Origin of the sequence: Sphingomonas oligophenolica (assembly GCF_039522915.1) — a bacterium.
GTDB classification, from domain to species: Bacteria; Pseudomonadota; Alphaproteobacteria; order Sphingomonadales; family Sphingomonadaceae; genus Sphingomonas; species Sphingomonas oligophenolica.
The window spans coordinates 1-57671 of sequence record NZ_BAAAEH010000049.1; the positions used below are offsets into that span (position 1 = coordinate 1).

At 66.8% G+C, this 57671-nt stretch carries 41 protein-coding genes and 1 tRNA gene (1 of these 42 running past the window's edge); 23 read left to right on the forward strand and 19 right to left on the reverse strand.

Annotated features, from left to right (window positions below):
* Window positions 1-366: 366 nt before the first annotated feature.
* Window positions 367-807, reverse strand: coding sequence for a winged helix-turn-helix transcriptional regulator (locus tag ABD050_RS23540; protein WP_343891972.1), 441 nt, complete (start codon window positions 805-807; stop codon window positions 367-369).
* Between the two features lie 71 nt (window positions 808-878).
* On the opposite strand from ABD050_RS23540, the gene ABD050_RS23545 reads away from it, so the two are divergent.
* Together ABD050_RS23545 and ABD050_RS23550 are read left to right on the forward strand one after the other, a co-directional pair.
* On the forward strand, window positions 879-1694 hold the full coding sequence (locus ABD050_RS23545; protein ID WP_343891973.1) for an SDR family NAD(P)-dependent oxidoreductase: 816 nt from the start codon (window positions 879-881) through the stop codon (window positions 1692-1694).
* 74 nt (window positions 1695-1768) lie between these two features.
* Complete coding sequence (locus ABD050_RS23550; RefSeq protein ID WP_343891974.1) at window positions 1769-2869, forward strand: pyridoxal phosphate-dependent aminotransferase; 1101 nt, start codon at window positions 1769-1771, stop codon at window positions 2867-2869.
* A gap of 7 nt (window positions 2870-2876) precedes the next feature.
* On the opposite strand, the gene ABD050_RS23555 is transcribed toward ABD050_RS23550, so the two are convergent.
* Complete coding sequence (locus tag ABD050_RS23555; protein ID WP_343891975.1) at window positions 2877-4922, reverse strand: M13 family metallopeptidase; 2046 nt, start codon at window positions 4920-4922, stop codon at window positions 2877-2879.
* 104 nt (window positions 4923-5026) lie between these two features.
* Between ABD050_RS23555 and ABD050_RS23560 the strand changes: the two genes are divergently transcribed.
* Entirely contained in the window at window positions 5027-5716 is a 690-nt protein-coding gene (locus tag ABD050_RS23560) for a 4'-phosphopantetheinyl transferase family protein (protein ID WP_343891976.1), read from the forward strand.
* Here ABD050_RS23560 and ABD050_RS23565 read toward each other — a convergent pair whose 3' ends face one another.
* From ABD050_RS23565 to ABD050_RS23600, 8 genes are all read right to left on the reverse strand, one after another.
* The gene (locus ABD050_RS23565) at window positions 5717-6895 is read right to left on the reverse strand and encodes a class-II aminoacyl-tRNA synthetase family protein (RefSeq protein ID WP_343891977.1); all 1179 of its coding nucleotides are present in this window, start codon (window positions 6893-6895) and stop codon (window positions 5717-5719) included.
* Window positions 6892-8058 (reverse strand): acyl-CoA dehydrogenase family protein, encoded by a 1167-nt coding sequence (locus ABD050_RS23570; RefSeq protein WP_343891978.1) that lies wholly within the window; start codon window positions 8056-8058, stop codon window positions 6892-6894. The genes ABD050_RS23565 and ABD050_RS23570 overlap by 4 nt, the downstream gene beginning before the upstream one ends.
* 7 nt (window positions 8059-8065) lie before the next feature.
* The gene (locus ABD050_RS23575) at window positions 8066-8323 is read right to left on the reverse strand and encodes an acyl carrier protein (RefSeq protein ID WP_343891979.1); all 258 of its coding nucleotides are present in this window, start codon (window positions 8321-8323) and stop codon (window positions 8066-8068) included.
* A gap of 43 nt (window positions 8324-8366) precedes the next feature.
* A complete protein-coding gene (locus ABD050_RS23580; protein ID WP_343891980.1) occupies window positions 8367-9230 on the reverse strand; it encodes a 3-hydroxyacyl-CoA dehydrogenase family protein in 864 nt (287 codons plus the stop codon).
* A 30-nt stretch (window positions 9231-9260) separates the two neighbouring features.
* Window positions 9261-9893 carry a nucleoside/nucleotide kinase family protein gene (locus tag ABD050_RS23585; protein WP_343891981.1) on the reverse strand — a complete coding sequence of 211 codons (633 nt, stop codon included), beginning with the start codon at window positions 9891-9893 and terminating at the stop codon, window positions 9261-9263.
* Window positions 9894-9904: 11 nt separating this feature from the next.
* On the reverse strand, window positions 9905-11899 hold the full coding sequence (gene asnB / locus ABD050_RS23590) for an asparagine synthase (glutamine-hydrolyzing) (protein WP_343891982.1): 1995 nt from the start codon (window positions 11897-11899) through the stop codon (window positions 9905-9907).
* Complete coding sequence (locus ABD050_RS23595) at window positions 11814-13076, reverse strand: threonine synthase (RefSeq protein WP_343891983.1); 1263 nt, start codon at window positions 13074-13076, stop codon at window positions 11814-11816. The genes asnB and ABD050_RS23595 overlap by 86 nt, the downstream gene beginning before the upstream one ends.
* Window positions 13077-13374: 298 nt before the next feature.
* Window positions 13375-13617 carry a hypothetical protein gene (locus ABD050_RS23600; protein WP_343891984.1) on the reverse strand — a complete coding sequence of 81 codons (243 nt, stop codon included), beginning with the start codon at window positions 13615-13617 and terminating at the stop codon, window positions 13375-13377.
* A 494-nt stretch (window positions 13618-14111) separates the two neighbouring features.
* On the opposite strand from ABD050_RS23600, the gene ABD050_RS23605 reads away from it, so the two are divergent.
* From ABD050_RS23605 to ABD050_RS23625, 5 genes are read left to right on the forward strand one after another with little or no spacing between them, the layout of a single operon-like run.
* On the forward strand, window positions 14112-17996 hold the full coding sequence (locus tag ABD050_RS23605) for an AMP-binding protein (protein ID WP_343891985.1): 3885 nt from the start codon (window positions 14112-14114) through the stop codon (window positions 17994-17996).
* A gap of 4 nt (window positions 17997-18000) precedes the next feature.
* Entirely contained in the window at window positions 18001-21468 is a 3468-nt protein-coding gene (locus tag ABD050_RS23610; protein ID WP_343891986.1) for a non-ribosomal peptide synthetase, read from the forward strand.
* 3 nt (window positions 21469-21471) lie between these two features.
* Window positions 21472-24750: an amino acid adenylation domain-containing protein gene (locus tag ABD050_RS23615; protein ID WP_343891987.1), complete on the forward strand. Its 3279-nt coding sequence runs from the start codon at window positions 21472-21474 to the stop codon at window positions 24748-24750.
* Window positions 24747-29453 carry a type I polyketide synthase gene (locus ABD050_RS23620; protein ID WP_343891988.1) on the forward strand — a complete coding sequence of 1569 codons (4707 nt, stop codon included), beginning with the start codon at window positions 24747-24749 and terminating at the stop codon, window positions 29451-29453. The genes ABD050_RS23615 and ABD050_RS23620 overlap by 4 nt, the downstream gene beginning before the upstream one ends.
* Window positions 29446-33615: a non-ribosomal peptide synthetase gene (locus tag ABD050_RS23625; protein WP_343891989.1), complete on the forward strand. Its 4170-nt coding sequence runs from the start codon at window positions 29446-29448 to the stop codon at window positions 33613-33615. The genes ABD050_RS23620 and ABD050_RS23625 overlap by 8 nt, the downstream gene beginning before the upstream one ends.
* On the opposite strand, the gene argH is transcribed toward ABD050_RS23625, so the two are convergent.
* The 4 genes from argH to surE form a co-directional block, all read right to left on the reverse strand.
* On the reverse strand, window positions 33607-35094 hold the full coding sequence (argH, locus tag ABD050_RS23630) for an argininosuccinate lyase (protein WP_343891990.1): 1488 nt from the start codon (window positions 35092-35094) through the stop codon (window positions 33607-33609). The two genes, ABD050_RS23625 and argH, sit on opposite strands and share 9 nt — an antisense overlap.
* Window positions 35095-36312, reverse strand: coding sequence for an ATP-grasp domain-containing protein (locus tag ABD050_RS23635; RefSeq protein WP_343891991.1), 1218 nt, complete (start codon window positions 36310-36312; stop codon window positions 35095-35097).
* The gene (locus ABD050_RS23640; RefSeq protein ID WP_343891992.1) at window positions 36309-37361 is read right to left on the reverse strand and encodes a cysteine synthase family protein; all 1053 of its coding nucleotides are present in this window, start codon (window positions 37359-37361) and stop codon (window positions 36309-36311) included. Before ABD050_RS23640 ends, ABD050_RS23635 begins: the two co-directional genes overlap by 4 nt.
* 231 nt (window positions 37362-37592) lie before the next feature.
* A complete protein-coding gene (gene surE, locus ABD050_RS23645) occupies window positions 37593-38459 on the reverse strand; it encodes a 5'/3'-nucleotidase SurE (protein ID WP_343891993.1) in 867 nt (288 codons plus the stop codon).
* 621 nt (window positions 38460-39080) lie between these two features.
* Here surE and ABD050_RS23650 point away from each other — a divergent pair.
* The 7 genes from ABD050_RS23650 (at window position 39081) to ABD050_RS23680 (ending at window position 45200) form a co-directional block, all read left to right on the forward strand.
* Window positions 39081-39551 (forward strand): flavodoxin family protein, encoded by a 471-nt coding sequence (locus ABD050_RS23650; protein ID WP_343891994.1) that lies wholly within the window; start codon window positions 39081-39083, stop codon window positions 39549-39551.
* 146 nt (window positions 39552-39697) lie between these two features.
* Window positions 39698-39862, forward strand: coding sequence for a hypothetical protein (locus ABD050_RS23655; RefSeq protein WP_343891995.1), 165 nt, complete (start codon window positions 39698-39700; stop codon window positions 39860-39862).
* Window positions 39859-40977, forward strand: coding sequence for an MlaE family ABC transporter permease (locus ABD050_RS23660; RefSeq protein ID WP_343891996.1), 1119 nt, complete (start codon window positions 39859-39861; stop codon window positions 40975-40977). Before ABD050_RS23655 ends, ABD050_RS23660 begins: the two co-directional genes overlap by 4 nt.
* The gene (locus ABD050_RS23665; protein ID WP_343891997.1) at window positions 40974-41744 is read left to right on the forward strand and encodes an ABC transporter ATP-binding protein; all 771 of its coding nucleotides are present in this window, start codon (window positions 40974-40976) and stop codon (window positions 41742-41744) included. Before ABD050_RS23660 ends, ABD050_RS23665 begins: the two co-directional genes overlap by 4 nt.
* Window positions 41744-42679 (forward strand): MlaD family protein, encoded by a 936-nt coding sequence (locus ABD050_RS23670; RefSeq protein WP_343891998.1) that lies wholly within the window; start codon window positions 41744-41746, stop codon window positions 42677-42679. Before ABD050_RS23665 ends, ABD050_RS23670 begins: the two co-directional genes overlap by 1 nt.
* Window positions 42676-43311: an ABC-type transport auxiliary lipoprotein family protein gene (locus tag ABD050_RS23675; RefSeq protein WP_343891999.1), complete on the forward strand. Its 636-nt coding sequence runs from the start codon at window positions 42676-42678 to the stop codon at window positions 43309-43311. Before ABD050_RS23670 ends, ABD050_RS23675 begins: the two co-directional genes overlap by 4 nt.
* Before the next feature lie 299 nt (window positions 43312-43610).
* On the forward strand, window positions 43611-45200 hold the full coding sequence (locus ABD050_RS23680) for a bifunctional aminoglycoside phosphotransferase/ATP-binding protein (RefSeq protein ID WP_343892000.1): 1590 nt from the start codon (window positions 43611-43613) through the stop codon (window positions 45198-45200).
* A gap of 58 nt (window positions 45201-45258) precedes the next feature.
* On the opposite strand, the gene ABD050_RS23685 is transcribed toward ABD050_RS23680, so the two are convergent.
* A tRNA-Thr gene (locus ABD050_RS23685) sits at window positions 45259-45333 on the reverse strand.
* Window positions 45334-45427: 94 nt separating this feature from the next.
* Between ABD050_RS23685 and ABD050_RS23690 the strand changes: the two genes are divergently transcribed.
* On the forward strand, window positions 45428-45595 hold the full coding sequence (locus ABD050_RS23690; RefSeq protein WP_343892001.1) for a hypothetical protein: 168 nt from the start codon (window positions 45428-45430) through the stop codon (window positions 45593-45595).
* On the opposite strand, the gene ABD050_RS23695 is transcribed toward ABD050_RS23690, so the two are convergent.
* Window positions 45592-47388, reverse strand: a complete 1797-nt coding sequence (locus tag ABD050_RS23695; RefSeq protein WP_343892002.1) for an aminopeptidase P family protein — start codon at window positions 47386-47388, stop codon at window positions 45592-45594. The genes ABD050_RS23690 and ABD050_RS23695 overlap by 4 nt on opposite strands.
* A 77-nt stretch (window positions 47389-47465) precedes the next feature.
* Here ABD050_RS23695 and ABD050_RS23700 point away from each other — a divergent pair, with 77 nt between their 5' ends.
* Both ABD050_RS23700 and ABD050_RS23705 read left to right on the forward strand, forming a co-directional pair.
* Window positions 47466-49526 (forward strand): S9 family peptidase, encoded by a 2061-nt coding sequence (locus ABD050_RS23700; protein WP_343892003.1) that lies wholly within the window; start codon window positions 47466-47468, stop codon window positions 49524-49526.
* The gene (locus tag ABD050_RS23705) at window positions 49526-49942 is read left to right on the forward strand and encodes an acyl-CoA thioesterase (RefSeq protein WP_343892004.1); all 417 of its coding nucleotides are present in this window, start codon (window positions 49526-49528) and stop codon (window positions 49940-49942) included. Before ABD050_RS23700 ends, ABD050_RS23705 begins: the two co-directional genes overlap by 1 nt.
* Window positions 49943-50026: 84 nt before the next feature.
* Here the strand turns inward: ABD050_RS23705 and ppc are convergent, their stop codons facing one another.
* From ppc to ABD050_RS23720, 3 genes are read right to left on the reverse strand one after another with little or no spacing between them, the layout of a single operon-like run.
* Window positions 50027-52702: a phosphoenolpyruvate carboxylase gene (gene ppc / locus ABD050_RS23710; protein ID WP_343892005.1), complete on the reverse strand. Its 2676-nt coding sequence runs from the start codon at window positions 52700-52702 to the stop codon at window positions 50027-50029.
* Between the two features lie 55 nt (window positions 52703-52757).
* Entirely contained in the window at window positions 52758-53153 is a 396-nt protein-coding gene (locus tag ABD050_RS23715; protein ID WP_343892006.1) for an EF-hand domain-containing protein, read from the reverse strand.
* A gap of 56 nt (window positions 53154-53209) precedes the next feature.
* Complete coding sequence (locus tag ABD050_RS23720; protein ID WP_343892007.1) at window positions 53210-53776, reverse strand: HNH endonuclease; 567 nt, start codon at window positions 53774-53776, stop codon at window positions 53210-53212.
* A 95-nt stretch (window positions 53777-53871) separates the two neighbouring features.
* Between ABD050_RS23720 and gluQRS the strand changes: the two genes are divergently transcribed.
* The 5 genes in view from gluQRS to egtD are tightly spaced (at most 45 nt apart) and all read left to right on the forward strand, a layout consistent with a single transcriptional unit that may run on beyond the window.
* On the forward strand, window positions 53872-54738 hold the full coding sequence (gene gluQRS / locus ABD050_RS23725) for a tRNA glutamyl-Q(34) synthetase GluQRS (protein WP_343892008.1): 867 nt from the start codon (window positions 53872-53874) through the stop codon (window positions 54736-54738).
* A 9-nt stretch (window positions 54739-54747) separates the two neighbouring features.
* Window positions 54748-54975: a twin transmembrane helix small protein gene (locus tag ABD050_RS23730; protein WP_343892009.1), complete on the forward strand. Its 228-nt coding sequence runs from the start codon at window positions 54748-54750 to the stop codon at window positions 54973-54975.
* A gap of 4 nt (window positions 54976-54979) precedes the next feature.
* Window positions 54980-55564: a cob(I)yrinic acid a,c-diamide adenosyltransferase gene (locus tag ABD050_RS23735; protein ID WP_343892032.1), complete on the forward strand. Its 585-nt coding sequence runs from the start codon at window positions 54980-54982 to the stop codon at window positions 55562-55564.
* Window positions 55565-55609: 45 nt separating this feature from the next.
* Window positions 55610-56869, forward strand: a complete 1260-nt coding sequence (gene egtB, locus ABD050_RS23740; RefSeq protein WP_343892010.1) for an ergothioneine biosynthesis protein EgtB — start codon at window positions 55610-55612, stop codon at window positions 56867-56869.
* Between the two features lies 1 nt (window position 56870).
* On the forward strand, window positions 56871-57671 hold the 5' portion of the coding sequence (gene egtD / locus ABD050_RS23745; RefSeq protein ID WP_343892011.1) for an L-histidine N(alpha)-methyltransferase. It continues 177 nt past the right edge of the window; 801 of the gene's 978 nt are visible here — the first part of the coding sequence; it begins with the start codon at window positions 56871-56873; its stop codon lies off the right edge, out of view.

Genomic DNA, 57671 nt, shown 5'->3' on the forward strand with positions numbered 1-57671 from the left:
AGCAGGGTGAATCACAACCCAACCCTTTTGAAAAGACCCCGCCCGGAAATCTGCCCCGGTTACGCGGGAACGCCGTCAAACCCTTGGAACATGGCACAAAAACGGCATCGAAAATCCAACATAACAGCGGCGAAAAAATATTTTCTCAAAAACAGCGGGAAACAGCGGGATAACAGCGAAGAACAGCGGCGATAACAGCGGGGAACAGCGAGAAGGCGCAGGCGGAGGCGCTACGAACCAACTAACAAGGCGTCACCCCGGACTTGCTCCGGGGTCCACCGTTCCGCAAAACAAGACGCCGATAGACATGTCGAGCGGTGGATGCCGGAACAAGTCCGGCATGACCATTGTGCATAGCCTTCGACTCTAGCTCGCCGGCTGCTCGATCCGCAGCGCCATTTCGGCAAGCGGCAAACCGGTCGCCCGATCGACCACCACCGGATCGATCGCCGCGCCGCTCACCGCCTCGACCAGATGGCTGACCGGCGCATCGCCGAAATGCTTCCCGCCCCAGGCGCCGAACGCGAACAGCACCGGCAGGAAGTCGCGCCCGGTCTCGGTCAGCACATACTCGTCGCGCGGCGGGTGCGCGCTGTAGCGGCGGCGTTCGAGCAGCCCGGCCTCGGTCAATGCGGCGAGGCGCCGGGTCAATATGTTGGGCGCGATCCCCAGATTCTTCTGGAACTGGTCGAAGCGCGTCGCGCCGCTGCCGGCGTCGCGCAGGATCATCATGCTCCACGCATCGCCGACGCGGCACAGGCCGCGCGCGATCGGGCAGGGGCCGTCGCCATATTTCTCGGTGTCCATTGCATAATGATAGCCACATCACTATCAATATGCAAGTCACTCGGTGGACGCCGAGTCGCAGGAGATCGACCATGACAACCGCCCCCGAACCTACCTTCGCAACTGCCCTCGTCACTGGCGCCTCGACCGGGCTTGGTGCCGTCTATGCCGACCGGCTCGCCCGCCGCGGCTTCAACCTGATCCTCGTCGCGCGCGATGCCGGCCGGATGGAAGCGCTCGCCGAGACGCTGCGCGGCCAGACGGGGGTAGCCGTCGAGGTACTTCCCGCCGACCTGACCGATCGCGCAGACCTCGCCCGGATCGAAGCCCGGCTCGCGTCCGACCCGGCGATCACCATGCTCATCAACAATGCCGGCATGTCGCTCAACAACGGGTTGCTCGACAGCGCCACCGACCAGATCGAACAGCTGATCGCGCTCAACATCACCGCGCCGACTCTGCTCGCCAGCGCCGCCGGCAAGGCGTTCGTCGCGCGCGGCACCGGCGCGATCATCACCATCGCCTCGGTGCTCGCGCTGGCGCCCGAGATGTTCGACGGCGTCTATAGCGGCTCGAAGGCCTATGTGCTGAACCTCAGCCAGTCGCTCGCCAGCCAGGTCGAGCCAAAGGGCGTTCGGGTCCAGGCGGTCCTGCCCGGCGCGACCCGCACCGAGATCTGGGAGCGCTCGGGCAAGGACGTCGACGCTTTCCCGGCGGAGATGGTGATGGAAGCAGGCGACCTGGTCGATGCGGCCCTGCTCGGCTTCGACCGCGGCGAGACAGTCACCATCCCGCCGCTTGCCGATGAGGGGCAATGGACTGCCTTCGTCCAGGCCCGCCTCGCCATGGGCCCTGGCCTGTCGCGCCGCGACGTGGCGCCGCGCTACCGCGAGCCGGCGCTCGCCTGACCTTGCCCGGGCCGCCCTTTGCCCCGAAGGGCGGCCCCGGCTATCACCGCGTCGAACCTGTTGAGGGGAAGTCGATGCGCTACGCCCGGATGCCGATCGAGATCGAATCGCCCGAGGAGTTCGGCTATGGCCGCATCCGCTACAACCTCTCGGAGAGTTCGGTCGCCGATCGCAGCATCGCCGGGCTCGGCCTGGCCATCCCCGACCTCACCCTGCTCTATGGCGAGCATCGCGGCGGCGCGGGGCTGCGGCGGCTGATCGCCGACACGAGCGGCGGCGTTGCCGCCGACGACGTGCTGGTAACCGTGGGCGCGGCGGGCGCGCTGTTCATCATCGCGACCGCGCTGCTTTCGGCCGACGACCATCTTGTCGTGATCCGCCCCAATTACGCGACCAACCTCGAGACGCCCCGCGCGATCGGCTGCGCCGTCACTCATGTCGATCTCGGCTTCGAAACCGGCTTCCGGATCGACCCGACGGCGATCGAGGCGGCGATCACCCCACAAACGCGGATCGTCAGCATCACCTGCCCGCACAACCCGACCGGCACGATGCTCGACGAGACCGAGTTGCGCGCGCTGGTCGCCCTCACAGCGGCGCATGGCTGCATCCTGCTGGTAGACGAGACCTATCGCGACCTGTCGTTCGACGGCCCGCTGCCCTTCGCCGCTTCCCTCGGCGACCATGTCATCAGCGTCGCCTCGCTCTCCAAGGCGTACGGCGTCCCCGGCATCCGGATCGGCTGGATCGCCACCCGGAACCCGGCGCTCCAGGAACGCTTCCTCGCCGCCAAGGAGCAGATCAGCATCTGTGGCAGCGTGATCGACGAGTGGATCGGCGAGCAGATCCTCAGCCGACGCGATGCCCTGCTCGGCCCGACGCTCGCCGAGATGCGCCGCCGCCGCGATCGTGTCGCCGCCTGGATGGCAAGCGAGGAACTGCTCGACTGGGTGCCGCCCAAGGGCGGCGTGGTCTGCTTCCCCCGCATGCGCGCCGACCCGCCCGGCGGCACCGACGCCTTCTACCGCCGGCTGCTCGAGGAGCATGGCTGCTATGTCGGGCCGGGCCATTGGTTCGAGCAGCCCGACACGCAGTTCCGCCTCGGCTATGGCTGGCCGACCGCCGACGAGCTCGAGGATGGGCTGAAGGCGATCTCGGCCGCGTTGCGCGGCTGATCGCGCCTTACCAGACGTGGACCCGGTCGGCCGGGGCGAGATAGAGCTTGTCGCCCGGCTTCACGTTGAACGCGGCATACCAGGGGTCGAAGTTGCGGACGATCCCGTTGACCCGGTACATCTCGGGACTGTGCGGATCCGACAGCAATTGCGCCCTGAGCGCATCCTCGCGCGCCTTGCCCTGCCAGCTCTGTGCATAGGCGATGAAGAAGCGCTGGTCGCCGGTGAACCCGTCGATCACGCGCGGCTCGCCGTGGCGCGACACATAGCGGCGATAGGCGGCATAGGCTGCCTCGAGCCCGCCAAGATCAGCGAGGTTCTCGCCGAGGGTTAGCTGGCCTTTGACGTGCGTGCCGGGGATCGGCTCGTACGCGTCGAACTGCTTCACCAGCATCTGGGCATGGGCAGTGTATTTGTCGGCCGCATCCTTGGTCCACCAGTCCCGCAACCGGCCCTGCGCATCATATTGCCGGCCCTCGTCGTCGAAGCCATGGCCCATCTCATGGCCGATCGTCGCCCCGGTCTCGCCATAGTTCACCGCCGGGTCGGCGGCCGCGTCGAAGAAGGGCGGCTGGAGGATGGCGGCCGGGAAGGTCACCTGGTTCATCGTCGGGTCGTAATAGGCATTCACCGTCTGCGGGGTCATGCCCCACAGGCTGCGATCGACCGGCTTGCCGAGCCGCGAGACCTGCAGGTCCCAGTCGAACTGCTCGGCGTTGATCGCATTGCCGAGCACATCGCTGCGGCTGACCGCCATCTTCCCATAGTCGATATACTTCACGGGATGCCCGACCCGCGGATCGAAGCTGGCGAGCTTGGCCAGCGCTTCCTTGCGGGTCGGCGCGTCCATCCAGGATGCGTGGTCGATCTTGTCGGCATAGGCGGCGCGCAGATCGGCGATCAGTTCCTGCGACTGGCGGTCGGTCTCTGGCGACCAGTGCTGCGCGACATAGAGCTGCCCGACTGCCTCGCCGAGCGCATTGTCGATCAGCCGCACGCCGCGCTTCCAACGCTCGGACTGGCTCGGCACGCCGTTGAGCGTCTTGCCGTAGAAGGCGAAGCGGGCATCGTCGAACGCCCTCGGCAGGAACTGGGCGTGATCGCTGACGAAGCGGAAGGTGAGATAGTCCTTCCAGGTCTGGAGCGGCACGTCGCCCAGCCGAGCCCCGGCGGCCGCGACCGCGCTCGGCTCATGGACGATCACTGTCGGCATGGCGCTCAGGCCAAGCTGGTCAAGTGTTGCCGGCCAGTCGAACTGCGGCGCGAGCGCGGCAAGCTGGGTGCGATTCATCGGGTTGTAGGTCGCCTTGGGATCGCGGCGGCGCTCGGGGGTCCATTGGTCCTGCGCCAGCCGCGTCTCGAGCGCGATGATCGCATCGGCCTTGGCCTCCGGTTCGGCGATACCGGCGAGCCGCTGGATCGTGACGATGTAATCGCGATACGCCTTGCGGATGCCGACATATTTCTCGCCGGGCAGCAGATAGTAATCGCGTGACGGCAGCCCAAGCCGCGCCTGCCCCGCGGTGACGGTGTAGCGGGTGGGATCGGCATCGTCGGCGGAGATCCCGATGCCGATCGGCGCTGCATAGCCGGTCTCCGCCATCAGGTGCGCGAGTTCCCTGGTCGAGCCGACCGCCGCGATCCGCGCCAGATAAGGCTGGGCGGGGGCGAGGCCATGCGCTTCGATCGTCGCCTGATCCATCCAGGCGGCATAGAAATCCCCGACCTGACGCATCGAGGCGCCCGCATCGGCCTGCTTCGCTGCCTCCTCGATCAACGCATGCACGTCGCGTTCGGCGAGATCGGGCAGTTCGTAATTATAGCCCGCCCGCGACTTGTCGGCCGGGATCGGCGCGTTCTTGAGCCAGCTGCCTTCGGCATAGGCGAAGAAGTCGTCGCCGGGCTTGGTATTGCGGTCCATCGTCGCATAATCGACGCCCCAACTGCCATATTTCGGCGCCGGGGGCTGGGCCGGCGTGGGCGGTGCGTTCCGGGCGAGGGCGGCGCTCGACGCGCCGAGCAACAGGACAATCGCAAGTCGGGAAAGATGCATGGGGTAATCTCCAGTGTATTGCCCGGCTATCACGCTACAATCCGGCCCGCAATCGCCGGCGAAACCTCATGGCCGCCGGCGCGATCTTCGGCCATTCTGCGCCGGTGGCGATCCAGCTCTTCCTCTGCACTGTCGGCCCCGGAGACGAGCCTCATCTGTCCGGGCTGCTCGCCCGGCTCGATGAGGCGGAACGCGACCGGGCCTCACGCTTCATGTTCGAACGGGACCGGCTGACCTATGCCGCCGCCCATGCCTTGCTGCGCCACGCGCTCGACCAGGTGGCGGGAGTGCAGCGGCCATGGCGGTTCGCGGCCGACGCCTATGGCAAGCCGAGCCTCGACCCGTCGCTCGACGGCATGTGTTTCAACCTGTCACATACCGACGGCCTGGTGGCGGTTGCGGTAAGCCGGCGCGGCGACATCGGCGTTGACGCCGAAAGCATCGCGCGCGCGCCCGACGAATCGACCTTCACGAACCTCGTCCTGGCGCCCGAGGAGCTGGCCGAGCTGGAGGGTTGCGCCGATCGCCCGAACCGGCTGTTGCGGATCTGGGTGGCGAAGGAGGCGATCGCCAAGGCGATCGGGCTCGGCCTGTCATTGCCGGTGAAGCAGATCGTGCTGCGGGGCGAGATGCCCCGGCTGATCGCGCTGCCCGAGGCGCATGGCCCGACAGGCGCCTGGTCGCTGCACAGCGAGCGCTACGGCCTGCACTGGCTCGCGCTGGCGACCCGCCACGGCGAGGCAACGCCCGCGCTGCGGATCGCCATGACGGTCGAGCAACTGCTCGCCGCCTGATCAGCTGAGCGCAGCCGTGACCCGCGCCGGCCAGTGCGCCGGATCGAGGCCCTTCTGGCAGACGAAACCGTACAGCCAGCGCTCGAAGCCGAAGCCCATGCACGCGCTTTCGGCGAGATCGCCATTGGCGTGGCGGACATTGTAGAGGCTGGTGTAGAAGTCGCGGTGCAGGTTGAAGGAGGCGGCCGCGAGCGGCGCGTCGCGCAGCGGGAGGCGGAACAGCAGCTCGTATTTGACCTCGCCCATGCGCTGATAGATCGCCTTGTCGCGGCTCGCGTCGAGGAAGAAGGGGTCGTTGGCGAGCTCGAGCGTCACGTCGAGATCGAGCTCCTCGCAAAAGGCGAAGATGCGTTCCATCACGTCGGCGCGCTTGCGGATGAGATCGGCATTGCTGCCGAAGAAGACGATATCGCGCACGGTGAAATCCCAGCCACGCGCGAGCGGCCTGAAGTTGTTCGCCTCGTAGCGGAAGACGTGATTCTGCATCGTCAGCGTGCGCACTTCGCCGGGCGCCAGCACGAGATCGCGCTGCTGGGAATAGCAGGGCAGGCATACGCCCGGCGTCAGGACATGGCCGGGGGGCGCGAGACGACCGGCGAACTGGCGCCCAAGCGCCTCGGCGTCGGCGGGCAGCTTCGCTTCGGCGGCGACCGCCTCGAGCACCGGCAGGCTGTCGGGGAAATGGCAGCAGAAAGTGACGTGCTGCGGGAAATGGCCGAAATAGCCCATCTCGGCGAGCAAGGCATTCGGGATCATCACTGGATAGTGGTTGTCCTCCGCGCCGAAATCGTCGGCCAGCGCTTTGAAGCTGCGCTCGAAGAAGCGGAACAGCTGGAGCAGCGGGCCGCGCAGCCCGGTCAGCCCTTCGCCGATCAGCTGGATATCGGGCGAGGCGGCCAGCTCGGCGTCGGTGCAGCCGTGCGACCTGCCCGACACGCTCGACTCGCGCAGGATCCTCCGTGCGATCAACCGCTGAGTCCGTCGCATGCCCGAGACGAACGCCTCGACCTGTTCGGCGGCTGCCTCGTCCCTGACCGCGACGGTCAATTCTCCGCTCGCGGGCTCGAACGCGACCTCGCCGATATCACCGCCCACCGTCCGCAACCCGTCAAGGATTGCACGAACGCCGCCCTCGCTGATCTTGCCGAGGGCGAAGCTGCGTCGGATGGCTTCGCTCACAGCGCCTGATCCTGATAGCCGAGCCGGGCGATGAGCCCCTCGAGGATCTGAGTCGTGCCCTCGATGATCTCCATGATCCGCGCATCGCGGAAGTAGCGCTGGAGCGGAAGGTCGGGCCCGCAGCCCTGCGCGCCGTGGAGCTGCAGGGCGTCGCTGGCGACGCGGTTGACCATCGTGGAGGCAAAATATTTGGCCATCGCGCCCTGCTTGATCGCCTGCGGGTCGCGCAACCCGCGCATCACCCCTGCCTCGCGGCACATCAGCCGCGCCGCATGCACATCAGTCATCATCCGGGTGATCAGCTGCTGGACGAGCTGAAAGCTCGACAGCGGCGCATCGAACTGGCGGCGCGCCCTGGTATGGGCAAAGGCAGCGTCGAGGCAGGCGCTCGCCAGCCCGACACAACCCCAGGCGAGATTGTAGCGGCCCGAGTCGAGCCCGGTCGAGGCGACATGCGACACGCCGAAGCCGGGCCGGCCAAGCAGGTTTTCGGCCGGCAGGCGGCAATCCTGCAGGTGGAGCCTGGCCATCATGTAGCCGCGGCAGCCGAGCATGCCGGTGATCGGCTCAACGGTCAGGCCCTCCGAGTCGCGCGGCACGATGAAGGTGGTCGGCCCGTCGTCGGAACCGGCGACCAGCACGAAGACATCAGCGCTCTGCCCGCAGGTGATCCAGCATTTGGTGCCGGTGATCGACCAGCCCTCGCCATCGCGCGTCGCGCGGGTTTCAGCGGCGGCTGCATTGCTGCCGACATTGGGCTCGGTGATGGCAAGCGCAGCGATCTGCGCGCCCGAGGTCAACAGAGGCACCCAGTGGCTTTTCTGCGCCGCCGTGCCCCAGCGCGCGATTGCGCTGCCGCCCATATGATGGACGTTGACCAGCCCCTGCACCGAAGCGCTCGCCGCGCCGAGCGCCTCGTGCAGGAGCCCATGGCGGATCGCCGCGCCGGCCGGATCGCGATCGCTGCCGGGCGTGCCGCCAAAAACTTCGGGGAAGCCGCTGGCGAAGGCGCCTGCTTCCCGAAGGCTGGCGACCACCTCGGGGGGGATCCGCTCGTCGCGGTCGATCGCGTCGGCGAAGGGCGCGACATGGCGAAGGGCAAAGGCGCGCCAGCGCTCGCCGCACGCCGCCTCGTCCTCCGTCACTGGCTCCTGGAGTGTCATGTGCCGCTCAGACCGATCCCGAGACCAGGCGCTTGCGCTCGACCAGCGCCGCAACCCGGCCGATCGTCCGGAAATTGTCGATCTCGAGATCCTCGCTGTCGATCTCGATCCCGAACTTGCGCTCGACGAAGTTGACGAGCTGCATCGCGAACATCGAATTGCCGAAGCCTGCCTCGAAGATGTCCTCGTCAACGCCGATCTCACGCCCCTCGAAGGCGCGCGACATGAAGCCCCCTATGGTGTCGATCAATTCAGTATCTGCCATATTCTGTCCCCACTGTTTGATGAAGTTGTTTGGATCCCGGGCCTCAGGGCTCGTCGTAACGATGGAAGCCCTCGCCGCTCTTGCGGCCGACCGTGCCGGCATAGACCTTCTGCCTGAGCAGCGGGCAGGGCCGGTATTTGCTGTCGTTGAACTCGTTGTAGAGCGTCTCGAGCGACAGCAGGACGGTATCGAGGCCGATCAGGTCTGCGGTTTCGAGCGGACCCATCTTGTGGCCGAAACAGGTCTTGAACAGCCGATCGACATCCTGGGACGAGGAGACGCCCTCATGCACCAGGAACATCGCCTCGTTGACCATCAGCATCATCACCCGGTTGGTGACGAAGCCGGGCGAATCATTGACCGTGATCGACTGCTTGCCGCCCTGCCCGACCAGCGCGCGGGCGGCAGCGAGCGCCGCCTCGCTGCTGCGTGCGCCGCGGATGATCTCGACCATCGGCATAACCGGCGGCGGGTTCATGAAGTGCATGCCGACCACCCGCTCGGGGTGCCGGCCGATCCCGCCGATCCGGGTGATCGGGATGGCCGAGGTGTTGGCGGCGATCGGGATCGTCTCGCGCACGACCTCGTCGATCAGGAGATGGACAGCGCGCTTCTTCTCCCAATTCTCGGTGATGTTCTCGATCACGAAATCAGCGCCCGACAGCGCGCCGACATGTTCAGCGAAGGTCAGCCGGGCCATCACCTCGTCGGGTGTGACCGCGGTCTTTTGCAGGAACCCGTAAAGCTTCGCGTTGCGCCGGATCGACTGGCGCGCGCCATCGAGCTGGCCGAGCGCGCTGTCGACCAGGACGACGTCATGCCCCGACTGGGCGAAGAGGTGCGCCACGCCCGAGCCGATCACGCCTGCGCCCACCACCCCGATGGTCTGCAACTCTCGCATGCTCATGCCTTTACAAACTCCCCCTTTTGTCAGTCATCACCGCAGCTCCATCTCGGAGAGGATCAGCCGGACGAGGTCGTCGACCGGCAGCAAGCCGTCCAGAACGAGATCGGCCGCCTGCTGCGCCGAGCGGTCGATCGCCCGATAGGCGTCGCGTCCGCCGCCCAGGAAGGCGCGCATTTGGCCTTCGATATCGGTGACCAGCTCGGCATGGGTTGCCGCCTCGGCTTCGCCCTGCTCCCTGATCGCACGAAGGATGCGGCGGCTGAGCGCGACGTCGAGCGGCACGTCGAGATGGACGGCGAGATGGATCAACGGCGCGATTTCGTCGCGGGCGCGGCCGAACGGCTCCTCGAGGATGATGAACGGGGCGGGGTGGAGCACCGCACCCTCGGGCCGGGCAATCGGACCGCCGGCGGCAAGCCCGCTCAAATCCTGGACCAGACGCGGCGTCTTCACCCAATTGGGATCGGCGCCGCTCTCGAGCCAGGCGCCGATCTCGTCCACGTCGTTGCCGAGCACGATATAGTCGTCGAAATGCAGCCGCGTCGCCGTGCCGAGATGGTCGACAAGCCTGTCGATCACCGTACTCTTGCCCGAACCCGACGTACCGCTGACCGCCATGACGAAGGGCGGGCGGTCGATTGGTGACAGGGGGTTGCGGGCCATTACCGACATCCTCAACAATGGCCGAGCCGGGGCATGTCGAACAGCTCGAGGAAGATGCCGAAGGTCAGCACCGTCATCAGCACGTCATTCTCGTTGCCGCCGCCCGGAGTAGCTTCTTCGTCGAGGCTGCGGCGCTTGAGCGCCTCGATCCGCACCGGATCGAAATAGCCCTGGCGGCGGATCGTCTCGGGGGAGAGCATGTCCTGGATCCAGTCAGTCCCCTGGCGGATCAGATAGGCGCTGCCCGGCGCGTTGAAGGCGAATTTCTCGCGATCGACGATCGACGGCGGCAGATAGGAGCGGCCGACCTCCTTCAGGATATATTTCTCGACATGGTTGCGCAGCTTCAAGTCGGGCGGCAGCCGCCGGGCGAGATCGGCAATCTCGATATCGAGGAAGGGGAAGCGGCCCTCGACCGCATTGGCCAGCAGCATGCGATCGCCATGATCGCCGACGAGATGGTCGCCGAGGCGGATCTTCATGTCGAGATAGGCGCGCTGGTGCTGCGGGTGGATACCCTTCAGCCGATCGGTATCGACGACGCCGGAGCGCGAGAATTCGAACGTCCCGAAGCTTTCCCGGATCCCGGGCGCATATAGCAGCTCCCGCTCGGCCTCGTGCCGGGCGAGATCATTTTCGTAGAAGACGTTTTCGTCGCCCCATAGCCGTCGCCGCAGCTCGGCCTCGCGCCGTTCGAGCGGTGCGCCCACGCCGCGCTGTCGGCGAAAGGCGTCGAAACGATAGCCGATATAGCCGGCGAACAACTCGTCGGCGCCCTCGCCGCTGAGGACGACAGGCACATCATGCGCGCGCGCCGCCGCAGAAAGCTTCAGCGAGGCAGTGTTGTACGATTCCTTGATCGGGCATTCCGAGTGCCAGATCGCCGATTTCAGGCGGCTTTCGATGGCATCGAGCTTGAGATCGACCTGGTTGTGCAGGCAGCCGACATGATCAGCGACGATCTTCTGATACCGGTCCTCGTCGAACATGCGGTCGCCGAAATTGATCGAGAAGGTGCGGACCTGGTTGGTGGTGTTCGCCGCCATCATCGCGGTGACCAGCGAGGAATCGAGCCCGCCGCTGAGATAGGCGCCGACATTGACCTCGCCCTGGAGGCGCCGCCGCACCGAGCGCATCAGGCTTGCCTCGAGCTCCTCGCGATAGGAATTCTCGCAGCGCGCCTCGGCCACTTCGCCTTCGGGCGGATAGACCAGGTCCCAATAGGCGCGCGAGTCGACGCCGTGGTGATCGACGATCAGCCGATAGCCGGGGGGCACGCTGTGGATTCCCTCGAACATCGTGCGCGGACTGACCAGGCCCGGCAGCGACAGGATCTGATCGAGCCCGGTGAGATCGACCCTGCGCTCGACTCCGGGATAGGCCAGGATCGCCTTCACCTCGGAGGCGAAGACGAAAGTGTCGTCGACGATGGTGTAGAACAGAGGCGCGACGCCGAAATGGTCGCGCGCCAGCAGGAGCCGGTTGCGGGCCTTGTCGAACAAAGCAAAGGCGAACTGGCCATTGAGTCGCTCGAGCATCCGCTCGCCCATCTCCTCGTAGAGATGGATCAGGACCTCGGCATCGGACCGGGTGCGGAAGTGATGGCCCCCGGCGCGCAGCTCGTCGCGCAGCTCACGGTGATTGAAGATCTCGCCATTGCAGATCAGCCAGATACTCTTGTCCTCGTTGGGAATCGGCTGGTTGCCGGTGGCGAGATCGACGATGCTGAGCCGGCGGAATCCAAGGCCGACCTGCCCCTCGACGAACAGGCCGTCATCATCGGGACCGCGATGCGCGATGGTGCGGCTCATCGCACCGATGGCCGCCTCCGCGACCGGCCTGCCGGTGGAGAGGCTGAACGCGCCGCAAATGCCACACAAGGCCGCCGATCCTATCGAAAACCAGGGGTTGATGGAGAGATCATGCGCAGGCGGCCGGTTCGACGGGCTGCGCCGCCACGGGCACGATGCTCCGCCAGTCCGCCGGATCGACCGCCGGCTCGGCATCGAGCGCCGAGGCGGCGAGAACAGGGCGCAGGTCCTTGAGCCCGGTACCGGTGATCAGGCACACCACACGGTCGCCCCGCGCGAACCGCCCCGCCTCGTTCAGCCGCTCGAACGCGGCAAAGGCAGCTGCGCTCGACGGCTCGGCGAACATACCGAACCGCGCGCCAAGCGCCAGCACAGCGGCGATGATCTCATCATCGTCGACCGTGACCGCCACGCCCGCCGACTCGTTCAGTGCTGCGAGCGCCGCGGTGGCGTCGCGCGCATGGCCGACGGTGATGCTGTCAGCGATCGTCTCGCCATTGCCGGCAGAGCGCGGCTCCTCCCCGTTGAAGACGCTGGTGATGTAGCGCGACGCGACTGACTGAACCGCGACGAGCCGCGGCATCCGCTCGAGCCAGCCCAGCGCCGCCAATTCCCTGAAGCCCTGCCAGACAGCGCTCAGGATATTGCCGTCGCCGGTCGGCACGATCACCCAGTCGGGCGCCTGCCAGCCGAGTTGTTCGGCGATCTCGAGCGCGCAGGTCTTCTTGCCCTCGCGGGTGAAGGGGTTGAGGCCGGTGCTGCGGTTGATGATGCCCTGCGCCTCGGCGATCTTCCCGGCCATCACAAAGGCATCGTCATAACGGCCGGCGACTCGGTGGACGCGGGCGCCATAAGCGACGATCTGCGCGAGCTTGGCCGGCGGCACGGTCGCCGGGACCAGGACCGTAACCTGAACGCCCGCGGCCGCGCCGATACAGGCAAGCGATGCCGCGGCGTTGCCGGTCGAGGCGACGATGACCTGATCGATGCCGTGCGCCACCGCGACCGCGACGACCATTTCGCTTGCCCGATCCTTGAGCGAGCCGCTTGGCAGCCGGGTTTCGTCCTTCAGGAAGAGGTGGGCCGAGCCGCAGGGGCCGCAGTCAATCAGCGGAGTCCAGCCGACCTGCAAGCGGCTGGCGAAGCGCGATTCGACGGGAAGAAGTGGGGCGTAGCGCCACAGCGACGGGGCATTTCCGGCGAGGCTGCCGCGCAAGGCGCTGCCGGTCTCCGCGTCGAGGCTGTAGTGCAGCGCCAGATTCTCCCGGCGATCGCAATCGCAAGCCTCGGTTCTTGCCGACAGGATGTGCGATCGACCACAGGCGACGCAATCGGCGCGCCCGGTTGTGAGCGGGCTTCGGGCATCAAACATGGCTGGCGATCATGGCGCTCGAAAGCCGGTGACACAGGCTGCAACCATATCCGGTGCGGCACCTATTCCAGACCGCTGGCGACATCGGCGACAGTCCTTCAGCGACCGAATTACGAAAAATAATCAGTATGCGAGCGACGCGGCGTCGGACGGTGGGCGCGAACAGTTGCCCTGTCCGGCCCACGCCACCTATCCGAAATAGTGCCGGACGATATCAATCAATCAAGACATTCAACGCACGATCCGCCACGCCGTCAATTTTCTCACGGATGACGAACCGTCACATTCAAATGTCGGATCAATGTCCGGCCATCTGATGCGCTTTTGCCTTCTCGGCTGCCTTGTATTGAATCTTGGCAGGCCCCTTGTGCTCGGCCTTGGCTGCTGCCTTGTACTGCGCCTTCGCAGCCGCCTTGTGCTCGGCCTTGGCCTTGGCCTTGTGCTCTTCCTTGTTCGCCTGCTGCTTGGCGGAGGCCTTCTCGGCCTTGGCCTTCAGTTTATTGCTTTCCTTGGCGTCATTCTTTGCTTGTTCGCTGGACATAACAACCTCCTCCTTATGATCCGGGGCCTTCATCCTAGAATTGCAAGAATTACGGTTCAATACAATTATTCGAACCACTTTGGCTGCAGTTTGAGAAGGTGGCGGCAGCTTTCAAGCTAAGGTGATCGCTGGATTCTCTGCAATATCGAAAGTTTAGACTGAGGATTGAGCTGATACAACAACACGCGTTTAAGGAAATCATCACCAGCTATATTGGACAAGTATCATGGTAACTTACCGATATTCCAATGTTACAAGTTGGCGAGTTCGAACTAACGGATTGATCAAATGCGGGGCGGTGGAACCACAAACTTTCGGCATCGCCTTCGCTTCGTCCGCAGCCACGCCGTTTGATCTGATTTTTGACCGGGTCGAGCCGGCGACAATTTGAGGAAAGACATCAGTTTTGTCACAATTTCGAAACGAAGCGGCGGCCGCGAGCCATGGTTGGCCCGCAAATTCATGTCGTTAGGCTTGCAGGCGTGGAGGCTCGCTTGACGACGCCCGACACGATCGCGGCGATTCTCCGCGACCGGGCGAGGTCGGATGCGGACTCAGTCGCCTACACCTATCTTCCCTTCGGCACTGGCCGCGACACCAGCCTGACCTACGCCGAGCTCGACCGGAAGGCCCGGGAGGTCGCGGTCCGATTGATCGAGGCTGTCGGGCAGGACGGGGCGATGCCGGCCGACACGCCTGTCCTCCTGGTCTACCCGGCCGGGCTTGATTTCCTGGTCGGGTTTTTCGGTTGCCTGTACGCCGGCGCAATCGCTGTCCCGGTTCGTTATCCGAACCCGCGTCGCCCGCTGACTCACCTGAAAAGTGTCGCCGCCGATTCCGGCGCGCCTGTCGTGCTCACGACCGCCGAGATGCGGCCGACGCTCGCCGAGCAGCTCGGGCAGACCATGATCCTGACCCCGGAGAATCTCGCCGCGGCTGACCCGGGCGCGTGGCATGATCCCGGAATCACGCCCGATCACATTGCCCATCTGCAATATACCTCCGGATCGACCGCAGCGCCCAAGGGAGTCGCGATCCGCCATCGCCACATCATGGCCAACTCGCGGGACCTGGCCGCGCTATGGCAGGTCGGGCCGGATAGCCGTGCGCTGTCCTGGCTGCCGCATTATCATGATCTCGGGCTGATCTTCGGCTGCCTCCAGCCCGCGTTCGCCGGCTGCCCTGGCTTTCTGATGAACCCGGCGACCTTTTCCCAGCGGCCGCTGACCTGGCTCGAAGCGATCACCAGCCACCGCATCACGCACACGGCCGCGCCCAATTTCGCCTATCAAAGCTGCGCTGCGATTGCCGAGGAGCAGCGCCAGGGGCTCGACCTGAGCAGCCTTTGCGTGGTCGCCAACGGCGCCGAGCCGGTCCGCGCCGACACGATCGAGGCCTTTGCGACAGCCTATGCCGCGTACGGCTTCCGCGCTGAAGCGATGTGCCCCGCTTATGGCATGGCCGAATCGACCCTGGTGGCGACAACCTCGGGGCCCGATCGGGTGCCGACCACCGTGACGGTCACCCATGACGGGCTGATCGACGGCCGGCTGATTCCCGTCGGCAGGGACGACCCGGGCCGGGCGCTGGTGTCGTCGAGCGGCGCTGAAACGCCGACGCGCGTGCTGGTGGTCGATCCGGAAACCGGAGAGCAGCTTGCGCCCGGGCGGATCGGCGAGATCTGGCTTTCCGGCCCCTCGATCGCCGCCGGCTATTGGCGCAGGCCCGAAGCCACAAGAGAGAAGTTCAACGCGCGCCTCGCCGGCGGCGACGGAGAGGATTTCCTGCGCACCGGCGATCTCGGCGGAGTGCTGGACGAGAGCCTGTTCGTGCTTGGGCGGATCGATGATCTGATCATCGTTCGCGGCGTCAATCATGGCGCCGAGGATATCGAGCTTGCGGTCGAAAGCTGCGATCCGGCGCTCGAACCGGGTGGCGGCGCTGCCTTCACCGTCGAGGTGCAGGGCGAGCCGCGGCTGATCGTCGCGCATGAGGTCCGGCGCAGTGCCTTGCGCACGCTCGATGGCGACAGTGAGGGCGGCACGGGCGACAGGATTCTCCGGGCGATCCGCCGGGCGGTCTCCGAGCAGCATGATCTCGAAGTGTCGGCGGTCGTGCTGCTCGGGCCGCGCGGCCTTCCGAAGACACATAGCGGCAAGAAACAACGCCATGGCTGCCGCCGTGATTTCCTGGCCGGCACCTTGCCGTCCGTCCTGACCTGGATTGCGCCCAGGTTGCGCGATGCGGCAGGCCCTGAAGCGGAGTTCCTCAAATTGACTGCCGTGAAAGGCGTTGGGCGCGCCGCCGAACCGCTCCACCACAGCGCGCCGCAAGCGACGCAAAACCCGATTGGCGAGTCGGCGGCGGTAGACGACCTGCTCGACTGGCTCCGCTCCTATGCCGGCGAACGCCTCAACTCGCGGCTGATGGACGAACGGCGCTCGATCCCCCCCTATGTCGTGCTCGATCTCGGCAATCACGGCGTTCTCGGCCTCCAGGCACCCAGGGCCTATGGCGGGCTCGGCCTCAGCAACAGCGCGCTGGGTGCGATCGTCCAGCAGATCGCGGCGATCGACACGACCCTGGCGTCGTTCGTGCTGGTCAATAACGGGCTCGGCATCCGTCCTATCCTGCGCTTCGCGACCGAGGAAAAGCGCGACCAACTCCTGCCGATCCTCGCGCCGGGCCGGGAGCTTGCCTCCTTTGCGATGACCGAGGCCAATGCCGGTTCCAATATCCGCAACCTCGCCTCGATCGGCCGCCCCGACGGTGCCGGCGGCTGGTCGCTCTGGGGCACCAAGCTGTGGAGTGGCTCAGCGAGCTGGGCGGGCGTGATCAACACTTTCGTCAAGCTCGAGGACGATGGACCGGGTGCACCGCGCGGCGTTTCCGGCTTCGTGCTGCGCCAGGGCAGCCCTGGCCTGCGCAGCGGGCCCGAAGCGCTGACCATGGGGATGCGCGCGATGGTCCAGAGCGAAGTGATGCTCGAGGGCGTGCGGGTCACCGCCGCCGACCGGCTCGGCGACCTGGGCGACGGCATGGCCGCGGCGATGGACACGATGGAGTTCGGCCGCTTTACCATCGGCACGCTGAGCGTCGGCATCATCAAGCGCTGCCTCCAACTGATGGTCCGCCACGGCACGCGGCGATCGATCGCGACCGGGCGGCTGATCGACAACCCGGCCAGCCTGATGCGGATGAGCGACCTGAGCGCCGCCGCGACGGCGATCGGCGCGCTGACGGAGAGCGTCGGCGCCTGGCTCGATCGCGGCATCGACATTCCGCCCGAGCTGTTCTGCGTCTGCAAGACGGCCGGACCCGAATTCGCCTGGCGGGCCGCCGATGGCCTGATGCAGCAGCTGGCGGGCCGGGGTTTTGTCGAGACCAATATCGTGCCGCAGATCCTGCGCGACACACGGGTGCTCAGGATCTTCGAAGGCCCGACCGAGCCGATGAACATGCATGTCGGATCGCGGCTGATCCATCTGCCCGAGCAGCTCGGCCGTTTCATGGCCGAGGAGCTGGGCGAGCCGGTGCTCGCCGAGGAGCTGCGCGGCGCAGGCCAGAGCATCTGGGCGCATTGCCTTGATTCGGGCCTGGGACTGGGCGGCCCCAATGCGGCCAAGCAATGGGCCTATCTTCAGATCGGCGAAGTCGCGAATTATGCGCTGCTGCTCGCCTGTGTCCGCCATCGCCATCGTGCCGGGCCGACGCCGCTGCTGGCGCGCGCGGCGATATGGTGCCGGCTGCGCTTCGAACGGCGGCTGGCCAAGGCACTTGCGGCGACGCCGGCAGCGGCCACGCTGCTCGACGCGGGGCAGATCGAAGAGCTGGTGGCCGGCTATGCGGGCGCGATCGGCGATATCGAGCAGACCCTGGCGGGCGAAGACAACCGGCTCGACGCGCTGTTGGCACGATCGACCGCAGCGGCGGCGGCGCCTGCCGTCGCGCCTGCCGAGACGCCGGCGGTTCGGCTCGAGCCGGCGCCTTCCGGACCCATGGGCGCGATCCTCGACTGGCTGAAGGACTGGCTGGCCGCCGAATATGGCCAGAGCCGCGCCACCATCGCGCCCGGCGACCGGTTCAGCGATTTCGGCATGGATTCAGTCACCGCGACGATGCTGGGCGGCGCGCTCGAGCAGCATCTGGGCGTCGCGCTTTCGCCGACCCTGGTGTGGGAATATCCAACGCTTGGCGCGATGGCGGCGCATCTCGCCGCAATTGGCCCGGCAATCACCGGTGGCTCGCCGTCAGGATCGGCGCCCAGCCATCGCAACGAGGATCTCTCGGTCCTCGCCCGGCTCGATCAGCTCTCCGAAGCCGAGCTGGAGGCGCTGCTGGAAAGCTACGCGCCCGCACAGCCTTCCGGGATGGAATAAGATCATGAGCGACGATCCCTTCACGGCCGCACGGATGTCGGATGCCTCGAAGGAGCTTCTGAAAAGCCGGCTGAAACAGCTGGTGCGCGAGAAGATGGGCGTCACCGGCGGCTGGCATCCGCTGTCGCACGGACAGGAGGCGCTCTGGTTCCTGTGGAAGCTGGCGCCGCAAAGCTGGGCCTATTCGATTGCCCTGCCGATGGGCGTGCGGGGGCCGCTCGACGTGCCGGCGCTGCGCCGGTCGCTACAGATCCTGTCGGACCGCCATGCCGGGCTGCGCACCGAATTCAGGGACGACGCCGGGCTGATCCAGCAGCGCGCCCGCGAGCATTGGCCAGTCGATCTGGTCGAGACCGATGCCGCCTCCTGGACTGACGAGCAGGTGCGCGAGGCAGTCCGCCAGGAGGCGCAGCGCCCGTTCGACCTGGCGACCAATGCCGCCCTGCGCGTTTCGCTGTTCCGCCGCGCGGCTGACCATCATGTGCTGCTGTTCACGCTGCCGCATATCGTCGGCGATCTGTGGTCGCTGATCGTGCTGCTCGATGAGCTTCGTCTCGTCTATGCCGCCGAGACCAGCGGCAAGGCCACCGTCCTGCCGGCCCTGTCGGTCAGCTATGAGGACTATGTCCGAGCGCAGCGCCCTGCCGACGGACAGGCCGACGACAACCCGCATCTCGCTTATTGGCGCGATGCGCTTGCCGGCGAGCTGCCCGTCCTCGACCTGCCGGGCGACCGGCAGCGCCCCCCGGCGCAGACCTTCAGCGGCGGCACCGTGGTGCGCCGGATCGACGCTGGCCTCACCCGCGATCTCGAGCGGCTCGCCGGCGCCGAGGATGCCACTCTCTTCATGCTGCTCATGGCTGCCTATCAGGCGCTGCTGCATCGCTATGGCGGGCAGGAGACCATCATCGTCGGCACGCCGAGCTCGGGCCGGCACCAGGCGGGGCTGGCCGACCTGATCGGCGATTTCATCAACATGCTCCCGATCCGCGGAAGCTTTTCGAACGATCGCAGCTTCCGCGCCTGCCTCGCCGACACGCGCAGGGCTGTGATCGAGGCGCTGAAGCATCAGGACTGCCCCTTCTCGCTGATCGTCGATGCGCTGCAGCCGCCGCGCGACATCAGCCGCTCGCCGATCTTCCAGACGACGTTCGTGTTGCAGAAATTCCACCGCTATCCCGAGCTACAGCGCACCCTGCTGCCCGCACCGGACGAGCCGCCGGTGCCCTTTGCCGACCTCCTGCTCGAGCCATGGCCGCTGGCGCAGCAGGACGGCCAGTTCGACCTCAACCTCGAAATGAAGAAGACCGATTCGGGCGCGTTGATCGGGGCATGGAAATTCGCCGCCGACCTTTTCGATGCCGGGACGATCGAACGAATCGCGTCGAGCTTCGAGGTGTTGCTGCGCCAGATGGTCGCCGACCCCGACCGCGAGATCGGCGCCTTCTCGCTGCTGGCCGAGGACCAAATCGCTGCCGTGCTCGACGCGGGGCGTGGTCCTCTGGTTGCGCCACCCGTCGAAACCACGGTCTGCGCGCTGTTCGAAACCCGCGCGGCAGCGGATGGGCAGGCCATCGCCATCAGGTGCGGCGATGACGCGCTGAGCTATGCGGCGTTGCAGGAGCGCGTCGAGAGCGTTGCCCGGGCGCTCGCCGCGCAAGGCGTCGGCCGCGAAAAGCTGGTCGCGGTGGTCATGCAGCGCGGCATCGATTTCGTGACGGCGCTGCTCGCGATCATGAAGGCGGGCGGCGCCTTCCTGCCGCTCGATCCGCGCAACCCGCCGGCGCGCAGCCGGGTGGTGCTGGAGAATAGCGACCTGGCGCTGGTGCTGACCGAAGAGGCGTTCGCGGCCGGCCTTGAAGCGGCGCTGGCCGAGAGCCCGTCTGACCGGCGCCCGCGCGTCATGACCTTCGAGACGCTTGCGGGCCAAGCCGCCGGGCATTCGCTGCCGCTTCCGGCCGCCGGCGGCGACCTTGCCTATACCATGTACACTTCGGGCTCGACCGGCCAGCCCAAGGGGGTGATGGTCGAGCATCGCGGGATGGTGAACCACGTCCTCGGCAAATTGTCCGATCTCGATTTCACCGCGGCCGACGTGCTTGCGCAGAATGCGCCGCAATCCTTTGACGTGGTGGTCTGGCAGAGCCTGGCGCCGCTGGTTGCCGGCGGGCGGGTGGTCGTCATTCCCGATGCGATCGCAGAAGATCCGACCGAGCTCCTTCAGGAAATCAGGCAGCGCGGGGTGACGATGCTCCAGATCGTGCCGTCGATGCTGCGCGCGATCCTCGAGGAAGTCGAAAGCCGCGACGGCGGCCCGCCCGATCTCGCGCCTTTGCGCTGGATGATTCCGACCGGCGAAGCGTTGCCGACCGAATTGTGCCGGCGCTGGTTCGATCTCTATCCGGCGATCCCGATCCTCAACACCTATGGCTCGACTGAATGCTCGGACGATCAATGCCATTACCGGCTCGATCGGATCGAGCCGGCCGACGCAGCCCTGCCGGTCGTATCGGTTGGCCGGCCGATCGCCAATATGAGCGCCCATGTCCTCGACGCCAGGCTTGCCCCGGTCCCGGCCGGGGTGGTCGGCGAGCTCTATATCGGCGGCATCGGTGTCGGGCGGGGCTATCGCGGCGATGCCGAGCGCACCGCGGCTGCCTTCATCCCCGACCCCTATGGGACAACCGCCGACGCGCGGCTTTACCGGACACGCGACATGGCGCGGCGCCGGGCCGACGGACTGATCGATTTCCTCGGTCGCACTGACCATATGATCAAGCTGCATGGGCTGCGGATCGAGCCGGGCGAGATCGAGACGGCACTGTGCCGCCATCCCGACGTGGCCGAGGCTGCGGTGCTGGCGCGCCCCGGCCCGTCAGGCGAGCGCCGGCTCGTCGCCTATGTGGTTGCGACCGACGCGGGTGCGCTGGCGAACCTGGAGAGCCTGCGGCCCTTCCTCGCGGCGACCCTGCCTTATTCGATGATCCCCTCGACCTTCGTCGCGCTGCCCGCCTTGCCGCTCACCGCCAATGGCAAGCTCGATCAGCACCGCCTGCCAGCGCCTGAATGGCGCACCGCCGCCGCCGCGCCGATCGTCGCGCCGCGAACCGGAATCGAGGCGACCATCGCCGCGATCTGGGGGCATTTGCTGAAGCGCGATCCCGTTAGCGTGACCGAGGACTTTTTCGAAAGCGGCGGCGATTCGATTCGAAGCATCCAGGTCGCCGCGCGGTGCCGGCAGGCCGGGCTGCCGGTCGAGCCCGTCGATCTATTCGTTCACCGCACTATCGCCGCGCTCGCCGAGCAACTGGGCGACCGGTTCAGCTCCGGCGGCTGGGTGTCACCGCAGCCGGCCGAGGCCGCGCCGCCGCTCGTCGCGCCGGAGAATCTCAAACGCGCGCTCGAGCTGGTCAGCTTCGACGACGATCTGGAGGACGATGACACCCCGACCGACATCGCGGCCAAGGGCTGAGCCATGACCGATCGCGCCGCGCCCGAGGTCTATCCCCTGTCTCCCATGCAGAAGGGCATGGTCTTCCACAGCGTCTCGGCGCCCGGTTCCGACGTCTATGTCGAGCAGCTCGATTGTGCGCTGCACGGCATCGTCGATCTCGCAGCCTTCCGGGCGGCGTGGGAGACAGCCCTGCAGCGCCACGCGCCGCTCAGAACCGCCTTTGCCTGGGCCGGGCTGGCCGAACCGCTGCAGGTTGCGGGGCCGCGCGTGCGGCTGCCGCTCGAGGTGGTGGACTGGCGCAACTCCGGTGATCAGGCCGGGCAATTGGCCGCGCTGCGCCGGGACGAACGCGCGCGCGGCTTCGATCTTGCACGAGCGCCGCTGATGCGACTCAAGCTGGTCAGCCTTGGCGATGACAGCCATCATCTGGTCTGGACCTGGCATCACGCGATCCTCGACGCCTGGTCGGTGCCGATCATCCTCGAAGAGGTGTTCGCCGCCTACGAAGCGGCGCGCGACGGGCGGCCGCCCGAACTGGCGCCGGTCCGCCCCTATCGCGATTTCATCGCCTGGCAGCAAAGCCTCGGCAAAAGCGAGGCCGAGCATTTCTGGCGCAATCAGCTCGCCGGATTTTCGGAACCGACACCGCTGGGCATCGGCCGCGATGCTGGCGAAGGCGACGGCGGTTACAGTCTTGAGCTGCTTGAGATCTCGGCAGACGCGATCGCCGGGCTGAGGGCGGCGGCACGAACGCATGGCGTGACGCTCAACACGTTGGTTCAGGGCGCGTGGGCGCTGCTGCTCGCCCGCTATGGCGGGCAACGGCAAGTCTTGTTCGGCACGGCGGTCGCCGGGCGGCCGCCCGAGCTCGACGGCGTCGAAACGATGGTCGGCCTGTTCATCAACACCCTGCCCGCGCGCATCGCCATCGACCCCGCCGCCACGCTTTCCGCCTGGCTCAAGGACCTGCAGCAGGACCAGGTGGCGGCGCGCCGGCATGAGCATGCAGCGCTCGCCGACGTCCAGGGCTGGAGCGCGGTGCCGCGCGGCCGCCCCCTGTTCGAGAGCCTGTTGGTGGTCGAGGACTTCCCCTCGCACCAGCTCGGGCTGAGCGGCGGCGGGCTGGCGCTCGGCGAGATCGACTTTGTCGAGCGGGCCAATATTCCGCTGACGGTGATGCTGGCGGTCCGGGCGCGCAGCGTGCTCGGGGTCGGCTTCGATCACGACCGCTTCGACCTTGCTGAAATCCGCCGGCTGCTCGGGCATCTGCACAGCCTGCTGGCAGCGATGGCACGGCACGGCGACCGGCCTCTGGCCGAGCTCGACCATATGACGGCCGAGGAGCGCCGGTTGCTGATCGACGCCTGGAGCCGCGCACCGGCGCCGGTGTCGGACGCATGCCGGCGCCCTGACGACTCGATTGCGCGCCTGTTCGAGGCGCAGGTCCGCCGATCCCCCGATGCACCGGCGGCGGTCTTCCATGCGGCGGACGGCGATATCGAGCTGAGCTACGCGACGCTCAACGCGCGCGCCAACCAGCTTGCCCGGCGCCTGCGGGGCTTTGGCGTCGCGCCGGAGGAGCGCGTCGCGATCTGCATGGAAGCGTCGCCGAGCCGCCTCGTCGCGGTACTGGCGGTACTCAAGGCAGGCGGCTGCTATGTGCCGCTCGACCCGAGCCTGCCATCCGCGCTGCTCGGCGAGCTGATCGCCGATTGCGCACCGCGTGTCGTGCTCAGCCAGTTCGACGTGATCGACGCGCTTTCCGGCGTGCACCAGGTACCGATCCTGGCGCTTGCGGAAAACTGGGCCGACAAGCCCGGCGCCCCCGATGACGATTTGCCCGAAGCGGCGGCGCCCGGGAATGCCGCCTATCTGATCTACACCTCCGGCTCGACCGGTCGACGCAAAGGCGTGGTGATCACCCATCGCTCGCTCCGCCACCTTGTCGAAATGCAGACCGACGCCTTCGGGATCGGGCCGGGCGGTCATGTGCTGCAATTCTCGTCCTTCGGCTTCGACGCCTCGGTCTGGGAAATCTTCGCGACACTGCTCTCGGGCGCATGCCTCTACATGGCGCCCCGCGCCGAACTGACGCCTTCGGCCGAGATGATGGATTTGCTCGCGCGGTGGAAGATCGACATGCTGACGATTCCGCCGTCAGTCCTGCTTCGCCTGCCGGCAGCCGAGCTGCCCGCGCTGCGTACCCTGGTCGTCGCCGGCGAGGCCTGCCCCGCCGAGCTGGTCGATCGCTGGGCGCCCGGCCGGCGCTTCTTCAATGCCTATGGCCCGACCGAGGCAACGGTCTGCGCCAGCTTCGCCGAGGTGGTGCCGGGCAGCGGCAAGCCGTCGATCGGTCGGCCGAGCGGTCATTCGCGTGTCTATATCCTCGACGAAGCGATGAACCCGGTCTCGGCTGGCGTGGCAGGTCATCTCCATATCGGTGGGCCGGGCGTCGCGCGCGGCTATTGGCGCCGCCCCGATCTGACCGAGGCCGCTTTCGTGCCCGATCCGTTTTCAGGCGACGAAGCGGCACGGCTTTACCGAACGGGCGATGTCGCGCGCTTCGGCGCCGACGGGACGATCGACTATCTCGGCCGGCTCGACGAGCAGGTGAAGATTCGCGGGTTTCGCGTCGAGCTGGGCGAGATCGAGGCGGTGCTGCGCGAACAACCCATGGTGCGTGAAGCCGCGGTACTGGCTGTCGGCGAGAGCAACGAGGACCGACGGCTCGTCGCCTTCGTGGTGCCCCCTGCCTGGATGGCGCAGGCTGTGGGACTCGACGAGGTGACGTTGCGCGACACGCTGCGCGAACGGCTGCCGGCCTATATGGTGCCGTCGACGATCGTCGCGATCGATCACCTGCCGCTGAGCTCGAGTGGCAAGCTCGATCGCCGTGCCTTGCTTAAGCGGGTGCCGACGGTGGCGGTGACGGCAAACGGCCGTGGCGCTGCGCCGGGCGATGAGACCGAGCGACTGATCGCGACGATCTGGCAGGATCTGCTCGGGATCGACCATGTCGGCGTTCAGACCAATTTCTTCGAACAGGGTGGCCATTCGCTGCTGCTGCTCGCGGTGCAGGATCGGATCCGCACTGACGCGCATCGCTCGGTCGCGATCACTGACCTGTTCAAATATCCCACGGTCGAAAGCCTCGCCCGCCACCTCGGCCGCCTGGCATCGGGCGCGGTGAAGCTCGAGGTCAATGCCGCCACGGCCCCGACTCGCGCGGCCGCCCGGCAGGAGGCGCGTATCCGGACCAGCGACAGGCGAGCGCGGATCAGCGCTGGAACGCCGGCATGACATCAGCGCCGGACGCCTTCCCACCAGGCTGCATCGCCGTGATCGGCATGGCCTGCCGCTTTCCGGGCGCCGATTCGCCCGACGCCTTCTGGGATCTGCTGAGCAGCGGCGGCGAAGCGATCACCCGGTTCAGCGCAGCTGAGCTCGAAGCCGCCGGAATCGATCGCGCCCTCTCGGCCCAGCCCGGCTATGTCGGCGCCAAGGGGGTGGTCGACCAGGTCGATTGCCTCGACGCCGCATTCTTCGGCTTCAGCCCGTTCGAGGCTGCGCTGATGGACCCGCAGCAGCGGATCTTCCTCGAATGCGCGTGGATGGCGTTCGAGGATGCGGGATATGAGCCACGGCACTTCCCGGGGCCAATCGGGGTGTTCGCCGGCAGCATCCTCAGCTCCTATCTGCTCCGCAATCTGTGGCCCAATACGACTCTGATCGAGGAAAGCGGGATCTTCCAGGTCGCGCTCGGCAATGACCCGACCTTCCTCGCGACGCGAACCTCCTATCTGCTCGACCTAAAGGGACCCAGCATCAGCGTCGGTACCGCCTGCTCGACTTCGCTCGCGGCCGTCCATCTCGCCTGCCAGAGCCTGTTGTCGCAGGAGAGCGACATGGCGCTCGCCGGCGGCACCTCGGTCCACCTGCCGCTCGTCACCGGCTATCGCTACGAGGAAGGCGGCATCCTCTCGCCCGATGGCCATTGCCGGCCTTTCGATGCCGAGGCGCGGGGCACCGTTTCGAGCGACGGCGCGGGCGCGGTGCTGCTGAAGCGGCTCGAGGATGCGATTGCCGATGGCGATACCATCCATGCCGTGATCCGCGGCTCGGCGATCAACAATGATGGCCGCGACAAGGTCGGCTTCACCGCGCCGAGCGTTTCCCCCCAGGTACAGGTCATCGCCGAGGCATTGGCGATTGCCGATGTGGCGCCAGCTTCGGTTGCGATGATCGAAGCGCATGCCGCGGGCACGCTGCTCGGTGATCCGATCGAGGTCGCCGCGCTGAAGGAGATATTCGGCGTCGCGGCACGCACAGCGCCCTGTGCGATCGGCTCAGTGAAGAGCAATATCGGCCATGTCGACGCGGCGGCGGGCATCGCCGGGCTGATCAAGACCGTGCTTGCGCTGCGCCACCGCGCGATCCCGCCGAGCCTTCACTACCGCAACCCCAATCCCAGCCTCGATTTCGGCGCCACCTTCACGGTGCCGACCGAACTCAGGCTGCACGAAGGGGCGGCACCGATGCGCGCGGGCGTGAGCTCGTTCGGGATTGGCGGGACCAACGTCCATGTGGTGCTCGAGGAGCCTCCCGCACCGCGGCCGCCGGCACCGAGCGCGCCGGCCGAATTGCTGATGATCTCAGCGCGGTCTTCAGCTGCGCTCGATACGGCAACGCGACGCCTCGCCGACCATTTGCGTCGCCATCCCTATCTCCCGCTCGGCGATGTGGCGCATAGCCTGCGGGTGGGCCGGCGCGACTTCGACCATCGCCGCTTCCTGGTCGCCGGCACGGTAACGGAAGCGACCGAGGCGCTCGACGACCCGTCCAGCCTCCGCGCTGCGATCGTTCCGGCGGAGCGCAAGACGATCGCCTTCATGTTTCCCGGGCTGGGCGATCATTATCCGGGCATGGGCTGGGAGCTTTATTGCACCGAGCCCGTGTTCCGCGCGGCGATCGACGCCTGCGCTGACCTGCTTCGCCCGCATGCCGACGGTGATATCCGCGACATCCTCTACCCCGGCCGGAACTGGTCGCGGCCCGAGCTCGACGGAGGGAGCGTCAAACCGGCCGGCGCCGAAACAGCGGGCAAGCTCGATCTGCGCGCGATGCTGCGGCGCGGTGCCGATGCCGGCGCATCGCCTTCGCCGCTCGACCAGCCGACAGCGGGCCAGCCGGCGATCTTCGTCACTGAATATGCGCTCGCCCAGCTGCTGCGCGGTTGGGGAATCGAGCCTGACGCAATGATCGGCTACAGCATCGGCGAATTCGTCGCCGCCTGCCTGGCGGGAGTGTTTCCCCTGCCCGAGGCGATCCGCGTGGTGGCAGCGCGAGCCCGGCTGATCCAGTCGCGCGTCGCGCCCGGCGTCATGCTGGCCGTGCCGCTCGGCGAGGCCGAATTGGCGCCGATGCTGCCTGCCACTGTCTCGATCGCGGCGGTCAACACCGCGCGACTGACCATCGTTTCGGGTGCGGAAGACCAGATCGCCGAGCTCGAACGCCGCCTCGTCGCGGAAGGCGTGAGCTGCCAGCGGCTCAACAGCGGCTATGCCTATCACAGCGTGATGATGGACCCGATCATCGACGAGCTCGCCGCAATCGTCGCCGAGAGCGACCCGCAGCCGCCGCAAATCCCCTATGTCTCCTGCCTGACCGGCACCTGGATCAGCGATGCCGAGGCGACCGATCCGCATTATTGGGCTCGGCATCTGTGCCGGACGGTGCGCTTCCAGGACGGCCTGGAAAGCCTGCTCGACGATCCGAACCGAATCCTGCTTGAGCTCGGACCGGGCCAGTCGTTGAGCGCGCACGCGTTCGCGGCGCGCGAGCGGCTTGGCGGGGCCAGCGCGGTGATCCCGACGATGCGCTGGTCCTATGGACGGCAGTCCGAGCCGGCGATGCTGCTGCGCGGCATCGGCCTGTTGTGGCAGGCGGGCGCGCCGCTCGACAAGACGCGCCTGCTGGCGCGCGATGGACTGAAGCGGGTGTCGCTGCCGACCTATCCCTTCGAGCGCGCGCGCCATTGGATCGATCCACCGATCGCCGGTGACCAGCCCGCCATCCAATGCGGGCGGCGTCCGATCGAGAACTGGTTCGAGCTGCCCTTCTGGAAACCCGCGCCGCTGCGCGGCTCGGGGAAGGCCGTTGCCGAAACCTGGCTGCTGTTCCTCGATGAGCAGGGGGTAGGCGCGCGGCTCGCCGAGCGACTGCGCGACGCCGGCGCGCGCGTCCTGACGGTGACGCAAGGCGACGGATTCGAGCGGGACGGCGACGCCTTCGCCCTGAATCCGCACCGGGAAGAGGATTATCACGCCCTTGTCAGCCTCTTGCGCGACGGCGGCGGCCTGCCCGATACGATTGTCCATCTCTGGTCGCTCACCGGGGCCGACGACGCGGCGCTGACGAGCGCGCGCTTCTCCGCGACGCAGGTCGGCGGCTTTCACAGCCTGATGCGGCTTTTCGCCGGGCTGATGACGGACGGCCATGTCGAGCGGCTGCGCGTCGAGATCGTCAGCAACGGGCTGTTCGACGTCGACGGGCATGAGAGACTGGCGCCCGAAAAGATCACCCTGCTCGGTCCAGCGATGGTCGCCCCGCAGGAGAGGCCGGGGATCAGCTGCCGGTGCCTCGACACCGACATTCCGGTCGATGATACCGACCGCCGCGACGCGCTGGTCGCTCAGATGCTCGCCGAGTTCGCCGCGGATATCGAAGCGCCCATCGTCGCCTACCGCAACGGGCGGCGCTGGGTGCAGGATCATGAGCCGGTCAGGCTCGAAGCACCCGCCGCCGGCCAGTCGCCGTTGCGACACAAGGGCGTCTATCTGCTGACCGGAGGGCTCGGCGGCGTCGGACTTGCCATGGCGACCTATCTGGCGCGCACCTTCCAGGCGCGACTGGTGCTTGTCGGCCGCTCAACCTTCCCGGCGCGGCCCGACTGGCCATCATGGCTTGCCGAACACCCGGCCGAAGACCGCACCAGCCTGCAGATTCGCCGGCTCGAGGGGTTAGAGGCATTGGGCGCCGAGATCCTGACGGCCAGCGCCGATGTCGCCGATCCCGTGGCGATGAAGCGCGTGCTCGACCAGACCGATGCGCGCTTCGGCACGCTTCACGGCGTGTTCCACGGCGCGGGCGCGGTCGGCGTCGAGACATTTCGCGAGATCGCGCGGGCAACGGCCGAGGATTCGGAAATCCAGTTCAGGGCCAAGGTGCACGGCCTGCTGGTGCTAGACCAATTGCTCGCCGGCCGGACGCTCGATTTCTGCGTGCTGATGTCGTCGCTGTCAGCGGTTCTCGGCGGCCTTGGCTTTGCCGCCTATAGCAGCGCCAATCTGTTTCTCGATGCCTTCGCCCGGCTTAAGGGCCGCGCCGGCGGCACGCCCTGGATATCGATCGACTGGGACAGCTGGCGCCTGACCGATATCCGTGCGGCGATTGACGGGCTGGGCGGCACGGTCGCCGACTATTTCATGGAGGCCGACGAAGCCGCCGCCGCGTGCGAGCGAATCCTCGCGCTCCCACGCACGCCGCATGTCATCGTCTCGACCGGCGACCTGCGCGCCCGGCTTCGCCAATGGATGACTCAATCGCAGGGCAGTACCGGGACCCCGTTGACGCTCCACAAGCGGCCTGAAATCCGCACCGGCTATGTCGCGCCGCGCGGGCACCTCGAACAGACACTCGCCGATATCTGGCGGGACCTGTTCACGATCGATCCGATCGGCATCCACGACAATTTCTTCGAGCTGGGCGGTCATTCGCTGCTCGCGACCCAGCTCAATGCCCGCATCTCGTCTCGGCTGCAGGTAGAGGTCTCGCTCGCGACGGTGCTGCAGGCGCCGACCGTCGCCGAGCTGGCGCAGATCGTCGCCGACGCCCAGCTCGCCAGGGCCGATCCGGACATGCTGGCACGGATGCTCGCCGAGGTCGGTGGCCTGTCCGATGCGGATCTCGAAAGCCTGTTGTCGGAGGAGGGCAGCGATGGCTGATATTGGGGCTGATACGAGTTCGCGAATCAAGGAGCTGTCGCCCGCGCAGCGCGAGCTGTTGCTGCGCCGGCTGGCGCGCCTCGAACAGGAGGCGCCGCGACCGGTCAACGGCCTCGTCTCGCGTGGCGCGCGCGACGAGGCACCGCTTTCCTTTGCGCAGGAACGGCAATGGTTTCTCGACCGGCTGTCCCCTGCCGATTCGACTCATATCATCACCGGGGGGCTGCGCCTGACCGGGCGATTGTCGATGCCCGCGCTGGCGCGGACGCTCGACGAGATCGTCCGCCGCCATGAGTCGCTCCGTACCAACATCATGGCCAAAGCAGGGCGGCCGATTCAGGTGATCGCCCCGCCCTCCGGATTCCCGATCCGGACGGTCGACCTCCTTGATTGCGACCCGGCGCTGTCGCCGCAGGAGCGCGAGGACCGGTGCCAACAGCTTTATGCGGAGGAGACCGAGCGCGGTTTCGATCTGGCGCGCGACCGGCTGTTGCGGGTGACGCTGGTCCGCCTCGGCGAAGCGGAGCATTTCCTGATCATCGCCATCCACCATATTGTCGGCGATGGCTGGTCGATCGGGGTATTGCTCGAGGAACTGGCCGCGCATTACGCCGCGTTCGCCGATGGGCGCGAGCCCGTGGTTCCAGCGCCGGTCATTCAATATGGCGACTTCGCCGAATGGCAGCGCGAGCGGTTGCAGGGCGGCGTGCTGCGCCGTGGCCTCGATTACTGGCACAAGCAGCTCGAGACCCCCCCGCCAGTCCTCGATCTGCCGCCGGACCGGATCGGCCATGCCGAGACGGCAAGCCGTGACTTTGCCGGCGCATCGGTCGAGCGGGTGATCGATATCGGCTTGCGGCACCAGCTGGAGGCGCTGAGCCGGCAGCAGGAAAGCTCGCTGTTCGCAACCCTGCTGACTGCCTTCAAGGTGCTGCTGATGCGGGCCACCGGACGCGACGATATCCTGGTCGGATCGCCGGTGAGCGGGCGGATCAGGCTCGAGACCGAAGCGCTGATCGGCCTGTTCCTCAACACGCTGGCGCTGCGGACCCGGCTTACCCCGGATCTCAGCTTCCGCGAGGCGCTGGCGCGGGTCCGCACCACCGTGCTTGACGGGCTCGAACATCATGAAGTGCCGTTCGACCAGGTGGTGCAGGATATCGCGCCCGACCGCAGCGCGAACAGCCACCCCCTGTTCGAGACCTTCTTCAATTTCACACCGAGCCCGCCGCGGGTCCTGGACTTGCCCGGGCTGCGCGCGTCGTTCGAAGGACCCGAGGCGCAGCGCTGCGAATTCTCGATGGTGCTGTACGTGACTGAATGGGAAGGCGCGCTCGAACTCAGGCTGGTCTATCAGCGCGCGCGCTACACCGAGGCCCGGATGACGGCGCTGCTGGAGCAGTTCGACGCGATCCTCCGGCAGGTCGCGGCTGATCCGGATCGGGCGATCGGCGCGCTCGATCTCGTCACGCGATCGGCGCTGACGACGCTTCCCGATCCGGCCATGCCGATCGAGCGGCCCGAGCAGGAGCCGGTCCCGGCCAGCATTCTGCGCTGGGCCCGGCGGACGCCCGACGAACCTGCCGTGTCGCAAGGCGGCGTCGCGCTGAGCTATGCCGACTTCGCTGCCCGCATGACGCGAACCGCCGCACGCTTGCGCGCGGCCGGCCTCGCCCAGGGTGACGTGGTTGCCCTGCACGGTGCCCGAAGCGCCGGCTTCATCGTCGCGATGGCGGCAGTGCTTCAAGCCGGCGGCGTCCTGCTGACGCTCAGCCCCGACCTGCCCGAGCAGCGCCGGCGACTGATGCTTGAACAGGCGAGTGCCCGGTTCCTGCTTCATGCCGGGCCGCGACAGGACGCTGATGCCTGGCTCGATACGCTGGCTGGGACGACCGTGCTGATGATCGACGCGCCTGTCGATGCCGTGCCAGCGAGCGAACCGGTCGAGCCGCGTGCCGGCCTCGAGGATCCCGCCTATATCTTCTTCACCTCGGGCAGCACCGGCACGCCCAAGGCAGTGCTCGGCACAGCCGGCGGGCTCGCCCATTTCCTCGACTGGCAACGGCGGACCTTCGCGGTCGGTCCCGGCGATCGCTGCGCCCAGCTCACCGGCATGTCGTTCGACGTGGTGCTGCGCGACGTCTTCCTGCCGCTTGTCTCGGGCGCGGAGCTCGTGCTGCCGCGCGACGACGAGACGGTGGCGAGCGGGCGAAGCGTGGCGTGGCTGCGCGCCGAGCGCATCACGCTGCTGCACAGCGTACCTTCGGTTGCCGAGACCTGGTTGCTCGACGCCGGGCCCGGGGAGGCGCTCCCGTCGCTCCGGCTGGTATTCTTCGCCGGCGAGCCGCTGACCGCGACCCTGGTCCGCCATTGGCGCCGCAGCTTTTCCTCGGGCGGCCGGATCATCAACCTCTACGGCCCGACCGAAACAACGCTGGCCAAATGCGCCTATGTCGTTCCCGACGAGATCCATGGCGGAATCCAGCCGCTCGGAACGCCGCTGCCGCAGACCCAGCTGCTCGTACTGACGAGCGGCCAGCGGCAATGCGGGATCGGGGAGATCGGAGAGATTGCGATCCGCACCCCGTTCCGCAGCCTGGGCTATGTCAACGCTGCGGACGAGAATGAACGGCGCTTCGTCGCCAGTCCGTTCAGCGACGATCCCCATGACCGGCTCTATCTGACCGGCGACCGCGGCATGGCCGACGCGGCCGGCCTGCTGCACTTCCTCGGCCGCGCCGACGATCAGGTGAAGGTCCGCGGCGTCCGCGTCGAACCGATGGAGATCGCCGCCAGCCTCGGCACGAGCCCGGATGTCGCCGCCTGCGCCGTCATCGTCCGGACCGACAACCCCGGCGGCCCGATGCTGGTCGCCTATGTGGTGCCGAGCCGCGACGCCGATCGCAATGCCAGGCACCTGCGCGACTTCCTACGCCAGCGATTGCCCGCGGCGATGATTCCGTCCGCCTTCCTCTTCCTCGATCACCTGCCGCTGACCGCGAACCACAAGCTGGATCGCGCCCGGTTGCCGGCGATCGATCCGGCCGCGATCGACCGCGAAGGCCGCCACGTGGCGCCTCGCGACCCGATCGAGCTTCAGATCGCGCAGATCTGGCAGGACCTGCTCGGCGCACGCGAGATCGGCGTGACCGACAGCTTCTTCGATGTCGGCGGCCATTCGCTGCTGGCGCTGCGCCTCCTCACCCGGATCGAGCAGCGGCTCGAGCGCAGGGTGCCGCTCGCCGCCCTGTTCGAGGCGCCGACCATCGAGCATCTCGCCAATGTCGTCCGCCGCCAGGAGACCGCTGAGTCGCAGGTGGTGAAGCTCTGGTCGGGCGACGATCCGGAGATCCTGTTCCTGGTCCATACCGGCGGCGGCACCGTGCTGAACTATGTGCCGCTGGTGCGGCACCTCGCGGCCGACCGGCCAGTCCATGCCGTGCAGGCGCGGGGCCTGTCGGGCGAGGCAGCGCCGCAATCCGACCTGCGCGAGATCGCCGCCGACTATATCGAGGCGCTGCGCTCGATCCAGCCGCTCGGCCCTTACCGTCTCGGTGGGCATTCGTTCGGCGGGCTGATCGCTTATGAAATAGCGAGCCAACTCGCGGCGCAGGGCGAGGAGGTGGTGTTGCTCGCCATGTTCGACACCGCTTTCGCGCGGGAGGATCGGACATCGGCCCTGTCCGAGCAGGAGCGCACGGCGCGCGACCTCGCCGGCGCGGTGGCGATCTTCCGGCGTTTCACCGGGCTGGGCGTCGACCTGCCGTACGACCGCCTGCGCGATCTCGCCATCGACGACCAGATCGCCCTCGTCTCCGAGGCCTTTGACCGCGATGGTTCCTTCCCGGCCGCGCAGGGCGACGCGCTCGTCCGCAATCTGCTTCGCGTCGCCCAGGCCCATCGGGAGGCGCGGCTGGCCTGGCGCCCGGTCGCGTCGCGGGTGCCGATCACGCTGTTCCGGGCGAGCGACATCATGGCCGATGACGATATGGCGTTGGTCGACGACGAGGCGCTTGGCTGGCGCGCCGTTTCGGCGGCACCGGTTCGCGTCCATTGGGTGCCCGGCGACCATGTGACGATGATGGCGGAGCGCCATGCCCCGCGCCTGGCCGAAAGCCTGCGATCCTGTCTGGCCGAGCCGGCCGAGCTGGTATCAGGCTGAGGCTGGCACGGTGATCGCCGCCGCTTCCCGGTCGAGCGCCCGGGCCGCGTCGCGCCACTGATCGACCCATCGCTTCAGGCCGGCCGCGTGCGACCGCAGCGCGGCGCGCTCGCGGGCGAAGCCGCCGCGCGCCATGATGCTGCCGGGGCCGCCGCCGAACCGGCTCGCCCGCATGATCGAGCGGGGATCGAGCCCGCCGAGATCGGCATGCGGCATCGCCGCTGCGACATGAGCGATCACCGCGTCGCCACGCGCGCGCGGATCGCGCTCGAGCGCCTCGGTGATCGCCTCCCCGACCAGGTGATGCGCGGCGCGAAACGGCATGCCGGCAAGCACCAGCCGGTTGCAGATCTCGGTCGCTTCGAGGAACGTCCCTTCGGCGCGCGACAGCATGACATCGCGCCGGGGCGCAGCGCCCTTCACCATGACGCAGGCGAGGTCGACTGCGCTCGTGACGTCGGCCAGCGCATCCCGGACACCCGCGGCGGATTCGGTACCGGCCGCGATGTTGTTGGTGAAGGGCTTGGCGTGGATCGCGGTCACCGCCGCGACCAGCGCGCCGAGCGGCCGCGCAGAGCGGCCCTGGACATGCTCGAGCAGATAGGGGTTGCGCTTCTGGGGCATCATCGAGCTCGAGCCGACCAGCGAATCGGGCAATGACAGAAAGCCGAACTCTGCGCTCATCCAGCCCTGCAGATCAGTGGCGAGGCGGCTGAGCGTGGTGCCGAGGATCGTCGCCTCGCCAAGCAATCGGACGACGACGTCGCGCGACGCCACTGCGTCGATCGAATTGGACGTGACGCCGCCGAAGCCGAGCAGCCGCGCCGTCACCTCGGTTCTGATCGGCAGGCTGGTTCCGCCGACCGCTCCGGCACCGAGCGGGCAGAGATCGAGATCGCCGTCGAGACAGTGGAGCAGCGCGTCGGCACTGCGCAGCAGCGGCTGAGCGATGGCCGCGAGATAATGGCCGTAGGAGCCGGGCAGAGCTGCCTGTCCGTGGGTGTAGATCGGCATCACGACGTCAGCGAAGCGGCGCGCCCTGGCGAGAAGGATGGCAATCAGGCGCAACAGCGCCCGGATCAACTCGGCGGCCGGCTCGCGCAGCTGGAGCCGAAGCACGGTCGCGTTGAGATCGTTGCGGGACCGCGCCGTGTGCAGCGCACCGCCAATCTCTTCCCCGAGGCGCTCGATCAGGTGGCTCTCGTAGAGCAGGTAGAGCCCGCGCGGCGCCTCCAGGCCATCAAGCGCCGCGAAGCCGCTCTCCGCAAGCTGACCGATCGTTGCGAGAAGCCGCGCGGCATGTGTTCGATCGAGCAGGCCGGATTCGACCAGCATGACCAGATGTGCCCGGTCGACCTCGGCGATGAATCCCATTTCCCATGCCCGGCTGGGCGCCGCCGCATGAGCGCCGAGCGCCCTGAGCGCTGTTCGGGAAAGGCTGCGGCGAATCCGCCCGGTGTCGCCGGCCTTGTCGGACATTCAGGCCAGCGCCACGCTCAGCAGCGACAGCGCATGATCGGCGCTGGCGCGCGCCGCGGCGGCATCGTGGCTGGCGGTCATCACATGGCCGATCCTGTCATGGAAATCGCCGGCCAGCGCAACCGTGAAGCCGGGCTCACGGTAGAGGCTGAGATCGCAGACATCCGGCACCGCCCGCGCCTCGGCGACGCCGTTCAGCGCCGCCAGGGTTCCGCTGCGATCCGGCACGAAGAAGCGGATCGAGGCGTGGCCTGCGGCGTTGCGGCCGAGGCGCGCCTCCTTCCCGACGACCCGCCGGGTCAGCTCGCGAATGAGATCGATCCCGGTCGCCCGGCGCACCAGCTCGGGGATGAAGCCGCCGGCCATCCGCGAATTGACTTCGATGATCACCGGCCCCCCGGGCGTCAGGCGAAGCTCGGTATGCGCGGCGCCCCAGTTCAGATCGAGCGCGGCCACGGCCCGAAGCGCGATCGCCGCGATCGCCCGCGCATCCGCCTCGTCAAGCGCGGCCGGGAAATCATGGCCGAGCTCGACGAAGACCGGCGGATCCGAGACATGCTTGCCGGTGATTCCGACCACCTCGCCGGCGAAGGTCTCGACTGAATATTCGGGCCCCTGGACAAGCTGCTGGAGCAGGATCATGCGCCGGATCGGGATGCCGCGTTCGTTGAGCGTGCGGCTCAGCAGCACGGCGGCGTGCTGCGCCACCTCGTCTTCAGTCCGGCACAGCCTGACCCCCACGCTGCCGCTGCCGCCGACCGGCTTGATCACAACCGGGAGCCCGAGTTGCCGGGCGGCCGACGCCGCCTCGTCGGGCGTGCCGGCGACCAGCGATGCCGGCACCCGAACTCCCGCGGCGCGCAAGGCCTCATGCTGGAGCTGCTTGTCGCGACAGGTCTCGATTCCGGCGACCGAGGGACCCGGCAGACCGAGCCGCCCGGCCAGCCTGGCCGCCGAGAGGATGTAATAGTCGGACGTCGAGGTCAGGCCCTTCAGCTCGGTATCGCGGGCGAGCTGCTCGCAGAGCTCGAGCACCGCTGCTTCGTCAGCGGTGTCGATCTCGACGATGCGGACCGATTCTTCCTCGGCGAAGGGATAAAGGCCGGGCCGGGTCGCGAGCAGCACCGGCTCGCACCCTTCAGCCCGGGCAGCCCGCATGAACAGCCGCCCGGTGCCCGTCGTGTTGCTCTCGAGAAACACGACCGTTCGTCCGGTCATGCGACCTGCCTTACCTCCGCGCCGGCGAGCACTTCCTCGATCCGCCGCCTTTGCCACGCGAAGCGGCTCCAGCGGTCGCCCTCGAAGCCGGGATGGTCAACCGTGACCGGCGCTTCGGGCAAGGCAGCGCGGGTAAGCCCCCGCTCCTCGATCCATTCGGGGTTGTAGACCGTGCTGAGATAGCGATGGCCATCGTCAGGCAGGATCGCGACGACGCGCTGATCGGGATTCTGGCGCGCCCACCACGCCGCGGTCAGCCAGGCGGCGCCGCTCGTCGGGCCCATGAACAAGGCATGCCGGCGGTGAAGCTCGCGCGCCGCCAGGAACGCATCGGCCGCGTTGACCCAGAAGACCTCGTCGAAGGTCGTGTGGTCGACATTGCGCGGCATCAGGCTGTTGCCCAGGCCCCTGAGCAACCGGCCGGGCCGGTCGGGCTGGCCGAACAAGACGCTGTTATGCGTATCCACCCCGACGACATGCAGGCCGCGGCACAGAGTGCCCAGCGCGGCGGCGGTGCCGCACATCGAGCCGCCGGTGCCGACCGTTCCGATCAGGCAATCGATCGAGCCGAGCTCGCCGGCGAGATGTTCGGCCAGTTCGGCATAGGACGTGCTGTTGTCCGGATTCTCATATTGCGCCGGCCAGAAATGGTCGGGAAATTCCTGGCGCAACGCAGCCAGGCGATCGAGCCGCGCGCGCTGCATGCCACCGACCGGGGCCGGCTCGGTCACGATATGAAGATCAGCGCCAAGCGCGATGATCCGGGCCTGAAGCGTCTCGTCGATCGCCGTGTCGCCGACCAGCGAGAGCCGGTAGCCGCGCTCGGCACAGACCATCGCAAGGGCAAGGCCGAAGGTGCCGGACGTGGTTTCGACGACCATCGTATCGGGGCCGAGATCGCCCCGTGCTTCAGCCTGCCTGATGATGAAGGAAGCGGGATATAGTTTCATCGTACTGAAGACGGCGACATGAAAATTGGGCGCCAATCGTACCAGGCGCGGTGTTTTCAACGCGTCCGACCCTTGTTTGGAAATCATCACAGTGCTCATGCCCGCACCCCTCAGTCTGTCTGGATCGCTTGTCGGGGATGGGCTCGACTGTTCCACCATTTCGGTGGTGATTTTATCTCCCAGTCTTACGTACTTCATGCTCTCACCATCCTCCCAAGCGGGAATGGCCATTCTATAGAGCGAAGCGGGGCGGCTCGCTGAGATGTCGCAACCAGTTTCGTTATTGTTTCAGTGGCGTTACACCCCGAATAGCGCTTTCCGGCGACACGCTCAGGGTGCGATCGTCAGCGGCCAGCCCTTGATGATGTCGATCGCCTCAGTCGCGGTCCGATCCATCGCCAGCGGCGTGACGGTGACCTTGTGCCCGGTGAAATAGCCCTGGACGTCGCCGCCCGGCGGCGGAGACGGGTTGGGATAGGTGATGTTTGGCTTGTAGAGCGTGTCGCCATTCGGCGTCCTGCTCGCGGTGAAGCCGGTCAGAACCGCCGACAGGCCTCGCGACGGCAGGACAACGATGCCGTCATAATCCTTCGGGATATTGACGTTGAGCATCACCCCCGGCGGCAAGCGCCTGGCCAGCGCCTCGCGCACGAGTGCCCGGACGACCGGCACCGCCTTGCTGTAGTCATCGCCATCTTCATCGGACAGGGAGAAGGCGATCGACGGCGTGCCACGCACCAGCGCCTCTATTCCGGCATTGACCGTACCCGAATAGAGATTGCCGAGGCCGGTATTCTCGCCGGCATTGATGCCCGATATCAGCAGGTCGAAAGGCTTGCCGTCCGACATGGCCAGAATGCCGAGGCACGCAGCTTCCGCCGGGCTGCCTTCCACCGCATAGCCGGTCATGCCGTCGGCAAAAGCAATGGCCCGTACCGGCAGGCCCTTGCTGAAATGGGGGACTGCCTGGCTCATGCCGGATTGTTCGTTCGCGGGCGCGACCACCACCAATGCGCACATATCCTTCAGCGCATCGTACAGGGCGTGGATGCCCGGCGCCCCGATGCCGTCGTCATTGTCGAGCAACAGGCGGCAGGGAGGAGAAGCGCTGGGCGTCGCGGGAGTGGCTGCCCGTACCGGCGCCGCAGCGCAAGCCACGACAAGCGCGAATAAAGCCGCCAGATGTTTCAGCGCCATGAATGCCCCCTTGATCTACCCTCTCTTGATCGGGGAAAGACATAGCGTCGGCCTGTAGCGCGCGAATAGTATGAGATGGCGCCACTTTGCGATGCATCTTCTTTGCGCTTCTTTCTTGCCGGCGACAGCTCCCAGCTCCTTGCGGCACGTGTTAACACGCGCGCCTCGCCCGATGCCGGCGTCCGGCATCGAGGCCGACAGTGGCTCGGAATTTCCCGCTGTTCCCGCTGTTCTCCGAAAAATATTTTTTGCCGCTGTTATGTTGGATTTCTTGGGCAATTTAAGCGTGCTCCATCAATATCTTGGGACCAATTTCGCTGTTATCGGATAACAGCGGGAAAACAGCGGAGAACAGCAGCGGGAACAGCGACGCGGTTCCCCATAACAGCGGCATTGTTGGAGATAACAGCGGCGAGGCACCGTCCAGAATAATCCAGTCATGTCAAAGAGCGGAGCGCTGATGCAGCACCTGCCCGCCCGCGCGTCCCACATCCCTCGTGGGGATTGAATCGATCTCCGTACTCTTCCCCATAACCCGCGCGTCGGACCCGCAATAAGAGTCCGCCTCCAGGGTCTCGCGGCACCATGCACAGCCGCCGGCCCCGAGGTCGGAGGCTGATCATGACGCGAACACTCGTCGTCTTTTACTCGCGGACTGGCCATGTGCGAACCGTCGCCAAGCTGGTCGCTGACGCGTGCGGCGCGGACCTGGAGGAGATCAGGGACGTACGGCCGCGCCACGGCATGTTCGGCTGGCTGCGTTCCGCTCGGGAAGCACGCCGGGGCGATTTGCCTGAAATCGCGGCGCTGCAGCATGACCCCGCAGACTATGACCTGGTCGTGCTCGGCACGCCGGTCTGGGCCAGCGCAATGGCCTCGCCAATGCGCAGCTTCCTGTCGGAACAGGGTTCCCGATGCCGTGCCATCGCCACGTTCTGCACCATGGGCGGGCGCGGCGGCGACACGGCGCTCAAGGCCATGGCTTCGCTGTGCGCGAAAGCGCCGGTCGGAAGGATGATTCTCACGGACGCCGAGCTGAAGTCAGCAACGCTGAGCCGCAAGGTCGCCGATTTCGTACGGAGCTTCCCGTGAGAGCATCGGTCGAGAGGCAAGGGCCGGGGTCCCGCCTATCGGTTCTCCGCCGAAAAGGAGGAAGCCGCCGACGGCCGCGCGGCTTCGCATTGCATCCGTAACAATCCCTATTCCGATCGCGCTCGTCGGGGGCTCAATGTCATAACATGACTGAACTTCCGGCATCCGAACAGATCGATGGCGATGACGAAATCGTGCCCCTGGCGGAGCGCGAGCGCGGCCTGGTTCCCGGCTCGAGCTGCTTCTTCATTGCCTTGGCGGTGCTGATCCTCGCCATGGGGATCGCGGCACTCCTCAAGCAGATGTCGTGACTCACCGCACGCCCGGTCCAGCGGCCAGCTATGAGCTTCGTGACGGTGCCGACGGCGCCGAGCTCGTGGCGCAGGGCGACTGGACCGCGCTCACGCTGGGCGATTTGCCCGAGCGGCTGCGGAGCAGTGCGACCTCATTCGCGTCGATCGACGTCGCGCAACTGGGGCGCGTCGACAGCGCCGGGGCCTATGCGCTGCTCGGCGTTGCCGAGCCCGGCGCGCGCGATGCGCTGATGCGGCGCGACGATCTCCGCCGATTGCTGACGATCATCGGCCCATTGATGGCGGAGGCCGCCGGCACTGTGCGCCAGCGCGGCTTGACGCAGGCCCTGGCGGCCATCGGTCATGTCGTGGTTCGTCATGGCGACGAGGCCTATCAGGCGCTGAGCTTTATCGGCGAAACCGTGTTGGCCCTGCTCCGCACCCTTGTCAGGCCAGGCCGGCTTCGCCTCACCCCGCTCGTCTCGGTCATGCACGACGCCGGGCTGCGCGGCATTCCGATCACGATGACGATGACCTTCTTCATCGGCGCGGTGGTAGCGCTGATCGGCGTCAACATCCTCGCCGACTACGGCGTCTCCTCCTACACCGTCCAGATGGTCGGTGTGGGGGTGCTGCGCGAATTCGGCGTGGTGATCGCCGCCGTGCTGCTGGCCGGGCGATCGGCATCCTCCTTCGCCGCCGAGATCGGCGCGATGCGCATGAACCAGGAAATCGATGCGATGCAGGTGATGGGCGTCGACATATTCGATGCGCTCGTCGTGCCGCGCGTGCTCGGCGCACTGCTCATGATGCCGCTGATGACCTTCTGCTCTGATATCGGCGGACTGATCGGCGGGTTGCTGGCGAGCTGGGTGACGCTCAACATCACACCCTCCTTCTTCGTCAGCCAGATCCTGTCGACCGTCGAAATCCAGCATTTCTGGATCGGCATGGGAAAGGCGCCGTTCCTCGCGGTGGTGATCGCGGCGACCGGCTGCCGCCAGGGCTTCCTCGTCGCGGGCGACACCCGCAGCCTCGGCCGGCACGTGACCGCTGCCGTTGTTCAGTCGATCTTCCAGATCATCATGTTCGACGCGATCTTCTCGATGATCTTCACTGAGCTCGACATATGAGCGCCGTCGCGGAGCCAACGATCAGCGTGCGCGGCCTGCGCACCAGTTTCGGCGATACGGTCGTCCATGAAGGCCTCGACCTCGAGGTGCGCAGCGGCGAGATACTGGGCGTGGTCGGTGGTTCGGGCTCGGGCAAGACAGTGCTGCTCAACACCATCCTCGGCCTCAAGCGGCCCGACGCCGGCGACGTCACTGTCTTCGGACTCGATGTGACGGACCGGGCGGCGCAGGCCGAGATCGAGCGCCGCATCGGCGTGCTGTTCCAGCAAGGCGCATTGTTTACGGCGCTCACGGTGGAGGAGAATGTCGAGGCACCATTCCTCGAGCATGCCCAGCTGCCGCAGCGCTTCGTGCGCGAATTGGCCGCGCTCAAGCTCCGGCTCGTCGGGCTGTCCGATACGGTCGGTGCGCTCCGCCCGTCCGAGCTCTCCGGCGGCATGCGCAAGCGCGCCGGCATTGCGCGCGCGCTGGCGCTGGATCCGGACCTGTTGTTCCTCGACGAGCCGACCTCGGGCCTCGATCCGATCGGTGCCGCCGCATTCGACATATTGGTTCGCGAGCTCCGCGACGCGCTCGGGCTGACCGTGTTCCTCATCACGCACGACCTCGAGACGCTCTATGCGATCTGCGACCGCGTCGCGGTGATCGCCGACCGCAAGGTCATTGCGATCGGCACGATCGCCGAACTCGAAACATCGGCTCACCCCTGGATAAAGGAATATTTCCTGGGCCCTCGCAGCCGCGCGAGCGCGGAGAGGCATCCCTGATGGAACGTCACGCCCCCTATGCGCTGGTCGGCGCGCTCACCATCCTGATCCTCGCGACGGCGATGATCTTCGTCGCCTGGCTGGGCAAGGCCGGCTTCGCCCACGACTTCGATCCCTATCGCGTGGTGTTCGAAGGCCCCATCCACGGCTTGAGCAACGGCACCGAAGTGCAGTTCAACGGAATCCGCGTCGGCGAAGTCGAGCGGATCCGACTCGACGGACGCAACCCCAAACAGGTCGCCGTCGACATCAAGGTCAAGGCGGGGACGCCGGTGAAGATCGATTCCTTCGCGGTTTCGGAGCCCTTCGGCATCTCGGGCTACAATATCGTCCAGATCGACGCCGGCACGCCCAACGCCCCGCTGTTGCGAGATGTCTCGGGGAACCGGCGGCCGGTCATTCCCGGAAGGCGCGGCTCGCTCGCGGTATTGATGCAGAGCGGCAGCCAATTGGTGTTCAAGGCGAACGAGACGCTCGACCGGATCAACCGCCTGCTCTCGGATCGCACCATCGCCGACATCGGCAGCACGGTGCACAATGTGAAGTTAACCAGCGACGAGATGGCCGCCAATCGCGCGATGTTCGCGAACGCCGCGTCAACGCTGGCCAAGCTCGACAAGGCGGCGAGCGACGTGCAGCACACCGCGCGCTCGATCCGCGACCTCACCGACGGTGACGGCCGGCGCACGCTGGCCGAGGTCCAGGCGGCGGCAACCGAGCTCAAGCTCGCGATCCAGGATGCCCGCGGCACCATCGCCAAGCTCACTGCCCATGGCGACACGATCGGCGAGACGACGATCCCGGAGCTCAATCAGACCATGCAGGGCATCCGTCAGTCCGCCGAGGCGCTCGATGGCCTGCTCCGCGACGTCCGACGCGATCCGCGCGGTACCCTGGTCAAGCCACCGCCACGCGAACTGGAGCTCCAGCCATGAAGACATCATCCGCGCTGATGCCGCTCGCGCTGCTGGTGACGCTGACCGGTTGCGTCGGCAGCCTGATTGGCGGCGGCAAGCCTGCCCAGCTCTACCAGCTGGAACGCGCTGGCGCGGGCGCCCCGGCGATTCCGCCGTCCGCCGGGCGTATCGCAATCCAGCTGCAGCCGATCCGCTTCGCCCCCGGAATCGAGGGCGATCGAATCCTGACGCTGACCGGACAGCAGGCGCTGTATCTGAAGGACGTGCGCTGGATCGCCGACGCACCTGCGCTGTTCGACCACGCCTTGCATGCCGGCTTTGCGCGCCGTGCCCCCAACCTGCTGCTCGTTGACGACCATGCGCGGGGAGGAGCCGCCGCGCTGCTCCAGATTACCGTGACGCATTTCGAAGCGGTCTATGCCGGTAACGCCGATAGGGCCGCGGACATGGCGCCCATGGTGCGGATCGACGCCGAGGCGCTGCTGCTTCGCCCCGGCAATCGCGGGATTATCGCCCAGCAGCGCTTCTCGTCCGAAATTCCCGCGAATGCCAATCGCGTCGGCCCGATCGTCGACGCGTTCGGCGAGGCCTCCGAAACGGTCGTCGACAAGCTCGCCGACTGGTCCCGCATGTCGGTCGCGGTCAATTAAAGCCTGTTTCAGTAAGACGGCACCAGCCCGCCGATCGATTCTCCGAGCCCGGTGGAGAGTTCACGATTCGCGGCGGCACGAAAGATGAGGCGTCTACGTAGCCTTCCGAAGTGATTCAGGTGCTGGATATGCCAGCAGGAGCATATCTTGCGCGTGCATCCGTTCTCTCGAATGCCGAAGCTGGAGGACTGAATATTGACCTGTCTCGACATGCCGTCCCCGACCCGCGCGGCACACGCCCCCACCGGGCGATCCGGTGTGTTGGCACGGTGCCCCCAGGGCCAGCCCGTTCGGCCCGGATGAACGGCCCCGTGCAGCAACCGCGCGATTCTCACCCGGATGATCAGGCGGCATTGATCGCCTGCCTCGCCAGCGGCGCCTGTTTCGGAAGCGCCGGGGCGTGCCGGCGCATCGACACCCATGCCGCCACCATCTTCCTGTCGGAAGACCGCGCCTGGAAGCTCAAGCGCGCGGTTCGTTACCCCTATCTCGACTTCTCGACCCCGGAGAAGCGCAGGGCAGCGCTCGAGGCCGAACTGAGACTCAATCGGCGTACGGCTCCGGAACTCTATCTCGCGGTTCACGCCGTTGCGCGAGCCGGCAACAGCTTCACCGTAACGGATGCCGCCACCAGCGGAGACGCAGGCGACATTGTCGACTGGGTGCTCGAGATGAAGCGGTTTCCCGACAATGCGCTGCTCGACGACCTTGCGAAACAAGGCCCCCTCGATCCATCGCTGCTGCTTCGCCTCGCTGATCATGTCCACGCCTTTCACGATCGGGCCGGCCGCGCCGCCGAGGCCAATGGCGCCGACCGCTTCCGCCAGATCCTGGACGGGAACGCCGACAGCCTCGCTCCCCATGCGGCATTGTTCGGCGGCGACCGGATCGCCCGCCTGCTGCGGGACCAGCGCCGGACCTGCGAGCGCCATGCGGCGCTGCTCGATGCGCGGGGCCGCGAGGGCAGGATCCGCCATGTCCATGGTGACCTGCACCTGGCCAACATCGCGCTGATCGATGGCGAGCCGACGCCGTTCGACTGCCTGGAATTCAGCGAAGAGCTGGCGACCACCGACATTCTGTACGACCTGGCTTTTCTGCTCATGGACCTCTGGCACCGCGACCTGCGCGCCGGCGCCAATCTCGTCTTCAACCGCTATATCGACCTTTCCGCCGACGAGGAGGGCGTTCGGCTCCTGCCGCTGTTCCTCTCCGTCCGCGCGACCATCCGCGCCCATGTACTGGCGGCGACCGGCGCGCGTACCGGCAATGCCGCCGCGGGAGAACAGGCCAATGGGTTCCTCGATCTCGCCGAGCGGTTGATTGCCGCGGCGCGGCCCACGCTGATTGCCGTCGGGGGACTTTCGGGAACCGGCAAATCAGCGCTGGCACGCGCGCTCGGTGCGGGTGTCGGCGCGGCGCCGGGTGCACGGATCCTGCGCAGCGACGTGCTTCGCAAACGGCTCGCCGGCGTCTCCCCCGAACAGAGGCTGTCATCAGCGCTCTATACCCCGCTTGCGAGCCGCACGGTCTATTCGCTGCTGAGCGATCTGACCGGACGGCATCTGTCCGCCGATACCTCGGTCATTGCCGATGCGGTCTTCGCGGCCTCCGACGAACGCGCCGCGATCGCCCGTGACGCCGCGCACGCTCATGTGCCCTTCTTCGGCTTGTGGCTCGACGCAGCTGAGGCGATCCGCCTCGAGCGGGTCGGGCAGCGCGTAACGGATGCCTCCGACGCCGATGCGGGCGTCGTGCTTGCTCAATCGCGCTATGCGACCGGGCCGCTCGGCGAATGGCATCGGCTGCGCGCCGACCAGCCCCTGGCAGGCGTCGTTGCCGACGCCGGCGCGATCATCGCCGGGACCGGCGCACGCGGCGACTCGTGACTGTTGATCGCCCCGCCCCCTGAGGGGAAGTCCGTCATCAGCTAAATCACTGAAAAAATGGTGCTGCCGGTGAGGATTGAACTCACGACCTCAGCCTTACCAAGGATGCGCTCTACCACTGAGCTACGGCAGCATACCCGCCCGGCGCGCAAGGCGCCGCGGGAGCGCGCCTAAGAGACGAGGGCGGCGGGATTGTCAAGGCGAAGCCGGCGCAGGATAAGCGGCGCATGGCCGACAAGGACGAAAAGGCGGCGCGCCTGGCGGCGGCGCTGCGCGAGAATCTGCGCAAGCGCAAGGCGCGGGCGCGTGATTCCCTTCCTTCTTCCCCGGCGAAGGCCGGGGCCCAGTCGGGGGACGTTCCAACCGGGCCCCGGCCTTCGCCGGGGAAGGATTAGAGAATTGGCGCGCACTTTTCCTTGAGCCACGCCACCTCCTCGAGGTCCATCTCCGGGCTCAGGATTTCAAGCACCTTCGCATGATAGGCATCGAGCCAGTCGCGCTCGGCCGCAGTCAGCAGATCGGCGACGATCAGCGAGCGTTCGATCGGGCAGAAGGTCAGCGTCTCGAAGCCGAGCATCGGCTCGTCGCCGCCCGGGATGATGCGTTCCTCGACGAGGATGAGATTCTCGATCCGGATGCCATATTCGCCCGCCTTGTAATAACCGGGCTCGTTCGAGATGATCATGCCCGGCCGGAGCGGCTCGGACGGGCCGCCGCCGGGGTAATTCGGCTTGGCGATTCGCTGCGGCCCCTCATGCACCGCGAGATAGGCGCCGACGCCGTGGCCGGTGCCATGGGCGAAATCGAGCCCCGCCTCCCATAAGGGCCGGCGCGCGAAGGAATCGAGCTGGCCGCCATTGGTGCCCGGCGGAAAGACCGCCGTGGCGAGGCCGATATGACCCTTGAGCACGCGGGTGAAGCGATCGCGCATTTCCTCGGTCGGCGTGCCGATCGGCAGGACGCGCGTGACGTCGGTCGTGCCGTCGGCATATTGGCCGCCCGAATCGACGAGGTAGAGCTGGCCGGGCTCGAGCGGCGCGTTCGACTCGGGGGTCGAATGATAATGCGGGCTCGCGCCGTGCCCGCCCGTCGCCGAGATGGTGTCGAAGGAGGTGTCCCTGAGGACGCCGGTGGCCTCGCGGAATTCCTGCAGCTTCGCCACGCAGGAAAGCTCGGTCAGGCCGCCCTTCGGCGCTTCCGCCTCGACCCATTTCAGGAAGCGCGCGAGTGCGGCCCCATCGCGAACCGAGGCGGCGCGGTGGCCGGCGATCTCGGCCGGGTTCTTCATCGCCTTGGCGAGCACGACCGGATCGCGCAGCGAGAGGATGGTCGCGCCGCCGGCTTCGAGCCGCCCGAAGATCGCCGCCACCGCCCGCTCCGGATCGGCTGCGACGCGCTTGCCGGCATAGCCACCGAGTGCCGCTGGAAACGCCGCACGATCACGCACCCGCACTGCATTGCCGAGGTGCTGGAGGACATCGTCGCCGATCTTCTCCGGCGCGACGAAGAGATCGGCCGTGCCGTCGGCATCGATGATCGCATAGGCAAGCGCGACCGGGGTATGCGCAACATCCTGGCCCCGGACGTTGAGCGTCCAGGCAATCGAATCGAGCGCGGAGAGCACGACCGCGTCGGCCTTGCGCTCGGCAAGCCAGTCAGCGATCACCGCGCGCTTCTCCGCCGAGGATTGCCCGGCGCGCGCATCGTCCTGCACCGCGAGCTTCGCGTCCGAGGGCTGGGGACGATCCGGCCAGACCGCATCCACGGGATTGGTGTCGACCGCGACCAGCTCGGCCCCGCGCTCGGCGAGCGCCTTGCGCGCCTCCTCGACCCAGCTCCGCGTATGGAGCCAGGGATCATAGCCGACGCGCGCACCGGCCGCCGCATGGGCGCCGAGCCAGGACGCGATGCTGGTCGCCGGGACAGAGACGAATTCCCAGTTCCGACCATCGACCTGCTCGCGGACCTGGAGCGTATAGCGCCCGTCAGTGAAGATCGCAGCTTGCTCGGGCAGCACCACCGCGCTGCCGGCCGAGCCCTGGAAGCCCGTCAGCCACGCAAGCCGCTGCGCATAGGCGCCGACATATTCGCTCATATGCTCGTCAGTGAGCGGGACGACGAAACCGTCGAGCCGATCGCGCTTCAATTGTTCGCGCAGCGCCGTGAGGCGATCTTGGTAGCTGGACATGGGAGGACTCCTCTTCGCGCCGGAGTAGAAGAAAGAACGGGGCTTCGACAAGCTCGGTCCGGTCGGTATGGGGAGGCATGACCGCACCCAAGCCACCCATCGCCGAGCAACGCCCGCACAGCTTCACCGTGCACGGCGTGACCATCACCGACCCTTATGCCTGGATCAAGGACCCGGGCTATCCCGAGGTCACCGACAAGGACGTGCTCGCCTATCTCGAGGCGGAGAATGGCTATTTCGAAGCGGTGATGGCACCGCACAAGCCGCTGATCGACGCGCTCTATGAAGAGATGAAGGGCCGCATCAAGGAAGACGATTCGAGCGTCCCGCAAAAGGATGGCGACTGGCTCTACTGGACGGCGTTCGAGACCGGCGGGCAATATCGCAAATGGTGGCGCAAGCCGGTCGCCGGCGGGCCTGACGAGCTGATCCTCGACGAGCCGGCGCTGGCCGAGGGCAAGGAATATTTCCGGCTCGGCGCGTTCGCCGTCAGCAACAATGCCAGGCTGCTCGCCTATGCGATCGACGACAGCGGATCGGAGCGCTTCGAGGTGCGGGTCAAGGATTTGACGACCGGCGAGCATCTGCCCGAGGTCATCCCCGGCATGCTCTCGGAGATCGTCTGGACCGCTGACGACAGCGGCTTTCTCTATGGCCTCGCCAATGAGCAATGGCGGACCGACAACGCGCGGCTCCACCGGCTCGGCACGCCGATCAGCGAGGATATCGAGCTGTTCAAGGAAGCCGATGAAGGCTTCCGTGTCGGCGTCAGCGAGACGAGCTCGCGCCAATGGATCGTGATCGCGACGGGCGACCATGTGACGAGCGAAGTCTATCTGCTCCCTGCCGACAATGTCCTGGCCGAGCCGATCTGCGTGAGTCCGCGCAAGGTGGGCCGCGAATATGATGTCGACGAGCATGACGGCACGCTGTTCATCCACACCAACGATGTGGATCCGAACTTCAGGCTCTGCACCGCCAGCCTCGACGCCCCGGGCGAATGGACTGAGCTGATCGGCCCGTCGAAGCATTTCTACATGACCGGGGTCGACTGTTTCCGCGACTTCTTCATCGTCGACGGGCGCGAGGATGGGCTCGATCAGATCGAGATCCATCGCTATGATTCGCACATCGCGCCGCAACGGATCGTCTTTCCCGAGGCGAGCTATGATGCCGGCCTCGGCAACAATCCCGAATATGCGATGGACGTGCTTCGGATCGGCTATGAGTCGATGGTCACGCCGGGCACTGAATATGATTATGACGTCGCGACCGGCGAGCTCACCGTGCTCAAGGTGCAGGAAATCCCGTCGGGCTATGATGCCGACAAATACCGCACCGAGCGGCTGAAGATCGCCGCGCGCGACGGCACCGAGGTGCCGGTCTCGATCGTCTATCCCAAGGATTTCCCGAAGGACGGCTCGGCACCGCTCTTCCTCTATTCCTATGGCGCCTATGGCTATGCGATCCCGCCGGGCTTCTCGACCGGACGATTGTCGCTGCTCGATCGCGGCTTTGCCTATGCCATCGCCCATATCCGCGGCGGCGACGATCTCGGCCAGCAATGGTATCTCGACGGCAAGCTGGAGAAGCGTGAAAACACCTTCAACGATTTCGTCGATGTCGCGAAGGGCCTGATCGCGCAGGGCTGGACCAGCGCCGGCAGGATCGCGATCGCCGGCCGCTCCGCGGGCGGCGAGCTGATGGGCGCCGTGGTGAACAGCGATCCCGATCTATGGGGCGCGGTGATCGCCGATGTCCCCTTTGTCGATGTGCTCAATACGATGCTCGACGCCGAGCTGCCGCTGACGCCGGGCGAATGGCCCGAATGGGGCAACCCGATCGAGGACAAGGCGGCGTTCGAGCTGATCCGCTCCTATTCGCCCTATGACAATGTGGCGCCGCACGCCTATCCGCCGATGTTCATCTCGGGCGGCCTCAACGACCCGCGCGTCACCTATTGGGAGCCGGCCAAATGGGCGGCGAAGCTGCGCGCGACCAAGACCGACGACAATGTGCTGCTGCTCAAGACCAATATGGGCGCCGGCCATGGCGGCAAGTCGGGGCGGTTCGAGAGCTTGCGCGAAGGGGCGGAGGAGCACGCCTTCGTGCTGTGGCAATTGGGCATCGAGACCTGATGGCCTTCACCCGCACTATCATCGCGACCGAGGCCGATATCGATGAGCTCGGCCATGTGAACAATGCGGTGTGGGTGAAATGGATCCAGGACATCGCTGTCGCGCATTGGGAAGCTGTCGCCTCGCCCGAGCAGCAGGCAGCCTATATCTGGGTCGTGACCCGGCACGAGATCGATTATCGCGGCAATGTCTCGGCGGGCGAGACGGTGACGGGCGAGACCTGGGTTTCGGAGCCGCCCAAGGGCGCACGGTTCGACCGGCATGTGCGGTTCACCGGCACTGACGGCAAAGTGAAGGTCGAGGCAGTGACGACCTGGGCATTGCTCGACCGCGCGACGGGGCGATTGCTCAGGGTGCGGCCGGAACTGGCCGCGCCTTTTCTAACCCTTCTCCCGGCGGGAGAAGGTGGCGCGTAGCGCCGGATGAGGGTGATCAACGGGTCACCCTCACCCTTCCGCCGCCTTTGGCGGCTCCCTCCCTCTCCCGCTGGGAAAGGGAAATTATCCCGAATTCCTCAAGGCCGTCGCGATGGCGTTGATCGAGAGCAGGATGCCCTCGCCGATGCGCTCGTCAGTCTCGCCGGCGCGGTGGCGCTTCATCAGTTCGATCTGCAGCAGGTTGAGCGGCTCGATATAGGGCAGGCGCAGCCGGATCGAGGCGTCGAGCGCCGGATGTTTTTCGAGCAGGCGCGACTGGCCGGTGATCTCGAGCAGCCCGTCATGCGTCTGTTGCCAGCCGCCCCGGATCGCGCCGAACAGCTGCCCCGCCAGCGTGCGATCCTCGACCAGCGCGGCATAACGCTCGGCAATCGCCATGTCGGACTTGGCGATTACCTGCTCCATATTGTCGAGCGTCGCCGCGAAGAAGGGCCAGCTTGCCGCCATCTCGGCGAGCAGGCCCTTGTCGGCGAAGCCCGCGATCGCCTGGCCGACGCCATACCAGCCAGGCAGCATCACGCGTGCCTGGGCCCAGCTGAACACCCAGGGAATCGCGCGGAGATCCTCGATCCGGTCTGATTTGGTGCGGCTCGCCGGGCGCGATCCGATCTTGAGCCCCGAGATCTCGGCGATCGGCGTCATCTGGCGGAAGAAGGTCCGAAAGCCATCGGTGCCGTAGACGAGCGCGCGATAGGCCTTGAAGGCCGTGTCAGAGAGCTGATCCATCGCCGCGCCGAAGCGTGCCTGCTCGACCGCCGACAGCGCATCCGGCTCGAGGCTGGCCAGCAGCGTTGCCGCGGCCATCGCCTCGAGATTGGTCATCGCGCTTTCGCGGGTCCCATATTTGCCCGCGATCACCTCGCCCTGCTCAGTGATGCGGATACGGCCCTGGACGGTACCGGTGGGCTGCGCGCGGATCGCCGCAAAGGCCGAGCCGCCGCCGCGCCCGACCGCGCCGCCGCGGCCATGGAAGAGCTGCATGCCGACGCCCGCCTTCTCGAAGACCGGCTTCAGCGCAGTCGAGGCCTTGGACAGCGACCAGGTCGAGGTGAGATATCCCCCGTCCTTGTTCGAATCCGAATAGCCGATCATCACTTCCTGGAAGCCCCGCGCGCGGGTGATCGCGCCGGCCTCGGGCAGGGCGAACCACTCAGTCATGATGCCGGGCGCCGCCTCGAGATCGCCGATCGTCTCGAACAAGGGCACCGCCATGATCGCCGCCGTGGCCGGATCGCCGGGCCGGTACAGGCCGACTTCCTTCAGCATGACATTGACCTCGAGCAGATCGGACACCGATTGCGCCATCGAGACGATATGCTGAGTGATGCAGGCCGGGCCATATTTTGCGTGCGCCTCGGCGGCGGCGCGCACGATCGCCAGCTCGGAGCTTGTCTCGTCCGAGTAGGTGGCGAACGGGCTCGAGAGCGGCCGCGCGTTCGAGAGCTCATGGCGCAGCAGCGAGACGCGCTCGGATTCATTGAGCGACAGGTAATCAGCCTCGACCCCCGCCACCTTGAGCAGCTCGGCAACGACGCGTTCGTGCACCGCGCTGTTCTGGCGCAGATCGAGGGTCGCGAGGTGGAAGCCGAAGGTTTCGACCGCGCGGATCAGCCGGCCGAGGGCGCCGCCCGAAGCGAGCGCGCCGCCGCCGCCCGCGCGCAATGCGCGGGCGATGACGACCAGATCGGCGCGGAAGCTTTGCGGATCGGGATAGGCTTCGTCGTGGAGCGTGCCCGGGCGCGGCGCCGGCTTGCCGGTCAAGGCCAGATGCGTGGCGGCGAGCCGGGAGTAGATGCCCGACAGCGCGCGGCGATAGGGTTCGTCGGCCCGGCTCGGCGCGGTATCGCCGCTTGCGTCGGCCAGCCGCTGCACCTCGGCATCGGCATCGGCGATTCCGCTCGAGATCGAGAGCTCGGCACCGAGCGCGTTCACTGCGTCGAGATAATGGCCGAGCACTGCTTCACAGGCCTTGGCGAGCGCGGTGCGGAGCGAGTCCGCCGTGACGAAGGGGTTGCCGTCGCGGTCTCCGCCGATCCAGCTACCCGGGCGCAGGAAGCTCGGGCTTCGCGCGCCGAGCGCCCGATCCCAACGCTGATAGAGCGCCGGCAGCGCGGGCAGGAAAACATCGCGCAGATAGCTGAGCGCCGTCTCGACCTCGTCGGCGACGAACAGCCGCTCGCGCCGCAGCACCCGCGTCTGCCACAGCAAGGCAATCTGGCGCAGGATCGCCTCGTCGACTGAATCGCCATCGGGCGTCTCGGCGAGCCCCGCGTCCTTGAGCGCCATCAGCTCGGCGATACGGTTGCGGTGATCGATCATGCTCTTGCGGCGCACTTCGGTCGGATGTGCGGTCAGCACCGGTGCGATCAGCGCGTGATCGAGCAGCGCCATCACGGCTGCGTGATCGATCCCTTCCTCAGCCAGTCGCCTCAACGCGGAGTCGACATCGGCGCCTTTCTCGGCAGCGACGCCCTGGCGATCCTCCGCGAGGTTGGCGAGCATCGAGAACAGCATGAAGCCGCGTACGAAATCGAGCGTCTCGTCGAGGCTCAGCCGGTCGAGTCCGAGTTCGGTCGCATCCTTCTCGGTGATGCCGCGATGCCGGTCGACCGAGGCGGCGCGGATATATTCAGTGCGCCTGAACAGGGCCTCGCCGCCATAAGCGCGGATCACATCCCCCAGCAGCTTGCCGAGAAAGCGGATGTCGGGATTGTTCGCGATTGAGGGGAGATCGGCCATGGAGCAATGCTGCGCTGCGGTATCGCTCGGGTCAACCTCGGATGCGCGCGGCGCGTTACGGTGTTACGTTGCCGACCGTGTCGCTGCTCCCGCCCTTGTCGGCGCGGCGCTCAGCACTCGTCAGGACGCCGTTGTGATCGGCATCGATGCGGTCGAACCGGGCAAGCCCGCCCTTGACGAACTCCTCGCGGGTGATCGAGCCGTTATGATCGGCGTCGCGCGCCTTGATCAGCGCGGCGCGCCGGGCGGGAATCTCGCTTGGCTCGATGACGCCGTCGCCATCGCCGTCCATCCTGGTGAAGGCGCGGTCGAGGCTGTCCAGATAATCGGCGCGGCTCTGGTTGGTCGGCGGCACGAAGCCCGAGGCGCCTTGCTCATCCTTGGGCTTCGAGCACCCCGTCTGGCTCGTCGCGATGATGAAACCGAGCAAAGCGGCATGAACGACGCGCATCGACAAATCCTTTTCCGGCCGGCCCTGTCCTGCCGCCCTCCCAAAAGGATGGTCGCTCAGGCTTCCAGCTCAACGTCCCAATAGAGCCAGTCGTGCCAGGTATCATGCAGATAATTGGGCGGGAATCGCCGCCCATGCTCCTGCATCTGCCAGCTGGTCGGGCGAATCGCGCCGATATGGAGCGGCATACCCGCCTGTTTGGGGGTGCGCCCGCCCTTTTTCAGATTGCAGGGCGCGCAGGCGGTGACGACATTTTCCCAGGTCGTCCGACCGCCCTGGGCGCGCGGCACGACATGGTCGAAGGTCAGATCATTCCCCGAACCGCAATATTGGCAGGCGAACTTGTCGCGCAGGAACAGGTTGAACCGGGTGAAGGCCGGAAAGGCCGATGGCCGCACATAGGATTTGAGCGCGATCACCGAGGGCAGTTTCAGCCGTGCCGATGGGCTGCGCACCTCGCGCTCATATTGCGCGACGATATCGACCCGGTCGAGGAACACAGCCTTGATCGCCGTCTGCCACGGCCAGACGCTGAGCGGATAATAGCTCAGCGGCGTGTAATCGGCGTTGAGCACGAGCGCCGGGCAGCTATCGGGGTGTCGGATCAGATCGGGATGATACACGTGGATACCCCTCGCTTCCTGGCGCGGCAATCGCCGACTAGGATGACGCCATGATGACAGCACGGCGCGCGACTCGCGGTCAAGAGCCCAGTTTCATGCCGGTGACCTCCCGATTCGCGCCGAGCCCCACCGGGCGACTCCATCTCGGTCATGCCTGGTCGGCGATCCAGGCGCATGACCGGGCGCAGGGTTCGGGCGGGCGATTCCTGCTTCGGATCGAGGATATCGACGGTACACGGAGCCGGCCCGAGTTCGTCGCGGGGATCCTCGAGGACCTGGCCTGGCTTGGGCTCGACTGGGAGCAGCCGGTGGTTTTCCAGTCGGCTCGGTCCGATCTCTATGCCGCCGCGATCGAACGGCTGCGGGGGGCGGGTCTGCTCTATCCCTGTTTCTGCACGCGCGCCGAAATCGCCGCGAGCCTCGCCGCGCCGCATGGCGACGGCGATCCGGTCTATCCGGGGAACTGCCGGCATCTTGCCTCGGGGGAGCGGCAGCGGCGGATGACCGGGGAGCGGTACGCCTGGCGGCTCGATATGGCGCGCGCGATTGCCTCGCTTGCGGCGAAGGACAGTTTGGTGTGGCACGACGAACTCGCCGGCAGCGTGATAGCGACGCCGGAAATCCATGGCGACGTGATCCTCGCTCGCAAGGACGCGCCGGCAAGCTATCACCTCGCTGTCACCATCGACGACGCGGCGCAGGGCGTGAGCCATGTCGTGCGCGGTCGCGACCTGTTCGCGGCGACTCATGTCCACCGGCTGCTCCAGGCGCTGCTTGGCCTGCCGACGCCGGTCTATCGCCACCATGCGCTCCTCACCGACGGGGAGGGCGAGCGGCTGGCCAAGCGCAACGGCGCGCCGACGCTGGCGGCGATGCGCGCTGCCGGCATTGACGGCCGGAAGCTGGCTGACGACCTGCGGAACGGCAGGCTGCCCATTGGCTTTCGGCTGGCGGGGGATTAGATTGCGCAGATGACCTTCCTCTTCATCCTCCTCGTCGCAGCGATGATCGCGACCGTCGCCATGCTGGTGCGTGGCCTGGCGATCTTCCTGCTCAACGCAAGCAATGAAGTGAGGGGCGAGGGAGGACCGAGCGCCTCGGCGCTGAAATCGAACAAGGCGATGCAATATCGCATTTTCTTCCAGGCGATCGCGATCCTGATCGTCGTCGCGATCCTGTTCCTCGCCGGAAAGAACTGACCTCCTGGTCAAGCTCAACAAGATCTACACCCGCACCGGGGACGACGGCACCACCGGCCTCGTCGACGGTTCGCGCGTCGCCAAGGACGATCGGCGCATGGCGGCGATCGGCGATGTCGACGAAGCGAACAGTGCGATCGGTGTGGCAATTGCAGCGCTCGGGCCGGGCGAAATGGCGACCGCATTGACCCGGATCCAGAATGATCTGTTCGATCTCGGCGCCGATCTCGCCACGCCGGGCGACGACTTCGCCCCGTCGGAAATGACCCTCCGGATCGTCGCGGCGCAGGTGGCGCGGCTCGAAGCGGAGATTGACGCGATGAACGATCGCCTGAGCCCCTTGCGGAGCTTCATCCTGCCCGGCGGCAGCGCCGGCGCGGCGGCGCTTCACCTCGCACGGGCAATCACCCGCCGCGCCGAACGCAGCGCTGTGACGGCGACACAGACGACCCCTTTGAATCCGGCCGCGCTTTCCTATCTCAACCGCTTGTCGGACTATTTGTTCGTCGCCGCGCGTGCCGTGAACCAAAAAGGCACCGGCGACGTTTTGTGGGTGCCGGGCGCATCCCGGGGCGAAATCGGCCCCTAGCCCGGCTTGACTTTGATGGGCGCGTTCTGGAAAGAGGAGAACAGAATGCGAACAAAGCCCGAGCCTCAGCTGGACCGCAATGCGCTGGCGGCGCGCTTCGCCGGCGTTCGCGCGCTGACCGAGGCACTGGTCGCGCCGCTCTCCGATGCCGATTCAACCGTCCAGTCGATGGACGATGCCTCCCCTGCGAAATGGCATCTCGCGCACACCACCTGGTTCCTCGAAACCTTCATCCTGCGTGATTTCGTTGCCGGTTATGCGCTTCACGACGAGCGCTTCCCCTTCCTGTTCAACAGCTATTACGAGGCGGAAGGGCGGCGCCACAGCCGCGCGCGGCGCGGCATGGTGACGCGCCCGACACTCGACGAGGTTCTGGCGTACCGGGGGCATGTCGATGCGGCGCTGCTGGCGGCGCTGCCCGCGCTTCCCGCGGCGGCGCGGGAACTTGTGACGCTCGGCTGTCATCATGAGGAACAGCATCAGGAATTGCTGATCACTGACCTGCTCCATCTGATGGCGCAGAATCCGCTCGAACCGGCAGTCTGGCTTGCCGAGCGCAAGGTTCCGGTCGAGATGCCGGGGCCGATCGGCTGGATCGAGGGCGATGCCGAAGTCACCGAGGTCGGCTTTGGCGGCGACTGCTTTTCCTTCGATTGCGAGGGTCCGCGCCATGCGACCCTGTTGTCGCCGCATGCGATTGCCGACCGAACGATCACCAATGGCGAATGGGCCGCCTTCATTGCCGACGGCGGCTATGCCGAGCCGCGTCACTGGCTGTCCGACGGCTGGGCCTGGGTGAAGGCCGAAGGCATCGCGGCGCCGCTTTATTGGGAGCAGCAGGACGGCGCCTGGACCCGGTTCGGCCTTGACGGGCGCCGGCCGATCGATCCCGCGGCGCCGGTCACTCATGTCAGCTTCTACGAGGCCGACGCCTATGCGAGCTGGGCCGGTGTTCGCCTACCCACTGAGGCTGAATGGGAGGCAGCTGCCGCGGCGCATGATCCGCTCGGGGGCAATCAGCTCGATGCCGCCGGCGCGGTCGAGCCGCGGCCGGCGACGCACGGTCCGGCCTTTTTCGGTGATGTATGGGAATGGACCGGCAGCGCCTTCCGCCCCTATCCCGGCTTCAGGCCGATCGAGGGCGCGGTCGGCGAATATAATGGCAAGTTCATGAGCGGGCAGTTCGTGCTGCGCGGCGGCTCCTGTGCCACGCCGCGCGGCCATGTACGCGCGAGCTACCGCAATTTCTTCTATCCGCACCAGCGGTGGCAATTCACCGGCGTGCGCCTGGCGAAAGATCTCTGACATGCTCAAGCAGGAAATCGAGGACGGCGACGTCACCCTCGCCGATCCGATGTTTCGGTCCGATGTGCTGCGCGGCTTCGAAGTGCGGCCGCGGGCTATCCCGGCGCGCTGGTTCTATGACCGGCGCGGTTCGGAGCTGTTCGAGGCAATCACCGAGCTCCCCGAATATTACCCGACCCGCACCGAGACGGCGATCCTGCTTGCGGCATGCCCGGAGGTCGCGGCGCTGGCCGGCGAGGGCCGCGCCGTGGTCGAATTCGGATCGGGCTCCTCGACCAAGACCCCGATCCTGCTCCGCAGCGTCAAACCCGGTGCTTATGTGCCGATCGACATTTCGGGCGATTTCCTGCGCGAATCCTCGGCCGGGCTCGCGGCCGCCTTCCCTGGCCTGCCGGTGCTGCCGGTGGAGGCGGATTTCCTGCGCCCGATCGCCTTGCCGCCCCAGATCGCCGACACGCCCAAGCTCGGCTTCTTTCCCGGATCGACGATCGGCAACATGATCCCGCATTCGTCGGTCGACCTGCTGCGCGCGATGAAGGCATCGCTTGGCGAAGGATCGATGCTGCTGATCGGCATGGACCGGATCAAGGACGAGCAGCGGCTTGTCTCCGCCTATGACGACGCCCAGGGCGTGACGGCAGCGTTCAACCTCAACCTGCTCGAGCGCATCAACCGCGAGCTGGGCGCGACGATCCCGACCCATGCCTTCCGCCACCGTGCGATCTGGAACGACGATCGCGCGCGGATCGAGATGCACCTCGAGGCGCGCGAGGATATCGAGTTCGCCATTGAGGGCAGGCCG

What these genes read in the sequence shown, in the direction of transcription:
- ABD050_RS23675 (WP_343891999.1), top strand. Translation starts at nt 42,676, where the DNA reads ATGAAGACATCATCCGCGCTGATGCCGCTCGCGCTGCTGGTGACGCTG.
- ABD050_RS23655 (WP_343891995.1), top strand. Translation starts at nt 39,698, where the DNA reads ATGACTGAACTTCCGGCATCCGAACAGATCGATGGCGATGACGAAATC.
- ABD050_RS23540 (WP_343891972.1), bottom strand. Translation starts at nt 807, where the DNA reads ATGGACACCGAGAAATATGGCGACGGCCCCTGCCCGATCGCGCGCGGC.
- ABD050_RS23670 (WP_343891998.1), top strand. Translation starts at nt 41,744, where the DNA reads ATGGAACGTCACGCCCCCTATGCGCTGGTCGGCGCGCTCACCATCCTG.
- ABD050_RS23545 (WP_343891973.1), top strand. Translation starts at nt 879, where the DNA reads ATGACAACCGCCCCCGAACCTACCTTCGCAACTGCCCTCGTCACTGGC.
- ABD050_RS23555 (WP_343891975.1), bottom strand. Translation starts at nt 4,922, where the DNA reads ATGCATCTTTCCCGACTTGCGATTGTCCTGTTGCTCGGCGCGTCGAGC.
- ABD050_RS23585 (WP_343891981.1), bottom strand. Translation starts at nt 9,893, where the DNA reads ATGGCCCGCAACCCCCTGTCACCAATCGACCGCCCGCCCTTCGTCATG.
- ABD050_RS23700 (WP_343892003.1), top strand. Translation starts at nt 47,466, where the DNA reads ATGACCGCACCCAAGCCACCCATCGCCGAGCAACGCCCGCACAGCTTC.
- surE (WP_343891993.1), bottom strand. Translation starts at nt 38,459, where the DNA reads ATGGCGCTGAAACATCTGGCGGCTTTATTCGCGCTTGTCGTGGCTTGC.
- ABD050_RS23620 (WP_343891988.1), top strand. Translation starts at nt 24,747, where the DNA reads ATGACATCAGCGCCGGACGCCTTCCCACCAGGCTGCATCGCCGTGATC.
- egtB (WP_343892010.1), top strand. Translation starts at nt 55,610, where the DNA reads ATGCGAACAAAGCCCGAGCCTCAGCTGGACCGCAATGCGCTGGCGGCG.
- argH (WP_343891990.1), bottom strand. Translation starts at nt 35,094, where the DNA reads ATGTCCGACAAGGCCGGCGACACCGGGCGGATTCGCCGCAGCCTTTCC.
- ABD050_RS23715 (WP_343892006.1), bottom strand. Translation starts at nt 53,153, where the DNA reads ATGCGCGTCGTTCATGCCGCTTTGCTCGGTTTCATCATCGCGACGAGC.
- ABD050_RS23665 (WP_343891997.1), top strand. Translation starts at nt 40,974, where the DNA reads ATGAGCGCCGTCGCGGAGCCAACGATCAGCGTGCGCGGCCTGCGCACC.
- ABD050_RS23595 (WP_343891983.1), bottom strand. Translation starts at nt 13,076, where the DNA reads ATGTTTGATGCCCGAAGCCCGCTCACAACCGGGCGCGCCGATTGCGTC.
- ABD050_RS23600 (WP_343891984.1), bottom strand. Translation starts at nt 13,617, where the DNA reads ATGTCCAGCGAACAAGCAAAGAATGACGCCAAGGAAAGCAATAAACTG.
- ABD050_RS23705 (WP_343892004.1), top strand. Translation starts at nt 49,526, where the DNA reads ATGGCCTTCACCCGCACTATCATCGCGACCGAGGCCGATATCGATGAG.
- ABD050_RS23580 (WP_343891980.1), bottom strand. Translation starts at nt 9,230, where the DNA reads ATGAGCATGCGAGAGTTGCAGACCATCGGGGTGGTGGGCGCAGGCGTG.
- ABD050_RS23640 (WP_343891992.1), bottom strand. Translation starts at nt 37,361, where the DNA reads ATGAGCACTGTGATGATTTCCAAACAAGGGTCGGACGCGTTGAAAACA.
- ABD050_RS23730 (WP_343892009.1), top strand. Translation starts at nt 54,748, where the DNA reads ATGACCTTCCTCTTCATCCTCCTCGTCGCAGCGATGATCGCGACCGTC.
- asnB (WP_343891982.1), bottom strand. Translation starts at nt 11,899, where the DNA reads ATGCCGAGCCGGCGGTCGATCCGGCGGACTGGCGGAGCATCGTGCCCG.
- ABD050_RS23635 (WP_343891991.1), bottom strand. Translation starts at nt 36,312, where the DNA reads ATGACCGGACGAACGGTCGTGTTTCTCGAGAGCAACACGACGGGCACC.
- ABD050_RS23550 (WP_343891974.1), top strand. Translation starts at nt 1,769, where the DNA reads ATGCGCTACGCCCGGATGCCGATCGAGATCGAATCGCCCGAGGAGTTC.
- ABD050_RS23615 (WP_343891987.1), top strand. Translation starts at nt 21,472, where the DNA reads ATGACCGATCGCGCCGCGCCCGAGGTCTATCCCCTGTCTCCCATGCAG.
- ABD050_RS23650 (WP_343891994.1), top strand. Translation starts at nt 39,081, where the DNA reads ATGACGCGAACACTCGTCGTCTTTTACTCGCGGACTGGCCATGTGCGA.
- gluQRS (WP_343892008.1), top strand. Translation starts at nt 53,872, where the DNA reads ATGCCGGTGACCTCCCGATTCGCGCCGAGCCCCACCGGGCGACTCCAT.
- ABD050_RS23680 (WP_343892000.1), top strand. Translation starts at nt 43,611, where the DNA reads ATGAACGGCCCCGTGCAGCAACCGCGCGATTCTCACCCGGATGATCAG.
- ABD050_RS23625 (WP_343891989.1), top strand. Translation starts at nt 29,446, where the DNA reads ATGGCTGATATTGGGGCTGATACGAGTTCGCGAATCAAGGAGCTGTCG.
- ppc (WP_343892005.1), bottom strand. Translation starts at nt 52,702, where the DNA reads ATGGCCGATCTCCCCTCAATCGCGAACAATCCCGACATCCGCTTTCTC.
- ABD050_RS23610 (WP_343891986.1), top strand. Translation starts at nt 18,001, where the DNA reads ATGAGCGACGATCCCTTCACGGCCGCACGGATGTCGGATGCCTCGAAG.
- ABD050_RS23570 (WP_343891978.1), bottom strand. Translation starts at nt 8,058, where the DNA reads ATGACACTCCAGGAGCCAGTGACGGAGGACGAGGCGGCGTGCGGCGAG.
- ABD050_RS23575 (WP_343891979.1), bottom strand. Translation starts at nt 8,323, where the DNA reads ATGGCAGATACTGAATTGATCGACACCATAGGGGGCTTCATGTCGCGC.
- ABD050_RS23690 (WP_343892001.1), top strand. Translation starts at nt 45,428, where the DNA reads ATGGCCGACAAGGACGAAAAGGCGGCGCGCCTGGCGGCGGCGCTGCGC.
- ABD050_RS23695 (WP_343892002.1), bottom strand. Translation starts at nt 47,388, where the DNA reads ATGTCCAGCTACCAAGATCGCCTCACGGCGCTGCGCGAACAATTGAAG.